Annotated in this window: 57 protein-coding genes, 1 tRNA gene, 3 pseudogenes, 2 CRISPR repeat arrays and 1 other annotated feature (1 of these 64 cut by a window edge); of the genes and pseudogenes, 20 read left to right on the forward strand and 41 right to left on the reverse strand. The window is 54.3% G+C overall.

All coding sequences use genetic code 11. The annotated features are described in order from the left end of the window. Positions 1-144 carry the 3' portion of a (Na+)-NQR maturation NqrM gene (nqrM, locus tag ACTG20_RS17825; RefSeq protein ID WP_005338668.1) on the forward strand. The gene continues 81 nt to the left of window position 1, outside the view, so 144 of the gene's 225 nt are visible here — the last part of the coding sequence; its start codon lies beyond the left edge, outside the window; its stop codon occupies positions 142-144. Positions 145-217: 73 nt separating this feature from the next. Here the strand turns inward: nqrM and ACTG20_RS17830 are convergent, their stop codons facing one another. The 17 genes and pseudogenes from ACTG20_RS17830 to ACTG20_RS17910 form a co-directional block, all read right to left on the reverse strand. After that, entirely contained in the window at positions 218-757 is a 540-nt protein-coding gene (locus tag ACTG20_RS17830; RefSeq protein WP_194496559.1) for a DUF3833 domain-containing protein, read from the reverse strand. A gap of 14 nt (positions 758-771) precedes the next feature. Beyond that, positions 772-1,314 carry a chalcone isomerase family protein gene (locus ACTG20_RS17835; RefSeq protein ID WP_194496560.1) on the reverse strand — a complete coding sequence of 181 codons (543 nt, stop codon included), beginning with the start codon at positions 1,312-1,314 and terminating at the stop codon, positions 772-774. Beyond that, on the reverse strand, positions 1,271-1,492 hold the full coding sequence (locus ACTG20_RS17840) for a TIGR02450 family Trp-rich protein (protein WP_005338671.1): 222 nt from the start codon (positions 1,490-1,492) through the stop codon (positions 1,271-1,273). The genes ACTG20_RS17835 and ACTG20_RS17840 overlap by 44 nt, the downstream gene beginning before the upstream one ends. Then, positions 1,489-1,965: a DUF2878 domain-containing protein gene (locus tag ACTG20_RS17845; RefSeq protein ID WP_021230328.1), complete on the reverse strand. Its 477-nt coding sequence runs from the start codon at positions 1,963-1,965 to the stop codon at positions 1,489-1,491. Before ACTG20_RS17845 ends, ACTG20_RS17840 begins: the two co-directional genes overlap by 4 nt. Before the next feature lie 2 nt (positions 1,966-1,967). Continuing rightward, complete coding sequence (locus tag ACTG20_RS17850) at positions 1,968-3,224, reverse strand: SAM-dependent methyltransferase (protein WP_005343660.1); 1,257 nt, start codon at positions 3,222-3,224, stop codon at positions 1,968-1,970. Beyond that, entirely contained in the window at positions 3,224-4,006 is a 783-nt protein-coding gene (locus ACTG20_RS17855; protein ID WP_194496561.1) for a DUF1365 domain-containing protein, read from the reverse strand. The genes ACTG20_RS17850 and ACTG20_RS17855 overlap by 1 nt, the downstream gene beginning before the upstream one ends. Continuing rightward, positions 4,003-5,262, reverse strand: a complete 1,260-nt coding sequence (locus ACTG20_RS17860) for an NAD(P)/FAD-dependent oxidoreductase (RefSeq protein WP_194496562.1) — start codon at positions 5,260-5,262, stop codon at positions 4,003-4,005. Before ACTG20_RS17860 ends, ACTG20_RS17855 begins: the two co-directional genes overlap by 4 nt. Continuing rightward, positions 5,259-5,993, reverse strand: coding sequence for an SDR family NAD(P)-dependent oxidoreductase (locus ACTG20_RS17865; protein ID WP_194496563.1), 735 nt, complete (start codon positions 5,991-5,993; stop codon positions 5,259-5,261). The genes ACTG20_RS17860 and ACTG20_RS17865 overlap by 4 nt, the downstream gene beginning before the upstream one ends. Beyond that, entirely contained in the window at positions 5,990-6,418 is a 429-nt protein-coding gene (locus ACTG20_RS17870; protein ID WP_043819061.1) for a nuclear transport factor 2 family protein, read from the reverse strand. Before ACTG20_RS17870 ends, ACTG20_RS17865 begins: the two co-directional genes overlap by 4 nt. Position 6,419: 1 nt before the next feature. After that, entirely contained in the window at positions 6,420-7,841 is a 1,422-nt protein-coding gene (gene phrB / locus ACTG20_RS17875; RefSeq protein WP_439987855.1) for a deoxyribodipyrimidine photo-lyase, read from the reverse strand. Further along, a complete protein-coding gene (locus ACTG20_RS17880) occupies positions 7,838-8,725 on the reverse strand; it encodes a MerR family transcriptional regulator (RefSeq protein ID WP_252656044.1) in 888 nt (295 codons plus the stop codon). The genes phrB and ACTG20_RS17880 overlap by 4 nt, the downstream gene beginning before the upstream one ends. Positions 8,726-8,794: 69 nt before the next feature. Further along, positions 8,795-9,742 (reverse strand): YbgA family protein, encoded by a 948-nt coding sequence (locus ACTG20_RS17885; RefSeq protein ID WP_005343644.1) that lies wholly within the window; start codon positions 9,740-9,742, stop codon positions 8,795-8,797. A 180-nt stretch (positions 9,743-9,922) separates the two neighbouring features. Continuing rightward, the gene (locus ACTG20_RS17890) at positions 9,923-10,564 is read right to left on the reverse strand and encodes an outer membrane beta-barrel protein (protein WP_439987856.1); all 642 of its coding nucleotides are present in this window, start codon (positions 10,562-10,564) and stop codon (positions 9,923-9,925) included. Between the two features lie 173 nt (positions 10,565-10,737). After that, a pseudogene (locus ACTG20_RS17895) lies at positions 10,738-11,309 on the reverse strand (DUF3157 family protein). A 107-nt stretch (positions 11,310-11,416) separates the two neighbouring features. Then, complete coding sequence (locus ACTG20_RS17900; RefSeq protein ID WP_042080710.1) at positions 11,417-12,253, reverse strand: hypothetical protein; 837 nt, start codon at positions 12,251-12,253, stop codon at positions 11,417-11,419. A 79-nt stretch (positions 12,254-12,332) separates the two neighbouring features. Further along, positions 12,333-12,611, reverse strand: a complete 279-nt coding sequence (locus tag ACTG20_RS17905) for a DUF6482 family protein (protein WP_005338699.1) — start codon at positions 12,609-12,611, stop codon at positions 12,333-12,335. Between the two features lie 18 nt (positions 12,612-12,629). Next, entirely contained in the window at positions 12,630-13,241 is a 612-nt protein-coding gene (locus ACTG20_RS17910; RefSeq protein WP_100646629.1) for an HAD family hydrolase, read from the reverse strand. A gap of 170 nt (positions 13,242-13,411) precedes the next feature. Then, positions 13,412-13,533 (forward strand) — a sequence feature (Phe leader region). Between the two features lie 38 nt (positions 13,534-13,571). Between ACTG20_RS17910 and pheA the strand changes: the two genes are divergently transcribed. Further along, positions 13,572-14,744 carry a prephenate dehydratase gene (pheA, locus tag ACTG20_RS17915; protein ID WP_005343631.1) on the forward strand — a complete coding sequence of 391 codons (1,173 nt, stop codon included), beginning with the start codon at positions 13,572-13,574 and terminating at the stop codon, positions 14,742-14,744. Between the two features lie 77 nt (positions 14,745-14,821). Here pheA and ACTG20_RS17920 read toward each other — a convergent pair whose 3' ends face one another. Continuing rightward, positions 14,822-15,247, reverse strand: coding sequence for an LPP20 family lipoprotein (locus ACTG20_RS17920; RefSeq protein ID WP_005338717.1), 426 nt, complete (start codon positions 15,245-15,247; stop codon positions 14,822-14,824). A 10-nt stretch (positions 15,248-15,257) separates the two neighbouring features. Continuing rightward, on the reverse strand, positions 15,258-15,878 hold the full coding sequence (locus tag ACTG20_RS17925; RefSeq protein ID WP_005338718.1) for a FlgO family outer membrane protein: 621 nt from the start codon (positions 15,876-15,878) through the stop codon (positions 15,258-15,260). A gap of 206 nt (positions 15,879-16,084) precedes the next feature. Here ACTG20_RS17925 and ACTG20_RS17930 point away from each other — a divergent pair, with 206 nt between their 5' ends. The 3 genes and pseudogenes from ACTG20_RS17930 to ACTG20_RS17940 form a co-directional block, all read left to right on the forward strand. Continuing rightward, on the forward strand, positions 16,085-17,239 hold the full coding sequence (locus ACTG20_RS17930; protein WP_194496568.1) for a flagella assembly protein FlgT: 1,155 nt from the start codon (positions 16,085-16,087) through the stop codon (positions 17,237-17,239). Positions 17,240-17,289: 50 nt separating this feature from the next. Further along, positions 17,290-17,366 (forward strand) — tRNA-Arg (locus ACTG20_RS17935). A gap of 235 nt (positions 17,367-17,601) precedes the next feature. Next, a pseudogene (locus ACTG20_RS17940) lies at positions 17,602-17,937 on the forward strand (DUF932 domain-containing protein); the annotation flags it as partial. A gap of 172 nt (positions 17,938-18,109) precedes the next feature. Here the strand turns inward: ACTG20_RS17940 and ACTG20_RS17945 are convergent. From ACTG20_RS17945 to ACTG20_RS17980, 8 genes are all read right to left on the reverse strand, one after another. Further along, on the reverse strand, positions 18,110-18,982 hold the full coding sequence (locus tag ACTG20_RS17945; RefSeq protein WP_224968533.1) for an ROK family protein: 873 nt from the start codon (positions 18,980-18,982) through the stop codon (positions 18,110-18,112). A gap of 75 nt (positions 18,983-19,057) precedes the next feature. Continuing rightward, positions 19,058-20,404 carry a 6-phospho-beta-glucosidase gene (locus ACTG20_RS17950; protein WP_224968535.1) on the reverse strand — a complete coding sequence of 449 codons (1,347 nt, stop codon included), beginning with the start codon at positions 20,402-20,404 and terminating at the stop codon, positions 19,058-19,060. A 279-nt stretch (positions 20,405-20,683) separates the two neighbouring features. Then, positions 20,684-21,994 (reverse strand): carbohydrate porin, encoded by a 1,311-nt coding sequence (locus ACTG20_RS17955; RefSeq protein ID WP_224968537.1) that lies wholly within the window; start codon positions 21,992-21,994, stop codon positions 20,684-20,686. A 201-nt stretch (positions 21,995-22,195) separates the two neighbouring features. Beyond that, the gene (locus ACTG20_RS17960; RefSeq protein ID WP_069529428.1) at positions 22,196-23,539 is read right to left on the reverse strand and encodes a PTS sugar transporter subunit IIC; all 1,344 of its coding nucleotides are present in this window, start codon (positions 23,537-23,539) and stop codon (positions 22,196-22,198) included. Then, on the reverse strand, positions 23,539-24,948 hold the full coding sequence (locus tag ACTG20_RS17965) for a glycoside hydrolase family 1 protein (RefSeq protein WP_224968539.1): 1,410 nt from the start codon (positions 24,946-24,948) through the stop codon (positions 23,539-23,541). The genes ACTG20_RS17960 and ACTG20_RS17965 overlap by 1 nt, the downstream gene beginning before the upstream one ends. A gap of 14 nt (positions 24,949-24,962) precedes the next feature. Then, complete coding sequence (chbA, locus tag ACTG20_RS17970) at positions 24,963-25,331, reverse strand: PTS N,N'-diacetylchitobiose transporter subunit IIA (protein WP_224968541.1); 369 nt, start codon at positions 25,329-25,331, stop codon at positions 24,963-24,965. Between the two features lie 186 nt (positions 25,332-25,517). Further along, positions 25,518-25,838 carry a PTS sugar transporter subunit IIB gene (locus ACTG20_RS17975; protein ID WP_069529424.1) on the reverse strand — a complete coding sequence of 107 codons (321 nt, stop codon included), beginning with the start codon at positions 25,836-25,838 and terminating at the stop codon, positions 25,518-25,520. A gap of 329 nt (positions 25,839-26,167) precedes the next feature. Further along, positions 26,168-27,181 carry a LacI family DNA-binding transcriptional regulator gene (locus ACTG20_RS17980; protein WP_224968543.1) on the reverse strand — a complete coding sequence of 338 codons (1,014 nt, stop codon included), beginning with the start codon at positions 27,179-27,181 and terminating at the stop codon, positions 26,168-26,170. 359 nt (positions 27,182-27,540) lie between these two features. On the opposite strand from ACTG20_RS17980, the pseudogene ACTG20_RS17985 reads away from it, so the two are divergent. The 12 genes and pseudogenes from ACTG20_RS17985 to radC all read left to right on the forward strand — a co-directional run. Continuing rightward, positions 27,541-27,600 (forward strand): annotated as a pseudogene (locus ACTG20_RS17985) (SEC-C metal-binding domain-containing protein); the annotation flags it as partial. 648 nt (positions 27,601-28,248) lie between these two features. Beyond that, on the forward strand, positions 28,249-29,199 hold the full coding sequence (locus ACTG20_RS17990) for a DUF932 domain-containing protein (RefSeq protein WP_224968545.1): 951 nt from the start codon (positions 28,249-28,251) through the stop codon (positions 29,197-29,199). A gap of 94 nt (positions 29,200-29,293) precedes the next feature. Beyond that, positions 29,294-30,283 (forward strand): YqaJ viral recombinase family nuclease, encoded by a 990-nt coding sequence (locus ACTG20_RS17995; protein ID WP_224968547.1) that lies wholly within the window; start codon positions 29,294-29,296, stop codon positions 30,281-30,283. After that, positions 30,280-31,263, forward strand: coding sequence for a recombination directionality factor (locus tag ACTG20_RS18000; protein ID WP_224968549.1), 984 nt, complete (start codon positions 30,280-30,282; stop codon positions 31,261-31,263). Before ACTG20_RS17995 ends, ACTG20_RS18000 begins: the two co-directional genes overlap by 4 nt. Before the next feature lie 289 nt (positions 31,264-31,552). Continuing rightward, complete coding sequence (locus ACTG20_RS18005; RefSeq protein ID WP_047435435.1) at positions 31,553-32,104, forward strand: recombinase family protein; 552 nt, start codon at positions 31,553-31,555, stop codon at positions 32,102-32,104. A gap of 68 nt (positions 32,105-32,172) precedes the next feature. After that, positions 32,173-32,508 (forward strand): hypothetical protein, encoded by a 336-nt coding sequence (locus ACTG20_RS18010; RefSeq protein WP_101531667.1) that lies wholly within the window; start codon positions 32,173-32,175, stop codon positions 32,506-32,508. 52 nt (positions 32,509-32,560) lie between these two features. Further along, the gene (locus ACTG20_RS18015) at positions 32,561-33,724 is read left to right on the forward strand and encodes a hypothetical protein (RefSeq protein WP_224968551.1); all 1,164 of its coding nucleotides are present in this window, start codon (positions 32,561-32,563) and stop codon (positions 33,722-33,724) included. A gap of 41 nt (positions 33,725-33,765) precedes the next feature. Continuing rightward, the gene (locus ACTG20_RS18020) at positions 33,766-34,215 is read left to right on the forward strand and encodes a hypothetical protein (RefSeq protein ID WP_224968553.1); all 450 of its coding nucleotides are present in this window, start codon (positions 33,766-33,768) and stop codon (positions 34,213-34,215) included. Between the two features lie 83 nt (positions 34,216-34,298). After that, on the forward strand, positions 34,299-34,646 hold the full coding sequence (locus ACTG20_RS18025) for a YkvA family protein (RefSeq protein WP_224968555.1): 348 nt from the start codon (positions 34,299-34,301) through the stop codon (positions 34,644-34,646). Positions 34,647-34,665: 19 nt separating this feature from the next. After that, positions 34,666-35,091 (forward strand): DUF2787 domain-containing protein, encoded by a 426-nt coding sequence (locus tag ACTG20_RS18030; RefSeq protein ID WP_224968557.1) that lies wholly within the window; start codon positions 34,666-34,668, stop codon positions 35,089-35,091. Positions 35,092-35,100: 9 nt separating this feature from the next. Next, positions 35,101-35,511 carry a hypothetical protein gene (locus ACTG20_RS18035; RefSeq protein WP_111896871.1) on the forward strand — a complete coding sequence of 137 codons (411 nt, stop codon included), beginning with the start codon at positions 35,101-35,103 and terminating at the stop codon, positions 35,509-35,511. A gap of 287 nt (positions 35,512-35,798) precedes the next feature. Beyond that, positions 35,799-36,299, forward strand: coding sequence for a RadC family protein (gene radC, locus ACTG20_RS18040; protein WP_224968559.1), 501 nt, complete (start codon positions 35,799-35,801; stop codon positions 36,297-36,299). A 273-nt stretch (positions 36,300-36,572) separates the two neighbouring features. Further along, positions 36,573-36,871: direct repeats of the CRISPR family, unit length 32 nt; unit sequence GTTTCAATCCACGCGCCCGCAGGGGGCGCGAC. Between the two features lie 360 nt (positions 36,872-37,231). After that, positions 37,232-40,823: direct repeats of the CRISPR family, unit length 32 nt; unit sequence GTTTCAATCCACGCGCCCGCAGGGGGCGCGAC. Between the two features lie 176 nt (positions 40,824-40,999). Here radC and cas2 read toward each other — a convergent pair. The 10 genes from cas2 to ACTG20_RS18090 all read right to left on the reverse strand — a co-directional run bounded on the left by cas2 (position 41,000) and on the right by ACTG20_RS18090 (position 49,855). Next, positions 41,000-41,293 (reverse strand): CRISPR-associated endonuclease Cas2, encoded by a 294-nt coding sequence (gene cas2, locus ACTG20_RS18045; protein WP_439987320.1) that lies wholly within the window; start codon positions 41,291-41,293, stop codon positions 41,000-41,002. A gap of 12 nt (positions 41,294-41,305) precedes the next feature. Beyond that, entirely contained in the window at positions 41,306-42,340 is a 1,035-nt protein-coding gene (gene cas1c / locus ACTG20_RS18050; RefSeq protein WP_047435405.1) for a type I-C CRISPR-associated endonuclease Cas1c, read from the reverse strand. Beyond that, positions 42,337-42,966 carry a CRISPR-associated protein Cas4 gene (gene cas4 / locus ACTG20_RS18055; protein ID WP_047435403.1) on the reverse strand — a complete coding sequence of 210 codons (630 nt, stop codon included), beginning with the start codon at positions 42,964-42,966 and terminating at the stop codon, positions 42,337-42,339. The genes cas1c and cas4 overlap by 4 nt, the downstream gene beginning before the upstream one ends. Before the next feature lie 3 nt (positions 42,967-42,969). Beyond that, complete coding sequence (gene cas7c, locus ACTG20_RS18060) at positions 42,970-43,851, reverse strand: type I-C CRISPR-associated protein Cas7/Csd2 (protein ID WP_047435401.1); 882 nt, start codon at positions 43,849-43,851, stop codon at positions 42,970-42,972. Then, positions 43,848-45,578: a type I-C CRISPR-associated protein Cas8c/Csd1 gene (gene cas8c, locus ACTG20_RS18065; RefSeq protein WP_047435397.1), complete on the reverse strand. Its 1,731-nt coding sequence runs from the start codon at positions 45,576-45,578 to the stop codon at positions 43,848-43,850. The genes cas7c and cas8c overlap by 4 nt, the downstream gene beginning before the upstream one ends. Further along, positions 45,575-46,240: a type I-C CRISPR-associated protein Cas5c gene (gene cas5c / locus ACTG20_RS18070; protein ID WP_047435395.1), complete on the reverse strand. Its 666-nt coding sequence runs from the start codon at positions 46,238-46,240 to the stop codon at positions 45,575-45,577. The genes cas8c and cas5c overlap by 4 nt, the downstream gene beginning before the upstream one ends. Positions 46,241-46,254: 14 nt before the next feature. Then, the gene (locus ACTG20_RS18075) at positions 46,255-47,700 is read right to left on the reverse strand and encodes a CRISPR-associated helicase/endonuclease Cas3 (protein WP_440008057.1); all 1,446 of its coding nucleotides are present in this window, start codon (positions 47,698-47,700) and stop codon (positions 46,255-46,257) included. Continuing rightward, complete coding sequence (locus ACTG20_RS18080; RefSeq protein WP_440008059.1) at positions 47,634-48,515, reverse strand: CRISPR-associated endonuclease Cas3''; 882 nt, start codon at positions 48,513-48,515, stop codon at positions 47,634-47,636. Before ACTG20_RS18080 ends, ACTG20_RS18075 begins: the two co-directional genes overlap by 67 nt. Positions 48,516-48,576: 61 nt before the next feature. Continuing rightward, on the reverse strand, positions 48,577-49,437 hold the full coding sequence (locus ACTG20_RS18085) for a helix-turn-helix transcriptional regulator (protein WP_240037926.1): 861 nt from the start codon (positions 49,435-49,437) through the stop codon (positions 48,577-48,579). 226 nt (positions 49,438-49,663) lie between these two features. Then, positions 49,664-49,855: a DUF3283 family protein gene (locus tag ACTG20_RS18090; protein WP_224968563.1), complete on the reverse strand. Its 192-nt coding sequence runs from the start codon at positions 49,853-49,855 to the stop codon at positions 49,664-49,666. 116 nt (positions 49,856-49,971) lie between these two features. Here ACTG20_RS18090 and umuD point away from each other — a divergent pair, with 116 nt between their 5' ends. Beyond that, the gene (gene umuD / locus ACTG20_RS18095) at positions 49,972-50,415 is read left to right on the forward strand and encodes a translesion error-prone DNA polymerase V autoproteolytic subunit (protein WP_224968565.1); all 444 of its coding nucleotides are present in this window, start codon (positions 49,972-49,974) and stop codon (positions 50,413-50,415) included. Next, positions 50,396-51,655 carry a translesion error-prone DNA polymerase V subunit UmuC gene (umuC, locus tag ACTG20_RS18100; RefSeq protein WP_224968567.1) on the forward strand — a complete coding sequence of 420 codons (1,260 nt, stop codon included), beginning with the start codon at positions 50,396-50,398 and terminating at the stop codon, positions 51,653-51,655. The genes umuD and umuC overlap by 20 nt, the downstream gene beginning before the upstream one ends. A gap of 31 nt (positions 51,656-51,686) precedes the next feature. Here the strand turns inward: umuC and ACTG20_RS18105 are convergent, their stop codons facing one another. The 3 genes from ACTG20_RS18105 to ACTG20_RS18115 form a co-directional block, all read right to left on the reverse strand. Continuing rightward, entirely contained in the window at positions 51,687-51,911 is a 225-nt protein-coding gene (locus tag ACTG20_RS18105; protein ID WP_224968569.1) for a winged helix-turn-helix domain-containing protein, read from the reverse strand. A gap of 84 nt (positions 51,912-51,995) precedes the next feature. After that, the gene (locus ACTG20_RS18110; RefSeq protein WP_224968571.1) at positions 51,996-52,679 is read right to left on the reverse strand and encodes an inovirus Gp2 family protein; all 684 of its coding nucleotides are present in this window, start codon (positions 52,677-52,679) and stop codon (positions 51,996-51,998) included. Between the two features lie 504 nt (positions 52,680-53,183). Next, positions 53,184-53,360 (reverse strand): helix-turn-helix transcriptional regulator, encoded by a 177-nt coding sequence (locus ACTG20_RS18115; protein WP_081990762.1) that lies wholly within the window; start codon positions 53,358-53,360, stop codon positions 53,184-53,186. A gap of 403 nt (positions 53,361-53,763) precedes the next feature. Between ACTG20_RS18115 and ACTG20_RS18120 the strand changes: the two genes are divergently transcribed. Beyond that, on the forward strand, positions 53,764-54,723 hold the full coding sequence (locus ACTG20_RS18120) for a hypothetical protein (RefSeq protein ID WP_139714666.1): 960 nt from the start codon (positions 53,764-53,766) through the stop codon (positions 54,721-54,723). A 58-nt stretch (positions 54,724-54,781) separates the two neighbouring features. Here the strand turns inward: ACTG20_RS18120 and ACTG20_RS18125 are convergent, their stop codons facing one another. Beyond that, positions 54,782-56,107 carry a tyrosine-type recombinase/integrase gene (locus ACTG20_RS18125; RefSeq protein WP_047439350.1) on the reverse strand — a complete coding sequence of 442 codons (1,326 nt, stop codon included), beginning with the start codon at positions 56,105-56,107 and terminating at the stop codon, positions 54,782-54,784. Positions 56,108-56,152: the final 45 nt, after the last annotated feature.

The following is a 56,152-nucleotide window of genomic DNA, read 5'->3' on the forward strand; positions in this document are numbered from 1 at the left end:
ACCATCTCCGGCTCCTGTGGCGGTCTGGGTAGCGTCGGCATCGAGAAAGAGTGCGATTGCCCGGAACCCTGCGACAACCGCAAGAAGAAGATGGCCAAGGAAGAGGCCCGTCGCAAGATGCTGGAAGAGAACCGCATCATCTGATGACTCTGATTTTTCGGTAAACAAAAGCGCGCCATCGGCGCGCTTTTTACTGGCCGTTATCTTGCGTTAACGGTCAGGGCTGACGTTCGATATAGAGGATCACCTCGCCAAGATGGATACCGAACTTGCTGATCTCGGCACGATTGATCAGACGATCTTCGTCCAGCAGGTACATCCAGTCATCGAAGCTCACCCGCACCAGCTCGCCATCCGGCAGCGCCAGATCGAGCTGATAACGCCAGTTGAGGGCAAACCCTTGGCTTTTACCCACCGCCTCCCCCACCACATCGGAAGCAGTACCGCGCCAATGACCATCATCGCCCTTGCTCAGATACCAGGTACGGGTCTGCTGGCGGCCATCGTCAAAGTAGAACTGCTCGAACAGCTCTCCCTTGCCATCCTTCCTACGACCCACCATCTCGACCCGAAAGCGACTGGTCACTTCGCCGCTGCGGTCGGTCACCAGGCCGTGAGCCACCAATTTACCGTTGAAGAAACGGGCGAGATCCCAGTTTGGCCCCTGCCCCCGATAGTCATCGAGACTGGCACCACAGCCGCTCAGCAGCAAAAAAGGGAGCAACAGCAACCAGCGGTATGCACGATAGAAAAACATTGGAAACTCCATGTTCAGGGTTGGCCACGCAGGCGGCGGGTCAGGGCGGGATCGCGGCTGTTGTCAGCCAGCCAGATGGCGAGAAAAGCGGCCGAGAATTGCGGATCGGCCAGGGTGCCGAGGGATTTTTCCTGCCACCAGAAGTGGCCTGCCCCGCCCTTGTCGACATAGAAGGTGAGCTTGTCGCCTGCCTGCACATCGGGCCAGAGTGCAGCGAGCTGGCCGAGCCAGCGCTGACGTTCGGCGTCGGAGCCAAGACCGAGCCGCTGCCACTCGGCGGCGGTGGCGCTCAGCAGATCTTGCCGCTCGATGGATCTTGCATAGGTGAGGGTCAGGGCCTGCGGATAGTGACCGGGCTGATAGCGCCCGCTCGCACTGTAGAGGGTGGCATCGTAGAGCTTGAACCAGAGCCAGTTCATCTCCCCCTGCCCGACCGGGCGCAGCTGCTGCCAGGGGGCGGCAGAAGCCTGCACTGTGGTTGCAGCCAAGAGCGTAAACGCCAGCAGTAGCGGGTTAATTCCACCCCATATGCCAGTGGTTGGGGTCTTCCAGTTCATGCCAGTCCATCTCCTGTTCCTGCAGGGTGTTGATATCCTGCATCACCACCTGCACCAGCTGCCCCTGCGCATCCCGCTGGCAGGCAACCACCAGATAGAAGCGATCAGTCAGCTCATGCTGGCTCTCTTTGGTCCATTTGGAAAAAAGCAACGAGTCGGTCGAAAAGGTGTTTGTCATGACTCACCCTCCAGCTTGACCATTACCCACAGGAGTACGGGTAACCACCACATCCAGATCACTGCCAGCAACGCCGTGCTGATCCAGATGCCCCAGGGTAAGTTTACTGCCCCCATGGCGGCCCCCGCCACATAGGAGGAAGCACCGCCAAATACGCCAAACAGCGCCTGCTGCCAGCGAGGCAAGCGCAGCAGCCAGCGCATACCATGGGCCAGCGTCAGGGCAAAACCAAGCCAGAGCAGCACCAGCCAGAGGGGAAAACCGGACGGGAACCGGAACAGGCCGAGCTGCCAGAGCAGCACATCCAGCAGACAGCCGGCAACCGCAATGGGGAGCAGCCGCCAGTCACGCTGGCGGCTGGGTGAGAAGAGAAAGTGCAGCAGCAACATTGCCAGCAGCGGGCCCGGCTGCTGCCACTTCACCGCCAGCAACCAGTAGAGGTTGAACCCCAGCAGGTGAGCCCACTGCCACATGGTCAGTGACCGCTTACTGGCACATCACCCGACCAGCCAGCGGGCCCCGGCTTGGCGGCCTCCAACTGCACCAGACTGATGGTGCGCTCCCAGAATCCCCCCTCGCAATAGGCAAAGTAGAAGTGCCACAACCGGATGAAATCCTGGCTGTAACCGAGCTTGGGCAGCTCGGGCGCCAACGCCAGAAAACGCTCGCACCAGTGGGCCAGGGTACGGGCATAGTGATGGCCGTGATCATGCAACCGCACCAGTTGCATGTCGGTCTCCCGCGCCAGCAACCCCGCCATCTGGGAGACGCTCGGCAGGCAACCACCGGGGAAGATGTAGCGCTGGATGAAATCGACTCCGCGCAGATACTGGGCATGGCGCTGATCGGCGATGGTGATGGCCTGAATGAGCAGGCGGCCACCGGGTTTGAGCAGCCGCGACAGCTGGCGGAAATAGTCAGGCAGGAAGGCGTGGCCCACCGCCTCTATCATCTCGATGGAGACCAGCTTGTCATAGGTGCCCTCCAGCTTGCGGTAATCCTCCAGCAGCAAGGTGATGCGATCCCCCAGCCCCTCCCGCGCAATCCACTCCTTGGCATAGTCATGTTGGGCCCGGGAGATGGTAGTGGTGGTCACCCGGCAGCCATAGTGGCGGGCGGCATAGACGGCGAGGCCACCCCAGCCGGTGCCGATCTCCAGCAGATGATCGTCAGGCCCTAACTCGAGCCGCTCGCAGATGGTGCGCAGCTTGGCCTGCTGCCCCTCTTCGAGGGTGGCCTCGGCGCTCGGATAGATGGCGCTCGAGTACTGCATATGGCTGTCGAGAAACCCCTGATAGAGGGTATTGCCGAGATCGTAGTGGGCGGCGATGTTGGAGCGCGAACCGGTTAGAGTATTGCGGTTGAGCCAGTGGCGCACCTTGTTGAAGGGGAAACTGAGCCAGCCAAGGCGCCGCTCGAGGGAGTCGAGCAGGGTCAGGTTGCGGGCCAGCAGCCGCACCAGCGCCACCGGGTCCGGGCTGGTCCAGAGCCCCTCCACCCAGGTTTCCCCAGCGGCAATGCTGCCCCCCAACAACAGGCGACGATAGAAGGCCGGATCCTGCACCACCAGTTCGGCATGCAGATCGGTACCCGCGACGCCAAAGCTGTGGCGCTCACCGCCATCCCGCAGCAGCAGCTGGCCATGTTCGAGGCGACCCAGCAGATTGAGCAGCAGTTGTCTTGCCCCCTTGTCGATGAAAGAGGCAGAGAGGGTTGATTGAGCAAGTTCCATTAGCGGCTCTCCGGATGGGTAAAAATCGGGGTTCGTTTGATAAATAGACGCAGGGCCTGCCAGTAGATCCCGAGCAGCACCTTCATGGTCATCCATGGCCAGCGGGCCAGCAGGGCCACCAGCCCCTTGCGCGACAGCGGCTGGCGCGTGAGCGCCAGGGTGGCGTCAAACAGCTTGGCTTCACCGGATACGGGATGACTCTCGATATGGATCAGTGTCTCCTGTGCGGGCGGCCTGATCCGCCAGTGATAACGCATCGCCAGCCCCATAAAGGGGGAGACGTGAAAATCCTTGTCATGGGGTGCCAGCGCCGCCAAATCCAGCAGGTAGTAGTGACGCTCGTTCCAGGGGGTGTTCGACACCTCTGCCAGCAGATAGCGCGCCTCGCCCTGCCGGTAGCAGAAGTAGAAGTTGACCGGGCTGAAGTAGAACCCCAGACAGCGCACATTGCCGAGCAGCAGTACCCGCCCCTCGGGCTCGGCATCGCCACCCAGTTCGCCCACCTTCTGCCACACCGCCTGCTTGAGGCTCCCCTCACTCCCCTTGAGATAGTCATGGCGGTGAAACGAAAGCAGCCCCGAACGCTCAACTCCGAACCAGCGCCCCTGATCGAGCTGCGGCAGCTCGTCGAGATCCAGTCCCAGCATAAAAAGGCTGTAGGAGAAGGCGTGAGCCCGCGGTGCGAAACGGCGGTGGCGTATCGAGCCCTGCCAGATGGCGCTGGTGACGCCAGCCAGTTCGTCGGCACCCTCATGTTCCGTGGCCACGGTGGCGCCGTTCATAGCTCGGCTCCGAAGCGCCTGGCGACATCCAGCGCGCTGCGCACCCCATCCTCATGGAAGCCGTTGTACCAGTAGGCGCCGCAGAAGTGGGTGTGCTGTTGGCCGCAGATCTCCGCACGCCGCTGCTGGGCGGCGATGGAGGCCTGATTGAACACTGGATGGTGGTAGACGAAGCGGCGCAGTACCTTGCTCTCATCCACCTTGCCCTTGGGGTTGAGACTGACGCAGAAGGGCTCCGGCGAGTTCACTCCCTGCAGGATGTTCATGTTGTAGCTCACCAGCGGCCGCGCCTCATCGTTGCCATCGAGCTGATAGTTCCAGCTGGCCCATGCCTTGCGGCGGTTGGGCAGGCAGCGAGCATCGGTATGGAGCCAGACATCGTTGGCCTGATAGGGCATGTCGCCGAGGATGGCCTGCTCCCGCTCGCCGGGATCCGCCAGCAGCGCCAGCGCCTGATCGCTGTGGCAGGCGAAGATCACCTCGTCAAACCGCTCCTCACCGTAACTGCTCTGGATCACCACACCGTCCGCGTCCCGCCGTACGCTCTGCACCGGACAGGCGAGGCGGATCTGCGACTGCCAACCCGCGGTGAGTGGGCCGATATATTCCCGCGAGCCACCCGGGATCACGTACCACTGGGGGCGATTGGCCACATCCAGCAGGCCGTGGTTGGCAAAAAAACGCAGGAAGAAGCCAAGGGGGAAGGCGCGCATATCGGCCAGGGTCGATGACCAGATCGCAGCTCCCATCGGCAAGATGTAGTGGCGGGCGAAGTAGTCGCTAAACTCCCCCGCCAGCAGAAAGTCTCCCAGGGTCAGCTCGGGGCCCGCCCCCTGATGTTGACCATCCGCCAGCCAGGCCCGCGCCTCCCGGTTGAATCGCAAAATCTCGGCGACAAAACCGTAGAAACGGGGACTCAGCAGATTGCTGCGCTGGGCAAACAGGGTGTCGAGGTTGTGGCCGTTATACTCCAACCCCTCCGGGCTCTTCACCGAGAAGCTCATCTCGGCCGGTTGGCGCGCCATGCCGATCCGTGCCAGCAACTTCAAGAAGTTGGGGTAGGTGCGATCGTTGAAGACGATAAAGCCGGTGTCGATGGCATAGCTGCGGCCAGCCTGATTCACATCGACGGTCGCAGTATGGCCGCCCAGAGTCGGCGCCGCCTCGAACAGGGTGATGTCATGGAGTTTGTGGAGCAGAAAACCGGCGGTGAGCCCCGAGATCCCTGAACCGACGATGGCGATCTTTTTCTTCATGAATGGCTTCCTTTCGATACGAATGCGCGGCCAAGGCGCAGCCAGAGCCCCACCGGCAGCGCACCAAGCAGGCGCAGCAACCAGATGAAACGGCGTGGAAAGTGGATCTGGTGACGACCAGCGGTCAGCCCGTTCATGATGGCGCGGGAGGCCTGCTCCACCGTCACCAGACAGGGCATGGGAAAATCATTTTTGGCGGTGAGCGGCGTCTGGACAAAGCCGGGGCGGATCAGGGTCACCCCGATCCCTTTGCTGGCCAAATCGAGGCGCAAGGTATCCGCCAGATAGTCAAGGGCCGCCTTGGAGGCGCCATAGGCCTCGGCTCGCGGCAGCGGCAGCCAGCTCACCGACGAGCTGACGATGGCCAGCCGAGATCCCGCACCGAGCAACGGCAAGAAGGCGGCCAAAGCATGGCCAGTGGCGGTCAGATTGGTCTCAATCACCCGGGCAAACAGCTCGCTGTCAAACCCCTCCGCCACATCCATGTACTCGCAGTTGCCTGCGTTGAGGATCAGTAGATCGAGGGATGGCAGCGTGGCGGCCACCCCGCTCATTGCGGCAAGATCACGGGCATCGAACTGCAGCGGCGTGACGCCATCCAGCCCCAGCGCCTGCAGCCGTTCGCCATCGCGGCCACAACCCCACACCTGCCAGCCTGCCCGCCGGTAATCCAGCGCCAACTGGCGACCGATGCCGGAGGTCGCCCCGGTGATGAGCACCCGGCCGCTCATGCGCCAAGCCTCATCTTGATGGTGCGCACCACGGGCCCGAGCAGCGGCAACTGCTCGTAGAGCATGGCGCCCAGGTCAAAATAGTCCCTGTGCTGGCACACCTTGCCCGCCTCGTCGAATTCGAGGCGGGTGGCCCCCTCCACCGTCACCGGCTCACCACCACGCAATCTGGGGTGAGAGAAGGTCATGGTCCAGCCGAGCCAGGCCTGCGGCCCTTGCTGCTGCTGACTGGTGATGACGAAGCGACAGTAAGCGAGGCGCTGATAGAGGGCGGCAAAATAGTCGCCAAGGGCCGCCAACCCCTCGATACGGTGAGCCGGATCGGTAAAGACCACCTGTTCGGCATAGACCTCGGGCAAGCGGTGCAACTGCTGTTTGTCCAGTTGCTGATAGAGGCCAATAAAGCGGGCCAGCGGCTCGTTCATCCTATTTCTCCAGAGAGCGAAACATCTCGATGGCTCTCACCCGGGCAACGGCGTGATCCACCATGGGTGCCGGATAATCCTGTCGCCCCTTGAGTCGCAGCCAATCGTGGGGCTGATGCACATAAGCGGCGGGAATATCGGCCAGTTCAGTTACCCAGGTACGGATAAACTCCCCTTGTGGATCAAATCGTTGTCCCTGAGTGGTGGGGTTGAAGACCCGAAAGTAGGGGGCCGCATCGGCGCCGGTCCCCGCTGCCCACTGCCAGCCGCCGTTGTTGGCCGCCAGATCTCCATCGATGAGCCGACTCATGAAGTAATCCTCCCCGAGCCGCCAGTGGATATGGAGATCCTTGGTGAGAAAGCTCGCCACTATCATTCGCAGCCGGTTGTGCATCCAGCCGGTGGTGTTGAGACAGCGCATCGCCGCATCGACGATGGGGTAGCCGGTCCGCCCCTCGCTCCAGGCGGCGAAGGCATCCGGATCCCAGCTCCACGGCAAGGCCGCCGTCTCGGGTTTGAAGGGGCGATTCATCGAAAGAGTCGGGATCAGCACCAACAGGTGGCGATAGAACTCGCGCCAGACCAGCTCATTGAGCCAGACAAAGCCGGGCTGGGCCTTGGACTGGGGCCGATAGCCAAGCCGCTGCTGGATCGCCGCCACACACTGACGGGGACTGATGATGCCCGCCGCCAGATAGGGGGAGAGCACGGACGTGCCCGCGATGGCAGGAAAATCCCGGGTCTCGCCATAGTCGAGCACCGCCTGCTCCAGAAAAATGTTCAAACGACGCAGAGCTTCTGCCTCCCCCACTGGCCAACGCGGATCAACCGTCAGCTCGCCGAGCGCTTCATCAACCCACGCCCGCTCAGCCAGCGGCTGCCAAGGCAAAGGCTCGCCACGCGGTGTTGGCGCCCGATGAATGACAAACCCCTCCTCGTCGAGTGCCTTGAGCCAGGCGCGGCTGAAAGGGGTGAACACCTTGAACATCTCACCCGAGCCGGTCAGCACCCGCCCCGGCGGCAATACGCAACAGCCGTTGAGCCAGTGACAGCTCACCGCCTGCTCTGCCAGTGCGGCGCTGACGGCGTGATCGCGGCGCTGCTCATCAATCTCGATAGCCTGATTGGCATAGAGCTGGGTCACGCCCTGCTCGTGGCAGAGGTTTGCCAACGCAACGGGCACCTCGGCAAAAGTCTCCACTCGCAGCAGATGGAGCGGGATGCCGAGCGCTGCCAGCTCGCGGCCCAATTCATCTACCTGCGCCAACATAAAGCGCTGACGAATGGGGGCCATTTTGTGCTGCCGCCACTGGGTGGGGGAGATGATAAAGAGCGCGGCCACCGGTTCATCACCGGCGCAGGCATGCCGCAGTGCCGGGTTGTCGGCAAGGCGCAGATCATTGCGAAACCAGACCAGTTTCATGATTTTTTCCTCCCGCGTCCGCTGGTGCCAGCAGCATCTGGGGCATCCGCAATCAGCTCGGCAAGGCTCGCCTGCCAGCCATAGGCTTTAAGCCACTCATCGTCGTAGAGGCGCCCCAGCTCACCAAACAGGCGTGTGCCTGCGGGCCACCCGGCGGCCAGCTCCTGCTTGCCGAGCCCGGCACCCAGCAGTACCAGCCAGGGGGTAACGGCACGCCCCTCCAGCAAGCTGGCATGGCTCGTCTCGACCGCCCCCAGCAGTTGCACCTCATAGCCCTGACCGATCAACTCGTAGGCGGCCCAGACCAGATCGAGGGGGCCGACTTGTCCCCAGCTCGCCAAGGTGATCGGCACGCCTTTCTCCTGCTCGATCAGGTGACGGGCGAAGCGGGTATGGAGCCAGCCCAGCCACACCTGTTGCAGCAGCTCGCCATCGGGCCGCTCGCGCCACAGCCCCAGCAGCTGCTCCACCAGCGGTTGCAGTATCCGGCTGCGCACCAGCTCGAACGGGTAGCTCGCCAGCAGATCGTTGAGTTCAGCCTCCGCCTTGCGCTGGTTGAAGGCGAGCAGCGCCTGACTGAACTGCTCCAGGGTTTGCTGCCAGTGATCGCTCACCGGCGCGGAATGAGGTTCGCTCAAGAGCCCCTTCACCTGCCCGATACTCACTCCCCGCTCCAGCCAGCTCAGGATCTCGCCGATCTGGCGAATATCCTGCTCGCTGTAGAGGCGGTGGCCCTTTTCGGTGCGGGCCGGTTGCACCAGACCATAGCGGCGCTGCCAGGCGCGCAGGGTCACGGCGTTGACACCGGTGAGACGGGAGACCTCGCGAATGGGGTAGATCCCCTCATCAGCCAGAGGAGCAACTTCTTGCGATAAATCAGACATGACAACGTCCATCAAACAAAGGAGTAAGGCTACCCGGCGCAAACCATGCGCCGGGGCAACAGAACGGATTCAGAGCCCGTAACGCAATTTGAGCGTATCGGGGTGCGGATTGAGATAAACCTGCTCGGCGAGGTAGGGATTGGGGTACTCGCGCAGGTAGTGACGGATCAGGGTGAGCGGCACCAGCAAGGGGAATATGCCGGTGCGGTACTTGTCGATGGTATCGGCCAGCTCCTGCTTCTGGGCCGGGGTCAGCACCCGCTTGAAGTAGCCCTGCAGGTGCATCAGCACATTGGTGTGACTGCGGCGGTTGGCTCGCAGTGTCAGCGCCGTCATCAATCCCTTGATGTAGTTGTCGGCCACCTCCTGCAAGTTGGTGGACTTGCCCAGATTGCCGAGCAGCTTGCCAAGCGCCCGGTAGTGGGTGGTGGCGTGGGAGAGCACCAGATACTTGTAACGGGAGTGGAAGCGGATCAGCGCAGAGGCGGTAATGCCGCGGGCGCAGAGCTGCTGCCAGTCGTGGTAGGCGAAGACCCGCAGCACGAAGTTCTCCCGCAGGATGGGGTCGCACAGGCGACCATCCTCTTCCACCGGCAGCAGGGGGTTGGCCTCCATCAACGCCTTGGCAAACAAGCCAATCCCCTCCTTGGCACTCCCCTCGTTGTTGGCGCCATAGACCTTGACCCGCTCCATGCCACAGCTGGGTGATTTGGCACAGAGGATATAGCCGGAGATAAAGTCGAGCTGGCGCGCTTTCTGCTCGCTAAAGGCAATCAGCTTTTCGGTGACATCGAAGCTACCGTTGCTCGCCTCGGCGCGGATCTCGCCGTTGCGCTTGACCAGCCGGATGGCGGCGCGAGGCGCCCCTAAACCAATGGCCATCTCGGGACAGACGGGGTGGTAGTCAAAGTGAGCGCCAAGATCTCGTTCACAGAAGCTGGAGCGCTTGTGGCCCCCATCGAAACGTACCTCTTGTCCCAGCAGGCAGGCACTGATACCGACTTTAATCTTGTACATGATGACGCTCCTTGTATAAGCATTGATTCAGTTATAGCAGTTATACAAAAAAATGAAAGTTGTATAACTATTTGCGACTGATACGACACAAGGAGAAAAAAGGGATCACCGGAAAAAGAAAAAACCCATGGCAAACGCCATGGGTAAAAAACAAGACACTACGGACTACGGGAAGGGGGATTAGAAGCTGTACTTCACACCCAGGCTGGAGATGGAACCTTTTTGCAGATCCCAATTGCGATAGGTGTAATCGGCAGTCAGCGCCCAGTTCTGGTTGAGCTTGTAGGCACCGCCCACCTTGAAGTCGTGCATATCGTCGGTCATGTTGGCGTAGCGGTAGGCAGTGGAGAGCTCGACATTGCCGATGTCGTAGCGCAGACCGACTTCACCGTACATGCTGCCGCTATCTTTGCGAGCAACAGCATCCCACCCTTTGTTAGCGATATCGCTGGCAAGTTCACGCTCCAGCATGTAGCCGGTCACACCGGTTTCACCGTAGAGGTTCAGACCTGTGCTGAGCGGGGTAAAGACACCGACACCAATGCTGGAGATCGACATGCTGTCGTTGCCGTTGCTGCGAGAGGTGTATTCAGTGCTGCCGCGACCATAGAAATTGGAGCCGAAGCTCTTGGAGAGATCCAGGCTCAGACCGCCAAAATCACGGGTGCCTTTACTGTCATTGCTGAAGGTACCGTTGAGATAGTCGGACTTGGTGTGAGCCCAGGTAGCCTCGCCCTTGGCGTAGCTGAAAGCATCCTGTGCCAGTGCAGAGGTAGAAGCAAAACCGGCCAGAACCAGAAGGGAAACAGCGCTCTTTTTCATCTCATTAACTCCATTGATAAGCTCGTCGAGCTGGTATGGAGTCATTGTGCGGGGACTGCGTGGCGTTGCCGAGCGGCAAGCTGTTGCCAAATCATGTCAGATGTAAGCAGATATTGCGGATGATGACAGGAGTTACAAATGGCTGGCGTGAGCCTCACGCCAGCCGGTAAACATCAGCGGAAGACCACCTCGTCGATCTCGACTCGCACCAGCGGCTGACCGGTCAATCCGGCCGGACGGGCAACCTCGAGGGCCAGTGATGGACGCTCCTGCCCCTTGCGCAGATAGGTCTCCGGCAGACGGTTCTCTGCGACCCAGAAACGGGCCTCCTGACGGGAGAGCTGTACCCCCTCTGGACTGAAGAGCGTGACCCAGCCACGGACACCGACCACATTGCGGGTACCGGTATTGCCCACCATAAAGGTCAGCATCAGGGGATCTCTCCCTCAACCTTGTCGAGCTTGACCACGATCCCGTCACGCGCCGCCTGTGACAGCAATTCGGGGTGTGCCTTGGCCTGATCGGTCAGCACGGGTGCCGCTACCGCAACCACAGTACCCGCTTTCGCCCCTTCGGCCAGCGCCTTGACGGGCTCGGCCGGCTTGACCACCAGATATTCCCAGGTGAAGTCATCGTTCAGTTGCACCTGACGACCATCAGGCAGGGTCACCTGGGTAACAGGAGCAGCCTGCGCCAACACAGGCGAGAGACAGAGAGCAACCAGCAGACGGGAGAAAGATTTCATGGCATGAACACTCGGTAACGGGTGAAAGGGCGACAGTATAAACAGTCCCGTCGCCCCTTGCCTATGACAGCACTCACGTTCTGGCACCCGCATCGCTTGCCCGCAGGCTAGATGGCGAGATCGTGCCGCTCTTTCTGTGCCATATCCAGGGTCACCAGATCGAACTTGCTCCCCTTGAGGGCGGACAGAATATCCGATTGCATATCAAAGGCCTGCGCACGCTGATGCTCGGGCAGACGCACCCGGGCCAGGGTGGTGGAGCAGTCGCACAGGGTATGGAAAAAGACCTGTGCCTCGTCCAGTCCCATGTCGGCCAGCATCTGCTCGGCCTGATCCACCATTCGCAGATAACGCTGCTCAAGCTGCCGTGGATTGGTGAAGCGATTGCTGAGGCAACCGTTGCTCCCCTTGCCCCAACGACCGAGCTGACGCTTGTTGAAGCCGTAACGATAATCGCGGCGCATCAATCCGTTGTCGGCAAAAAACCAGATTGAGTTGGCAGGCAGAGACCCGAACTGGGCAAGATAATCATCACGCTCCTCCACCGCTGCCGGAACCAGCAACGGCAGATGAGTCCACTCAGGACGAGTCTGCACATACTCACCAATGCGGCGAACCGGGTCGATCAGCCCTTCAATATTTGGCAGTCGATCGCAAAAGACGATCTCGTCACTCTTGATGACCCAGTGATCGATGCCATAACGCTGGCAATAACGACGGGCTCGGGCCACTTCGCTGCGACTGCGGGTCGGATTATCGAGGGTAATTGCATGGATTTTCACACCGGCAGCGCGGCACAGCTCGATGCTGTAGCAGGATTCCAACCGTCCCGAAAAAGAGACAACCAGCTCGTCAAAACTTGCCAGTCGCTCAATCAGCAGCTGTTCCCTGGCTTGAAAAGAGTGATCATATCCCTGATTCAGTACAACTACATTGGCACCCATTAAACAGCTCCGGATGATGAACAGGTGCAGTATTGTGCGGCAAACAAACTGAATAGACCCTTAAAGAGTCTGGTTAAAATTAAAACTTGATGATTATTTCCTGTGATTCTGCTGCTAAATCTTCATTTTGGGCGTCATAAATTCGTAATCTTGCTTGGTGAACCCGATGGGCTCGCAAGAAACCCTGCGCCTGATCCAGCGAGGTGAAAGTCAGACGCCCTCCCTCGCTGTCGGTCAGGCAGAGGCACTCCCCTTCCGCCTCAACACAGAGCTGATAACCGCTGCCATCCTTGCAGGCGATGATCAGGGTCGCCTCGGGATAGTGACTGAGCCAATTGCGAAACCGGCCATGCTCCATAGTGCTCCTACAGGGGCATCACCCCTTGCCGGTGGCGGGCAAACAGCCCAGCTCACCCAGTTGCTGACGACAACTCGCCGCGTCGGTAAAGACGATCCCCCTGATACCGAGGGCCTCGGCGGCCGCGATGTTGGCGGGACTGTCATCGATGAAGAGACACTCTGCCGGTTTCAGATCGAACGACACCAGCAGATAGCGGTAGATATCCGGCTCCGGCTTCATCATCCGTACCCGCGCCGACACCACCTTACCGCTGAAGAAGCGCCAGAAATCCTGATGCTGCTCCAGCCAGTCGATGCTGGCATGACCCATGTTGGAGAGGGCATAAAGAGTGTGCCCCGCCCCGTGCAGCTCGGCTATCAGGGTTAGCATAGCGGGATCTGGCTGCAGGGAGGCGGGAACTGCCTGTAAAATGGCCAGATTCTGTGCCGCCGAAAGGCCGGTGCGCGCTTGCGCTTCCCGGGCCATGGTGTGGAGCGACATGGTGCCTCTGTCTACCTCCAGCCAATCCGGGTGGTTAAAGAGCTGCTCGGCCAACTGTTCGGCCCCTTGCGGACCACGCACGGAACGCACTATGCCTACCGGATCCCAGCTCACCACCACCCGTCCCAGATCGAAAATAATCGCCATCGTCTTTACCTCCCCCACTGGGTTTCAGTCATAAAAACAGAGTCAATAGAACATCATTCATACGCCATTTTCTTAACCGGATACCCTGCCCCCATCCCCGCCCGCGGGCAAGTTTTACTTGCATCAAACCGGCAAATCCCTTAATGGTTATGACGTTACTTCAAGGACACACCTATGCACGCACCATTCTTCTTTGCTTTCTCGTTTATCCGGCCCGCTTGAGGGAAGGCCTGTCGTCGTGTGAACAGAAAGCAAAGACGAATCGAGCCTCCCCTAGCGGAGGCTTTTTTTTGCATTAATATCAATCGATTACTTGGATAGGGAACAATCATGGCAACGCTCGACGAGATCAGACAAGACATCACCCGGTTGGATCAGGAGCTGCTTGCCCTGCTGGCGAAACGCAAGACCCTCAGCATCGAGGTCGCCCGTGCCAAGCAAGCCAACCCGCGCCCCATTCGTGACCACCAGCGGGAGCAGGAGCTGCTGGTCGCCCTGATCCAGAAAGGGCGCGTGCTTGGGTTGGATGCCCAGTACATCACTCGCATCTATCACACCATCATCGAAGACTCTGTGCTCTCCCAGCAGGCCTATCTGCAGAGCCTGCTCAACCCGGAGCAGCAGGAGCCGATGACCAGCGTCGCCTATCTGGGACCGCGCGGTTCCTACTCCAGCCTGGCCGCCCGCAAATATCTGGCGCGCTACAAGGATCAGGTGATCGAGGTGAACTGCCAGAACTTCCGCGAAGTGCTGGATGCGGTGGAGTCAGGCCGCGCCGCCTTCGGCGTGCTGCCCATCGAGAACACCAGCTCGGGCTCCATCAACGAAGTCTATGACGTGATGCAGCATACCAGCCTCTCCATCGTCGGCGAGCTCACCTACCCCATTGAGCACTGCATCCTCACCGCCGTGCCGACCGAGCTGAGTCGCATCAAAACCTTCTATGCCCACCCGCAGGTGTTCCAGCAGTGCTCCCACTATCTGAGCAAGCTGGAAGGTGCCCGTCACGAGATCTGCGACTCCTCCTCCAGTGCCATGATGAAGGTGAAAGAACTGGCCAGCCCGGAGGCCGCCGCCATCGGCAGCGCCGCCGGTGGTGAACTGTATGGTCTGGACGTGCTGGCCGAGCAGCTCGCCAACCAGAAAGAGAACTACAGCCGCTTTATCGTGGTGGCGCGCAAGCCCATCGACGTGGCGCCGCAGATCCCGGCCAAGACCACCCTCATCATGTCCACCTCCCAGAAGCCGGGTTCGCTGGTCGAGGCGCTGCTGGTACTGCGCAGCCACGAGATCAACATGACCAAGCTCGAATCCCGTCCGGTGCAGGGCAACCCGTGGGAAGAGATGTTCTATCTGGATGTCTCCGCCAACCTGCAGACCCCGGCGATGCAGGCCGCACTGGTGGAACTGACCAAGATCACCCGCTATATCAAGGTGCTGGGCTGCTACCCGAGCGAGGATGTGAAACCTACCGCAGTGCCGCCGGTGCTGATGGGGAGCTAACCAGCCCACAACGACAAAAGGCGAGCACCCTGCTCGCCTTTTGTTTTGATGCCGGTTTTCACGGCAAGCCCATCAACTCAGAACTGACCGGCCATCAACTGATTGATGTTGTAGAGGGCACGGGTATCGAGCTCCATCTCGGTGGCATAGGTATTGCCGCGCGGATAAGAGGCAACCACCCGGGCACCACGCACCACACCGGCGACCGACACATCCAGCGAGTTGGAGGTCTGGGTCAGGTCACGATAGCTGCTCTGGCCGCGCACCTGCTGACCATTGAGCTGCTCGGCCAGCTCGCGATATGCATCCATCTTGGAAGCGCGAATGGCTTGCAGCATCTTCTCCGACTGGGAGGGACCGGGCTGGATGTCGATCACCGCATAGCCCACCGCCTTGAGCACCGGAAAATCATCGGGTTTGCCACCCTGGGTGTAATCCACCACCCGGTTGCCGCTGCAACCGGTGAGCAAGAGTGCCAACAGGCAACCAAACAGGATCTTCATGACTCGCTCCTCACGGGGTCAGGTTGACCAGATGACCGCCCGGCCGGGCCTGACTGTCACGCATCAGATAACCGCGATTGATCGATGCCCGACCAAACGAGTTGTTAGCACCGAACAGATATTTTTGCGGGATCAGGCTCTGGGCCGTGGTCTCAACCATCTTGGTGCGCATGTCGATAACGCGGGCATTGACCAGGATCCCCTTGCTGTTGCGGCTGAAGGTGCCGACCAGAATGCGGGAGATCGGCAAACGGGAAGAGAGCTCCTTATAGTTGCGGCTCAGCACGAAGTCCCCCTGCGGCGTCACCTTGATGCTACCGGTCAGCTTGAAGTCCACCACCACCTCGCCGCGACGATTGAGCTCGTAGATAAAGCTCTCCTCAATCTGCTGCCCCATCCAGTTGGTATCCTGCAGGGTATCGAGATCGACGAAAGAGGCCACTGCGATGGGTTCGGTCAGGGTGGTCAGCGATTTGCGCTCCATCAGCTGATCGGTCATACGCGCCACCAGCCAGTTGAGCTCCATCCCCTGCGCCGCCTGGCGAGGGTCACCCTGATCCCGATTGATAGGGTCGGAGCCGCACCCGGTCAATGCCAGGGCGAGCGCCAACGCCGTGATGAGTTTGTTCATGGATACCTTTCCTGTATCTGCACCTGACTTATTATCGGACGCGCCGGACAAAGCTTGAGCCGGTAATGAGGCATGATTCTTGCTTTTTAATGGACATCGTCAGCGCCAACGTGCGCTGCCACTTGGAACGTGTTGTGATCCATGTCGGCCAGCAGGCGCCATTTCCTCAAAATGGCTCGGCTGCCCGCCAACTCAAGGTATCTGCTATGAAATTACCGCTGCTGTTGACCCTGCTGCTGGCCAGCCTGAGCGCCCGCGCCGAGCTTATCGAAGCACAGGGCAGCGCCGCCATTCTGGGGGGCGATGAAGTCTATGCCCGCGAGCAGGCAACCCGCGACGCCCTGCGTCAGGCCCTGCTGGCCAGCGGTGCGGCTGTCTCCAGCGTCCAGCGTCTGGAAAATGGCAGCCTGCGCTCCGAGCAGATCCAGATCCGCTCCGGCGGCGATATTCGCCAGTACCGGCTCAAGCGGGAAGAGGTGCGCAACGGCCGCATGTACATCACCCTGGTGGCCGACATTCAGGCCGAGCGCCAGATCTGCCAGACCCAGCACTTCGCCAAGGATTTGACACTGGTGAGGCTGCGGATGCGCTATCCGGATCAGGCCAGCTACGGCGCCATGGACGACATGCCGGAAAACCTCTCGCGCCGACTGTTCGAAATCCTCGCCAATGCGCCGCAAGGGGTCGCGGTGCGCCAGTGGCTGGATGAAAACCTGCGCATCGACCCGCTCCATCTGCAACAGGGGGATCGCAGCGCCCTCGAAGAGATAAAGGCACTCAGCCTGCGCACCGACAGCCAGTATCTGGTGCTCGGCAGCATCGACGATCTCTCCATTGAGTCCCAGGGCAACCAGCTGACCAGCTGGTATGAGGATCCTGTGCGCAACTTTCGCATGCAGCTCTACCTGTTCGACGGCATCAACGGCAGTCTGATCAACCGCAAAGTTTACGAAGGGCGTGCCACCTGGACCTTTGGCAAGCGGGAACAGGTGGGCAGCAGCAGCGGCCAGTTCTGGCAGTCAAGTTATGGCCAGGAGGTCAACTACCAATTGCAACAAGCCGCTCAGGATCTGGTGGCCCAGCTCACCTGCGCCCCGGTCACAGCAAGAGTGGTCGGCCAGAACGAGCGAGGACCCTACATCAATCTGGGGCGGCGCAACGGCGTCAAGCTTGGCGATCAGTTCCGCATCCAGCACAACGCCGACTTCATCGACCCCTACGGCAAGTCGCGCATGATGCGCAACCCGGCCGACGGCCTGTTCGAGGTAGTGCAGGTATTCGACGATGGCGCCATCATTAGCAGCCAGAACAAATATTCGCCGTTTAACATCCAGAATGGGGATTTGGCAGTATTGGAATAAGAATCAAGGGTTTAAAAGGGAGTTGCTTCTTGTATAATGCCCGCCACACAGCTCCCGTAGCTCAGCAGGATAGAGCGGTCCCCTCCTAAGGGACAGGCCACTGGTTCGACTCCAGTCGGGAGCGCCATATAAAACAAGGGGTTGGCATCATCACGATGCCAACCCCTTGGTCGTTTTTGGCCCCGTACCCCTCTCCGTACCCCTCCAATGCAGTTCATTGCACAACACCATCATGCTGTAACGCCCCTTGAAATAATGAGAGTAAGGTGGCAAATGAACTCCATTCAATAATCTCTCAAACCTACATCACCTCCATGAGTTAGCAGGCTGAATGCCTGCATTTCACTATTCCTGGAGGAGATATGGCTCACCTGATCGATACGATGGCCTACACCGGCCAAACCCCTTGGCATGGCCTTGGCAATGTTTTGCCCCCACAACAATCCCTCGATATCTGGCTACAGGCAGCCGGGATGGATTGGACCATCGAGCAGAGCAACGTGATGTTTAACGTCGCCTCCGATGCACTGCATATCCGTCCCTACAGCGATAGCAAGGTGCTGTATCGCTCCGATACCCTCACCCCTCTGTCGGTGGTCTCAAGCCGCTACAACGTGGTACAGCCTCACGAGGTGCTGCACTTCTATCAAGACCTAGTGGAAGCCGGTGGCTTTGAGCTGGAGAAAGCAGGTGAACTGAACTGCATAGCAGCTTGAGGAAAGGCTTCTCCTTTTCATATTTATTCAACAACGCCTATCTTATCGTGAACATTTACCTTTGCATATGCCAAGCAACCTCAATCTAATTGAATTTTCAGCTACTAAACCATAGTGAATAAAAATATACCCTACAAATTTCGGTTATAAAAAACTAATCTTTAAGTAGCATGTTATATACTGCGCCAATTAGATTAGCATCATTTCGATGATGGCATGCAACAACCTCAAACTCCATGTTCCCACCACGACTCAATAATATTTTCAATTGATTATTAATGCCCTCAATAACTTTAGGTTGGCAGCTAATTCCACCACCGACCAAGATGAGATCCGGATCTATTGCGTGCTTGATGTTATAAATGCCCAATGCATTGATAAAGCAAAATTCATCAAGTAAAGAAATCATCAATGGATTCCCATTTGCTACCAAGGCAAAAAAAGCCTCGCCATCAATAGTATCAACTCCCAGCGCCCATGCCGCTTTGCGCAATAAGATTCGTGTTGAGCCAAGATCACTCCAGTTGGTCCGACTAAATGGATCCATAATCCAGTAGCCAAACTCACCACCATGCTGAGTCGCGCCACTCACTAAATGATCATTGACCACCACGCCACCACCCACGCCGGTGCCAATCACAACACAGGCATATGATTTAACGTCCTTCGCTGCACCAATCCAACCTTCCGATAGCACGGCACAGTTAGCATCATTGGCCATTCCAACGGGCAAACCAAAGACCTCTGAGAACTTAGCCTTAATATTAAATCCATGGATATATCTCAGTGCTGTAATACCGCCAATAAAACCAGAAACTTCATTAACTGCTCCAGGAATACTTAGCGCGATAGCAACCGGTGAATATTTGTGTTGATAGGTCGACAAGACCATCTTCATTGCATCTAGTAACCCATGGAAATTATCAGGGGTCGGGAATGAACTCTTTTCATAAATAACTCCAACATCATCTATTACACCATATTTAACGGCGGTGCCGCCGATATCAAAAGAGATATAATTAGACATGATCGTCCCCTATAAAAATAACAACTGGTTGCCGTTCTCGCAGCAACCAGCTAATGCTAAGTGAGATTGGCAGTCTTATTCCAGTTCAGAAATAGTCTCTGCAAATTGTGGCAAATGTTTTTTGTGTGCCAATAGCAACTCGGTTGCCACCTTTCTTGCATCATCATCAGAATGTACCAGCGGATTGATATTCATGGCAACCAGCAAATCATTGAGGCTACCACTCACTGCTGCATTGGCTGCAGCAATTTCAAATGCTTTGATGCCATGGATTAAACCTAGTACTTTTTCGTCAAACTGACTAAAACGTGGATCAGGTTTAGCACCATCACGACCGACCCGGCAGGTCATCTCGACTGTCCAGTCAGCTGGGATGTTTTTGATCTGACCATGATGGGGGACAATCACATAGTGTTCGCTGTGACTGTCATTATAAATGGCGCTGATCACTTCACAGGCTGCATCTGAATAATATGCGCCACCACGCATTTCAAGTTCTTTTGGCTTATAATTTAGATTAGGGTCTTGATACAGCTTGAACAAGTCTTTTTCTACCCGTTGCACTACCTGTGCCCTGGTTTCACCTTTGTAATACTCGCCCATCTCAATACTTAGCATTTCTTTTTCTTTAAAGTAATAACGATGATAGGGACAAGGTAATAACCGTAATCCGCGCAAAAAATCAGCCTCAAAGGGAATGCTAAATATGTTTTTTACTGAAGCGGATTCCTTTTGTGCGCCATCGATTACATATTCAAATAGCTCATTAAAACGGGATTCACCATTAACAAAAGCATCTTTTATAAAAACGAAGTGATTCAACCCGAACAGCTCAAGAGATAATTCATCAGCATCTGTTAACTGTAGCGATTTTTGCACAAACATTTTCATGCCAATGGGGACATTGCATACCCCAATGAATTTTTGGAAATTGGTATGACGGGCGACAGCTTCAGTGACCATCCCAGCCGGATTAGTGAAGTTAATAATCCATGCGTCTGGGCAAATTTCTTCAACATCCTTGATTATATCAAAAATGATCGGAATGGTTCGTAGCCCCTTAAATAAACCACCCGCGCCGTTTGTTTCCTGACCAAGCAAACCATGGCTTAATGGAATGCGCTCATCTTTTTCTCGAGCTTTGAGCAGACCGACTCGTAACTGAGTGGTGACAAAATCTGCACCAGTCAAGGCCTCACGGCGATTGAGAGTCTTATGAAGGGTAATCGGCAAGCCTGACTTGGCAATCATTCGTTGGCACAGATCAAATATTATATTCTGTTTTTTTTCACCGTCAGGAATATCGACCAACCAGAGCTCACCAATAGGGAGTTCTGCATACCTTTTAATGAATCCCTCAACCAGCTCAGGAGTATAGCTACTGCCACCACCAATGGTGACTACTTTGAGTTTTTTATTCATAAAAATACCGTTAATCCTTCACGCTGCTCTTGCAGCATATTTTAAATAAAGATGCCGCTTACATTTTTCCATCTAATTGAGAACAAATATGCTTTTGATAAGTTCATCATGAAGTTTTTGATGGAACCTAAACATTATTTATTGTAACGGCAGTATGGCATCAAAGGTATGTCACTATTTACGCCACCTCGACTACTATATGTGGGTACAAAGGGTAAGCACACCTGTAATGCGAAAAGCATGACGGCCTTATGGCCGTCATGAAACACGAGCATCACTTTACCACCATGCTTCAAACATGGCGCCAAAGGTCATTGTGTCATCATCAGATGTTGTCAATACACCTTTGTCATCACGACCGGTATATTCATTATCTGCATTCCCGACGGTGGCGTAGAAGCGTAACATCGGGCGAGACCAGGTTTCCCCACCGATAGCGATATTTTGTGATAGAGTAGTTTTCCAAGAGGTGTTAGTCGCATTGATATCATCATAATCAACGATGCTATAACCACCCTCTAACCAGGTAGAATGTACATCGTTCCATTGGTAAGTCGGGCGCAGGATAAAGCTGTAGTTTTTGCGGCTCTCGTCACTCTTGTCTAAATCAAGTTTTTGATAAGAGGTCAAATATTGAATTTTTGCCCGCTCAGTCAAGGGGATGGCACCATCTAGGCTGAACAGCAAGGCATCTTGATTGTCAGCCAAATCGAACACACTGTTTAGCGCATTGTGTGAATAACGAATAACAAACTTTTGGCCCGCCCATACCGCTTCACTTGCTAACTGATAAGCAGAGTTTGCTAGATCTTTTTTGTCATCTTCAGTCAATTTTTCGGATGTAGTGCCGTAGTTTGCATAAAGGCTAAGATCCACGTCACCCAGCTTGATACCATGTAGTTTACTGGTCAGCGCGTAACGACCGTTGTCTTCTACCATGTCATCATTAACTTGTCCGACACCGGCAAAATCAAATTTGATCCCACCTAAGGTCAAATTTTTGAAACCGGCACCTTGGCTATCATGAGTCATCCAGAAATAGTCATTCAGATCGGTCTGAGGTCTCTGATGAAAATCTCGGCCAGCCCACAGATACAGGTCTGGTTGCGACTCAAAAACATTAGCCACACCGGCGTACATTTTCTTGACGTTGACACCACCGTCGTCGGCCCAGGAACCTTCAGACCAATGATCCAGCATCAAGACTAAATCCCAGATGGCACCACTGTCGTTTTTAAAGGCTTTGGCAAGCTGAAACTCACCACCATTACCTTCATTGCCCAAGCGACCCGTAGCATTACCACTCAAGCTACCAAAGCTGCTCACCCGCTCTTTATCAGAGTTTTGATAATGTGCGCCATAACGGGCATAACCAGAAAATACAAGTCCATCCGGCACTTTTGTCTCACTGGTCAATGTTGCTGGCTGCTGGTCATCTTTATATTTAGTTTCTGTGTTGACCTTGGTTTCCAACTCCTGAAGGCGAAGTTTCAGCGCTTCAATATCATCGTTGCTATTCGCAAAAACAGACGCGGAGCTCATTACCGCAGCCACAGCTGCGGCGGTATATAGTAAGCTAAATTTTTTCATTATAACTCCATGTTAATTTACTTAGTATTTCTGTGAATGAAAAAACAACAGGTATAGTATTGCCATTCAATCCATGAAATGAGCTGAATAGAACTGTATGAAAATATCAATATCTGTACTGGTTGGGATGTTTTTTAATTCAATATTTGTTTCTGCTTATAGCAGGGTGTTTTTCAACATCAACACCCTGCCATCATATCGTCACAGTTGCAGTGACAAAGCATCATCTTCTTCAAACGTCTCTTTTGACACATCTTCATTTTTGCAGGCGATATTGTCCTGCGCTTTCATAAATGGGTAGTACACAAAGATAGTCATCAAGAATACTGATACTTGCAACAACGCGGCCTTCCAACCACCCACAATGAAGCCACTGATGATCATCGGAGTGGTCCAAGGAACGGTAATCGCAGTGAACGGCTCGACCAGGCCTGCAGAGATGGAAAAATAAACCATCAGTACAGAAATAATCGGTGCGCACAAGAACGGGATCAACATCAGTGGGTTAAATACGATGGGGAAAGCAAAGATCACCGGCTCGTTAATATTGAACAACCCTGGCATGATCGCTATTTTACCCAAATCTTTATATTGCGTGGACTTTGCAAACATCAACATACATACAACCAAACCAAGGGTCAGGCCTGCACCACCAAACGTTACATATTGATCGATGAACTGGTTAGTAACAATCTTGGCGTTTTCCCCGGCAATCAACTGCTCTCCTTTGATGAGCAATTCTTGGTTTTGCAGCGCGTTCGCCGTCACGATCGGCCCCATGATCCCCATTACAATGGCGGAGCCATGCACACCACACCACCACAATAAAGAAATCAGCAGGGCAACAACGATGACCCCCCCCAGAGAGTCAGACAAACCTTGCAATGGTATCTGCAGCAGATCGTACAACACCACGACCACTGTCTTGTCGAACGCGAACTTAAAGAAAATCCAGGTGAAGCAGGCTGTCAGGATGATCAAGGCCCCCGGGATCAGGGCGGTAAACGCATTAGCAACCCCCTGCGGCACGCCATCCGGCATCTTGATGGTCAGGTTCTTCTTCATGCACCAGCTATAAATCCAACCTACAGTGATGCCGACAAAGATGGCCACGATCATTCCCTTACCGCCCATATAGGCTTTAGGAATCACCCCACCCAAGGTGGCACCATCCGCAGCCAGAATGAAGTTATCGTTGAGGATCAGCATGGTTACGATTGCAAAAATGCCTGCACTAACCCCCTGATAGCCTTCATTTTGAACCCAGCTATAAGCGATACCGAACACACCGATGAGTGCCAGAATATCAAAGGTGGCACCTACTACTTGCCACAATGGCCCCTGCCAATTGTCACCAAAGATACTGGCCATCAATTCGCCATACCCAGGGACAGGAATAAATGCCAGCAGCAGGAAGACCGAACCAATAATGGTCAACGGCATGGTGTAAAGAAAGCCATCCTTGATTGCCTTGACCGGCTTGGAGTTAACAAACCCCATGACATAGGGCATCACGGCTTGTATTTTTTGGTTAAAATTACTCATTAGAGATCTTCCCCACGATTTTTAATCACCGAACTAAACCAGTGGAAAGACATTTTTTTCTTTCGCTGATAGTTATTTTTGTGATCGACATAAATAAAGCCATACTGTTTTTTATATCCATTGAGCCAGCTCAACAGGTCAATAACAGACCAAGCAAAGTATCCTTTGACGTTCACACCATCACTGATTGCTTGTTTCAGCGCAGTTAAATGCTCGCTGATATATTTGATGCGTGGGACATCACAAATTTCATCTTCCACAATCGGATCTTCATCACCAAGACCATTCTCAGTAATGTAAATCTTGACTTGACCATAACGATCTTTGAGCATGTTCAAACCAGCTACAAAGCCCTCTGGCGAAATCTCCCAATTCCATTTGGTATAACGTTTATCATCCATCTTCACGGTGCGGAAGAAACCATCGAAACTTGGATTTCCCGGTGCACCAGTTGAGTTTTCACGGGTAGCTTCACGCTGCTCTAGAGAACCTTTGATCAATTCAACCCGACTCGGCTGATAATAATTGAGCCCCATAAAGTCATTCAAACTAGCAGCCAACTTGATAGTTTCTAACTCTTCTGCTGTCTGCTCTGGATGGAAGCCGCTGACTTTCAGTGCGTCCATGACATAAGCTGGATACTCACCCTTCAAAATCGGGTCGAAGTAGAGATGGGTCGCATACGCATTAGCATGATATGCCGCTTTTTGGCTATCTTCACTATCATCAACGCCAAAAGCTGGACTAAATACGTTACTGATACCAATTTCACCATATAGATTCATGGATTTATATAGCAGTACCACCTTGGCATGAGCATAAAAAACATTGTGAACAGCCTGGAAGTACTTCTTCGGATCATTCTTAATTCCTGGTGGGTGAGCGCCAGCCATATAACCTAGAGAACAAAATACAATCGTCTCATTGATGGTGATGAAATGTTTTACACGATCACCAAAGGCTTCGAAGCACACTCTTGCATAGTTAACAAATGCATCGACGGTACGCTGGCTCAACCATCCCCCCTCTTTTTCTAGGGGCAGTGGCAGATCCCAGTGATAAAGTGTGATAAATGGCACAATGCCATATTTCAGACACTCGTCGATTAAGTTGTTGTAAAATTCAATCCCTTTTGGATTAATCTCGCCATCACCATTTGGGAAAATACGAGCCCATGAAATGGAGAAGCGATAGGACTCCAGACCCATCTCAGCCATCAAGGCAACATCTTCTTTATAGCGATGATAGTGGTCAACCGCGATATCACCATTGGTGCCTTCGAAGGTTTTCCCCGGGATCTTGGTAAATTCATCCCAGTTAGTCATGCCTTTGCCATCTTCATTCCAGGCACCTTCTACTTGGTAAGATGCGCTGGCTGCGCCCATAAGAAAGTCATGTGCAAACTTCATTGATAATGCTCCGCTTAATTGGAAGTTTTCTTGTGAAGATCGATCAACTCTTTGATCAACTCACGGGCCAACATCGATGTCATCAGGTGATCTTGGGCATGGACCATGATGAGTGTCATTGGGGTCTTACCCTCTCCCATATCAGCTTCAATCAACTGTGTCTGCACCAAATGGGCGGCATTCGCTGCGTGACGAGCCTCTTCCATTTTCGCATCGGCCTGAGCAAAATCCCCTTGCTTTGCAAATGCCAAGGCTTTGTAAGAACAGCTACGAGCTTCACCAGAATTGATAATGATGCCCATTACCTGCTCTTCAAGATCCATTTGCTGAACCTCTGAACCGTCTTCTTTTATATTGTCTAGGTTTAGATCGTCGAAATTCATAGGTGCCTCTGATTATTTAAATATAAATAAAATTTGTTAAATAATTGCCAGGTTAGTTTATAGAAATTATCCTTGTCACCTTAATAAAAACGGTGGCGCGCACCAATGAACGCCACCTAATTATATTTGGCAGGTTCATTGATAAAATAATTTGGTATGGCTTTGTTGAAGCCTAAGTACTATAGGTTAGGCTGGCTTGGCTGCTTTTTTAATTTCAGCTATAGCAACTTTCAATACGCTTAGACCATCTACACGGCCATACATACCAGTGTCAATCACCGCTACTGGCTTATGAGGGAAACGCGCTGAGATATCTTGACACATATAACCGACCTGAGGGCCCAGTAGAATAACGTCAGCTTCGATACCTTTTTCATTGGATTGAGATTCAGGAAAAGCTTCAATATCAACCGGCACAGAATGTTTGGCGGCTTGCTCACGCATTTTATTGACTAGTAAAGATGTAGACATGCCTGCGGCACAAAACAGATAGATTTTTTTATTCATTACATAGTCCTCAACATACTTAAGTTAGAATGTGGTGTTTAATCACCTTGATGATGACTATAAAGAAAAATGGAACCGGTTACAGAAACCGGTTCCATTTTTGTGCTGCAACTCACAAGAAATAACAGTTCACTGCATTCGTAGAGCGTCTCAGAAGCTAGGCAAAAGTTCGCCTGAGGGCCTAGTATTATTGGCTTTAGCGCCGAAAGACTCCGGTCTACTGCGGCCATAGATAAGCGAGGGATCGAGCGGACTCTTGTGAGGCCTTTTTTTAGACATTGGAGGCACACGCAAGGACCCAATAGGGTCTTTGTGTGGTATAATTCGAATCACGATGAAGTGATGCAAGTCATCCCGGATGACCTGATCTTTAATTCCCCCCGAAACACTTTAGACTCGAAAGGTACTTCTTGCCCATCCATCAACTTGAGTGCTATCGCCATGGCATGATGAACCATCTCAGTGAGCGGGAACCGATAAGTGGTCAACGGTGGCGATAGATAGGCCGAGATCTCTTCATCGTCGATACTGGCGATGGACATGTCGTTAGGTAGCAATAGCCCTGCCTCGCGAAATGCCTGCATCGCCCCGAATGCAATCGAGTCACTCGCGGCAAAGAGGGCACTACATCCACCCCCTTTTGTGAGATATTGCTTTGCCGCACGATAACCCTCCGCGATGTTAAAGCTGCTGCATTGGTACCAGTGTTCTTGATACTCAATACCCCATTCCAATAACATCTTCCGATATGTGTCCATACGAGCAATGCCTGTTGGCGTGATCGCTGGTGGACCAAAATAGGCAATCCTAGTGTGGCCTAGGGAGAGCAGGTGACTCACTGCTTGTTTGGTGGCGTGTTCATTATCAAAGTAAATCGAATAACCACAATGGGCAGGTAGTGAGCGTCCGATAAAGATGATTGGCAGCCCAATTTCTTGCTGAATGGACAACATATCAATTTCAGTCATATGCCGGGTATACACAATCAACACGCTGCAGCGACGATCTACCAGTGAATAAATAGCCTGCTTTTCTCGTTCTGGTTCATTATGGCCATCGGTCACAATCAACTGCTTATTGGTTTGGTCTGCAACCAAGGCTGCATTCTTTAATAAATGCCCAAAGTGAGCACCGTCAAAATCCGATACAACCAAACCAATACTATTGCCACTCTTATTTGCTAACGCCTGTGCTACCAAATTAGGACGAAAGTTGAGTTGTTGCATGGCAGCATGAATCACTTTTCGGGTTGACTCTTTAACCGGACCTGTTTCATTAATGGCGCGTGATACGGTTGCCTTGGAAAATCCAGTAATTCTGCAGATGTCATTAATAGTTGCCATCAGAGTGTACGTTCCTGTCAATTCGATTAGTATGAATTATCAATGGAGTCAGCATATCAATTTTTTGGCATATATAATATTTTGTTTAGCGTCCAGCCCAACACTGGATGATTTTTGAACGGAAACGCACTATGACCCGCAGCTCAACATGCCGAGCAGCTAGTGCCTTGCGATTTGGTGTGGGGGGCATGATTAACCAGAATAGCACAATACGAGTCCCGCCTTACTGTCATTGGCATTGCTCTGCCATGCTTATAATAGCAAGAGGCCCAAGCCCACTTTGAAGCCAGTATCCTATATGCTTATTTTATGGCGTAACTTTGTGAACCCATGTAGAGCCAACAACCTGAGATTAGCTCCGTCAAAATCCGTGCCCCTGTGGTAGCGGCAAGCAGTACAAACAGTGTTGTTTACACTGACCAACAAAATAGATAGCAAGAGACAATGGAGCTACCGTTTATCAGCAATACCTCCCACCGCCCACTTTTACGTAGTCCGACAGCGCGAAGTCGTCCCGCGTTGCTTAACCTAGCAACAGCACGTTCCACCGTGTTGTGTATTTCCCAACTTGCTCCGCGACTTGTTTATAAGCATCAGAGTTGGGTCTTCTGCCAACACAACCAACAAGATCTGCTCTGGCGTTTTCACCCGCATTTCTACCGGATTTTTAACCCGCGTTTTTCCTGCGATGCGGGTTGAGTGATGATCGCCTGGGTTAAGGCAACAGCAGATGGTGTTTGAGGTGTAACTCAAAGCGGCCTGATTTCTGAGCGGGTGTTGCACTTCAGAGTTGAATTCGTCGTAGAGTTCCTGTCGCAATTTGATCTCCGCCTATAGTACATAATGGTTCAACTCCAGCCTGTATCACCATATAAAACAATGTGTTGGCATCTTCACTGAGCCAACACATTGGTCGTTTTTGGCCTGGGGTACCACAGCACACATCCAATAGCTAGAAACCAGGGATACAAATAAGTCTTATTCGAATTGATTTCAGATATATATTATCTCCATGAACCTACCTAAGGGACTGCTCTGTGCAGTCCCTTTTTCATTGGAGATTTCTCATGGCTCACCTGATCGATACGATGGCCTACACCGGCCAAACCCCTTGGCATGGCCTTGGCAATGTCTTGCCCCCGCAACAATCTCTCGATATCTGGCTGCAGGCAGCCGGGATGGATTGGACCATCGAGCAGAGCGACGTGATGTTTAACGTCGCCTCCGATGCACTGCATATCCGTCCCTACAGCGATAGCAAGGTGCTGTATCGCTCCGATACCCTCACCCCTCTGTCGGTGGTCTCAAGCCGCTACAACGTGGTACAGCCTCACGAGGTGCTGCACTTCTATCAAGACCTAGTGGAAGCCGGTGGCTTTGAGCTAGAAACCGCAGGCTCGCTCAAAGGTGGCCGCAAACTGTGGGCACTGGCTAAGACCGGCCAGGATCTAAAACTCAAAGGTAATGACTTGGTAAAATCCTATCTGCTGCTGGCAACCAGCTGCGACGGCACGCTCTGCACCACGGCGCAGTTCACCTCGCTGCGGGTGGTCTGCAATAACACCCTGCAGATGGCACTGCGTGGCGCTACCGGCGCCATCAAGGTACCCCACTCCACTCAGTTCGATGCGGCGACCGTCAAAGAGTCGCTCGGACTGGGGCTCTCCCATTGGGATGAGTTCAAAGTCCAGACTAAGGAATTGGCACAACGGCCCGTCGCCCCCGAAGAGGCGCTGCGCTTTTTCAGCGACTTGCTGGCGCAACCGCTCGATGAGGAGAACATCATCCTCACCAAGCCGGTACAACGGCTGCATGAGCTGTATATGGGCGCAGGCATGGGCTCAGAGCTTGCCAGTTCCCGCAATACCGCCTGGGGGCTGGTCAATGCGGTAACGGAATACGTGGATCACCACCGCCGTGCCCGCAGCCAAGATCACCGGCTTGATTCCGCTTGGTTCGGTCAGGGTGCCCAACTCAAATCCCAAGCCTTGAATCAGGCACTCACTCTACTGCAGTAATTCCGCTTCTCCATTCAAACCGCATAACGACCTCACCCGGACTGGCACAAGCCAATCCGGGCGTCGCCATTTATGCCGTCAACAAGGACTCGTCATGAAAGCAAAAGCCAAATATGGCCAAGCCCTGCGGCTGGCCTCTACTACCCAGTTAACCCGCGAGCAATGGCTCGCTATCCGCAAGCTTGGCATTGGCTCCTCCGATGCCGCCGTGGCAGTGGGGCTATCCCCCTACAAATGCCCGCTCAGCCTGTGGTTGGAGAAGACTGGCCGCAAGGAACCGGAGGATATCTCCCATAAGGAAGCGGTGCTGTGGGGCATTGAGCTAGAGCCGGTCTTGGCGCAGGTCTACGCCAAACGCACCGGCTACAAGGTGCGCCGGGTTAATGCGGTACTGCAACACCCCGAGCACCCCTTCATGCTCGCCAACCTCGATCGGGAGGTAGTCGGCCATCCCGATGGGCCGGGCATTCTGGAGATCAAGACCGCCAGCTATCACAGCGCCCCCCAGTGGGAGGAAGGGGTGCCGGTGGCTTACCAGTGTCAGGTACTGCATCAACTGGCCGTCACCGGCCATGCCTGGGCCGAAGTGGCAGTGCTGATCGGCGGCCAGGATTTTCGGATTTATCGCATCGAGCGCGATGAGGAGAAGATCCAGGATCTCACCGAGCGGGAAGCGCAGTTCTGGCAGATGGTGCAACAAGAGCAGCAACCTGAACCTGACGGCTCCAGCGATGCCGCCAATGCCCTGAGTTGGCTCTTTCCCCGCGATGATGGTCAGACGCTGGATCTCTCGGATTCTCCCGAGTTCAACCAGCTGTTTGGGGAGCTACTGCGCTTACGTCAGCAAAAGGAAGCCGTCGAGCAACAAGAGTCACAACTCAAACAGCGGCTGCAAGCCACCTTGGGTGAAGCGACAGCCGGGTTGTTTGCCGATGGCAAGATCACCTGGAAGCGCAGTAAAGACCGGCTAGCACCGGATCTGGATAAGCTCGGTCAGGATCATCCCGACCTGCTCACCCGTTACGTCAAACCGGTACCCGGCGTGCGCCGTTTCACCATTCAACCCTTGAGGCAAACACCATGATCAAAGGACTGGCGATAACCCCGCCCGTGATCGGGCGGATCTGCATCGGCAAGCTGGTGCAAAAACAGGATAAGTGGGTACCGGAGAAGGACGACAGTTTCACCCTCACCACCCAGATACAACAAAAAGGGGGATGGTTGCTCCATCCCCTGCACCAACACTACTCATCGCAAAAGAGTGGCCAAGGACAGGAGCAGACCAAGATCCGCGCCATTCCGGTGCGAGTGCTGTTCAACGACAGCGACCTGAACCTACGGGCGGAATACAGCGCCTTTGACCGGCAAACCGGCAGGCCGCTGTGTGTTGGGAATGGGGAGGTAGCAAGACGTGTGGGGGCACAAGGCATGGAGGAGGTCAGCTGCTCTGGACCAGAGCGCTGCGCCTTTGCCGGGCAACAAGGCTGCAAGCTGTACGGGCGACTGAACCTGTTTGTGGAGGGGCAAGGGGATGAGCTGGGCAGTTTTATCTTCCGTACCACCGGCTACAACTCGGTACGCACCCTGGCGGCGCGACTGAAGTACCTGGAGGCAGTGAGCGGGGGCCATACCCGCTATCTGCCGCTCACCCTGCGGTTGCGAGCCAAGAGCACCACCCAGTCGTACCGCACACCGGTCTACTACGTGGATTTAACCTTGCGGGAAGAAACCAACCTGACTGAGGCGGTCAGGCAAGCACTGGAGGCCGCCCGGCGTGATCAAGAGGCGGGGCTCGCCATCGACCAGATGGAGCAGGCCGCTCGCGACCTGCTGCGCAATGGCCAATTTGAGGATATCGATGAAGAGGTGCCGATGCTGCTGGAGGAGTTCTATCCCGAAGCCAAGAGCGACGAGACGGAAAATGGTCTCAATGGCGCTGTGGCGACAACAGCACTTAACGCCCCGCTAGGCCAAGCGACCAGAGCACCGCAGAAACCGCAACCACGAAGGAGCCCACTCACCAACAAATTGGGGAAAAGGACCCCATCCCCTTCCCCCGGTTAACTGCTGATGTCCCTCTGGAATGGGCAAGCGGTTCTACTGAATCATGAGGCCCTCCCTATAGGGCCCAGTTCACGACTTCCAGTCCGATTGCATTAGCAAATCGATATCCACGGCAATCACAGAACGGCTCATTACTGGATCCAACTGCTGGCGCTGGGTCAATAGCTCAGGCCCTAGTGACATGCACGAATACGCACTAAAAAGGCACTGTTTTCAAGTCAATAGGGTTGGTTTCAGGCTTTTGACTTGTGCCGTCATTGTACCCTGCCCTATTGACCAGGAGGAGACCATGGCACTGGTGGGTTATGCACGCGTGAGTACCGTCGGGCAGAGCCTGGACACCCAGCTTCAGGCACTGGCTGAGTGCAGCACGATTTTTCAGGAGAAAGTCAGTGGGGCAAGGGACGACCGCCCCCAATTGGCTCAGTTACTCAACTTTGTGCGTGAGGGGGATGTGGTGTTGGTCACCAAGCTGGATCGCTTGGCCCGCAACACCCGTCACCTGTTGGAGATCTCGGAATACCTGCAAAGCAAGCAGGTAGCACTGAGAATTTTGAATCTGGGGATCAATACCTCGACCCCTACCGGCAAGCTGATGCTCACCATGATTGGTGCTATAGCCACCTTCGAGCGGGAGCTGATGCTGGAGCGGCAGGCGGAGGGCATTGAGTTGGCCAAACAACGTGGCGTGTACAAAGGCCGCAAACCTACCGCGATGGCAAGAGGAGAAGAAGTGCTGGCTCTTGCCGACCGGGGACTTGCCAAAACAGAGATAGCAAGACAAACGGGGATCAGCCTCTCCAGTGTGCAACGCATTCTCAAAACCGCCGCGACGAGTTAAAGCACAAGCCCCCAGCCGCAGTATTTGAGCTGGGGGCTCTATCACTCACCAAGGAGCAATGACCTTCGATGGAAATACTGCAATATGATGATTTTCGTACCGAAAAAATAGCAGCCCTTATTAATACCCGAAGCACCTTTGAGATTGTGGGTGTCTCCGGAAACATGGGCAGTACCGTTCGAATTCTTGAGACAACGATAGAATCAGCCGGATTGAAATGCAGGGTATACACCCAAGGGCGTATTGCCGCAGCAGGAGCAACATTTTTAGGTGGCGCAACCGGGGTTGCAGGTATGTTCGCAACCCTTGGTATCGCAGCGCATAACCTGGCTACGTATAACCCTGACTATGAAATAGTGAAACATGTCGTGGATGGTTCCATCAGCGTGCGTTACAAAAAATAACCATCATTCAGACCGTTCTTTTTAAGATGAAGAACGTTGGGGAGTAATAAAAATGAATAAACTTTTAATTTCGTCAGTCACCGCATTGCTGTGTAGCAACGCGTTGGCCTATGGTGAGGCAGGCCAATGGTCGAGTAGAAAAACATTGGATGGCATGGAGTATGCTGCTGTGATTGATGACCAGAATAAGCTCATCATCTCTTGCGATAAAAATGGTAAAGATATCGCTATGTATGCCACGATTGAAGGTGTCCAAGTTGGCACTGATGTATACGATAGAACCTTTGATATAAAAACCAGCGAATCGTATTACTTCACACCTTACGTGATAAATGGAGATAGCAGCATATCGAATTTCTTTAAGTTATGGGATGAAATAAGATCCGGGCATTCTATTATGTTGGACCAACGTGGCCCCGAATTGCCAACAGCAAATGCCAGTCAAGTTTTGCCAGCACGTGACAGCAGTGAATTCATCTGCTTGACGAAAGGGATAAAAAAGAAAAATTATCAGGCGCCCGCCCAAGTTACACATACCAAAGTGGGTAATGAACATCGCTACTCGGTTGTCGCTGACGATAAGCATGCGTTGTACTTCTCTTGTGACAACACCAATAAAATGACCATGCGAGCAATCCTGGATGGTGACAAGTATGACGTTGAAAAGGATTCGTTTTACGTCAGTTTCGGAGACAAGGCTGAACCTGCAAGCGTAATAACCAACAACAAGACGTACCTTGATAAATTTTGGGATGACTTGCGTGAAAATAAAACCCTTTATCTCATCTCTCAACCAGACAATATTACCTACGTGCTGACCCCACAGGGGGGAGCCTCTGCGCTACCTGACAGAACATCTTCAGATTTTACCTGCCTCACGGCTGATACCATCTCACATAAAAAGAATGATGCACTGTTAGCCCAGCAGGGGCCGACAACAGCCTCCACATTTTCGGTCAATGTGCGGCCAATTATCCCCAACAAGGGGTTGCCATCAAAAGTAATAACTGTTTTTTCTCACAGCGACCGGGTGAAGATAACGAAAGCTGTCGTTAACAGAGGCCAGTGTCAAGTAAAGTCAATTTCCCCATTACCTCTAACGTTAGCTTTTGGTAAGGAACTCATGCTTTACACGGGCTATGACTGCAACGTGTTAGAATTGAATTTATCAACTACCAATGGTGATGTGGAATACCAGTTCCAACCACAAAATTAATCTGTACGTTGTGTTTAACAAAAATGAGTGAGGCTTGGAATATGAAATGGTTAATTGTATTGCCTGGTTTGCTTATTTCATCCAGCGTAGCCTTTGCCTATGGCGAGGCCGGACGCTGGAGCAGTGGCTGGGGTCAGGGCACCAACGAATACACGGCGGTGGTCAACGAGCAAAACAACCTCTATATCGCCTGTAATGACACCCGCAAGGTCAGCATGACGGCCACCGTACAGGGCAAGGAGTACGGCTCTTATGCTGGGCAGGCTTTCGCTATCATCGTCGATGGCAGCAAATACGATGCGCCCTATGAGACTGAGTCCCGTGTCGGTGAGAACAATTTCTTCGACATGTGGGGCAAGCTACGCAAGGCCAAGTCGATCCGCATTTTGACGGCTGATGGCAAGCAGCTCGCGCTGCCGACCCAAGAAGTGGCCTCAGTTCTGCCCGCCACTAATACCCCTGAGTTTGACTGCTTGATGTGGGACCAATAGCTCATACCCATTCCCATCCAAGAGGAGGCATTTGCCTCCTCTTTTTATTTCTGCCATTCACTCACCCGTGAAGGAGACGCACTATGCCACCCTACATTCCCCCCGAATGCGAGCCGTTCGATCACCCAGGCTTTTGGCACAAACTCTGGGCCTTCGCCAAACGTGCCGGTCGGCCCTTTATCGAGACCTGCTTGCTGCTCTACTACACCAGCCAGAAGGATGATCTGCCGCTTTGGGCCAAGCTGCTGATCTACAGTGCGCTGGCCTACTTTATCTCGCCCATCGATGCCATCCCGGATGTGTTGCCGATGGGGCTCACCGATGACATCGCGGTACTCAGTGCGGCGCTCGCCAGCATTGCCGCCTTTATTGATGAACAGATCCGTGCCCGTGTGGCCAGAAAAATACGCGAGCTGTTCGGACAAGATTAACCCCCACAAGGAGTACATCATGACTATTCCCTTTTTCCGGGACGGCTTTGCCCTGCCCGTTGACCAAGCATTGCTGGTTCTGCTCGACCAGGAAGTCGCTAAAACCGAGCTCAATCTTGAGTGCTTGACCCAACTGACCTTCAACTTTCGTAACCCCGGCTACAGCGCCGAGCAAGGCGGCGTGCACCCAGTAGAGATCCGCCTGATCCGTGGGCTCGATGGCTGGCTATTCGATTACGTCACCGACTTCAGCTACCAGGGGCTGGGCCAAGATGCTGAGCTCTGCAAGGAGCTCGATTTCAACTTCCTCGATGGGGAACACACCATGTTGGGCTGGGGACAGTTGCGGCTGGCCGAAGCGCAGGAATTATTCGACATCTGGCAGAGCAACTTTATTGCCTACTGCCGGTTGGAATGCTTCAGCGTCACGGTCGCAGCAGATTAGGAGGTCACGATGAGTCAAGAATTAGCGCTCTCTCACTACTCCCGTCAGTGGCTGGGGCGAGTCGCCACCAACGCCAAGCTAACCCCCACCCGCAGTGGTCAGCGCTGGTTGCTGCACCTGACTCCGGATAGCCCACATGCCAGCACAGTCACCCTACAAGTGCGTTGGTCCGGTGTGCAGTGGCAACTGCTCGCCCTCAGCAATGCCGAGGACTGGCACACCATGAGCCAGCCGAGAGATGAAATCTGTATCGACCCCAAGCGTCGCTGTTTCTGGCGTTGCCAAGCTGGGCCCGTGCCGCTCACCGAGCTGCCTCGCGTACTGGCAAGCTTCTTGGCTGACCTGCAGCGTACCTGCATCAATCGTGGCTATCGCGTGGAGAGTGACCCCATCCCCGACATGGAGAGCGAAGATGATTAACGCCGTGATCGCCATCGCGCTGGAGGCTTACCTTGAGCACAATAGTCAGATTGAAGCAGTGCATGACCGAGGCCAGCTGTTGGACGGTTGTGCCCTCTACCTGCGCTATGAAAACGAAAGGGGCCATGCTCTGGCTCAATGGCTGTGCGCGCCCCCCGAGACCTCTGGCGGCCTGAGCACTGCCAGTCAATTCAGCAGTCACACCCCATTTAGTAACCTATTAACCAAACACCTCGCCTACCCTGCTGCGTCCAACTTGGCGGGGCGATGGCGTATGGAGCACCATCATGTTGCACCACAAACTGATCGCCGGGGAGATCTCCGGCATTTATCTCGTCACTGAGTTGATTAACGAAGAGGAGCTGTTGACTATCGCCAACCAGATCGCCCGTCAGAAACTGGCCAAGGGAGAAGCTATTACCGACAAACACTTGGCACAGCATGCACTACAAACCCTGTTGCAGAGCAGAGAGCATGAAGTATTTGCCATGCTGTTCTTGGACAACCAGCATCGGATCTTGGCATATGAGGAGCTGTTTCGCGGTACGCTAAGCAGTGCCTCCGTCTACCCACGGGAAGTAGTTAAACGTGCGTTGGCGCTCAATGCTGCAGCTCTGATGCTGGTGCATAACCACCCCTCCGGCCCCCCGGAACCCAGTAGAGCGGATATCGAGATCACCCAAAGATTGCAAAGCGCCTTGGCACTGGTGGATATCCGCACCCTGGATCATCTAGTTGTGGGCGGCGAAGGCATCGTGTCGCTGGCAGAGAGAGGGGTACTTGCCTAACGAATAAGGGCTCAGCCAAGCTATCCTTCGGCCTTGCTGAACCCTTTTCTTTTTATTTTTTCAGGTGAGGCGCACCAATGATCCTAGATTGGCCCTTTGAATATCCAGATCCTATCTAACCACATCACCGCCTCACATCCATTATTAATCCACGCGCCCGCGGAGGGGCGCGACACTTAACCCCAGTGAGGCGACAAGCCTTGCCCTGTTTCAATCCACGCGCCCGTGGGGGGCGCGACATCACCCCCTTAGCTATGTCCCTATCGTCCCGGTGTTTCAATCCACGCGCCCGCAGGGGGCGCGACCACGCATCGTCGCCACACCAGGCCTGGATCTGGGTGTTTCAATCCACGCGCCCGTGGGGGGCGCGACTAGCGTACCCTTCCAGAATGCCGCACTTGTAGTCGTTTCAATCCACGCGCCAGTGGGGGGCGCGACCGGAACTGGCCCGGCGTTCTGCACTACCAGGTATGTTTCAATCCACGCGCCCGTGGGGGGCACGACATGCGCGAGGAGGTCTATCTGCGGGCCGCTATCACGTTTCAATCCACGCGCCCGCGAGGGGCGCGACAAGGCCGTGAGGCCGCTGCCAAAGAGCTGGCAAAGTTTCAATCCACGCGCCCGTGGGGGCGCGACTCACCACTGCGAGGAGTGCGGCGATCCGATCCCGGTTTCAATCCACGCGCCCGCGGGGGGCGCGACTCACCACTGCGAGGAGTGCGGCGATCCGATCCCGGTTTCAATCCACGCGCCCGCGGGGGGCGCGACAGGCCAAGGGGCCTCGATGTGCTCGCCTCTCGGTGTTTCAATCCACGCGCCCGCGGGGGGCGCGACCCGGTGGGATGCTCGAAACCACGCATTGGGTTATGTTTCAATCCACGCGCTCGCGGGGGTGCGACCTGAATGAGCCTCGCCGAGTCCTGCATCACCTGGTTTCAATCCACGCGCCCGCAGGGGGCGCGACCCGAGTTGGCAACCTTGCCGCCACTTTTTTAGGCGGTTTCAATCCACGCGCCCGCAGGGGGCGCGACTATTGCCGAGCGATACGGTCACCCAATTTATTCAGTTTCAATCGACGCGCCCGTGGGGGGCGCGACGCGTCCCGGTCATGTTGATGGGCGCCCTTTCTGAGTTTCAATCCACGCGCCCGCGGGGGGCGCGACGCCATGCGGTGACAGAGGGGCCGCCGATTTGCTGGTTTCAATCCACGCGCCCGCGGAGGGCGCGACAACGAGGACCGTGACCGATTTCAGGCTCTTGTTGTTTCAATCCACGCGCCCGCGGAGGGCGCGACTCATCCCTTCAATAACCTTTCCCACTTGGGCTGGTTTCAATCCACGCGCCCGCGGGGGGCACGACGTCAAGCCGTCCATCACCATCACCTACAACTGGTTTCAATCCACGCGCCCGTGGGGGGCGCGACGTGCCGTCGAGGCTGCGCTGGGCGTCGTATGAGGTGTTTCAATCCACACACCCGCGGAGGGTGCGACCACCTCGGCAGAGCCCTGTTTCATCTTGGCGTTGTTTCAATCCACGCGCCCGCAGGGGGCGCGACGGCCAAGCAGCGGGCCGTGCTGCTCACCACCAACGAGTTTCAATCCACGCGCCCGCAGGGGGCGCGACAGGGGCGAAAGCCTGCTGCGCGTCGTCGGAATGGTTTCAATCCACGCGCCCGCAGGGGGCGCGACTCCAGCACCTACCTGATCCCGAACAGCTACACCGTTTCAATCCACGCGCCCGCAGGGGGCGCGACCCGCGCCGAGTGGGCGCAGACAGTCCACATCAGTGGTTTCAATCCACGCGCCCGCAGGGGGCGCGACCTGACCCCGGCACAAGTAAAGAACTGGCTGGTAAGTTTCAATCCACGCGCCCGCAGGGGGCGCGACGGCTTCTCTCTGAGGCCGGGTTCGAGGTCAGAGAGTTTCAATCCACGCGCCCGCAGGGGGCGCGACACCACCCCTCACGGTTGGGTGTGGTGGTTCCCCTGGTTTCAATCCACGCGCCCGCAGGGGGCGCGACACAGGCTGCCCCCGGGGTATCCACGGTGCGGCAGTTTCAATCCACGCGCCCGCAGGGGGCGCGACGGGATGGCAACACCTCACCGGTCACCCAGCGCTTGTTTCAATCCACGCGCCCGCAGGGGGCGCGACTAGCGGGGTGCAGCAGGGCGCTGGCCAGCTCCGGGTTTCAATCCACGCGCCCGCAGGGGGCGCGACACCATCCGCATGGTGACCCGACAGTGGGCAAGGTGTTTCAATCCACGCGCCCGCAGGGGGCGCGACCTCAGGGTTAAGGCGGCTGGCAAGATCAGGGATGTTTCAATCCACGCGCCCGCAGGGGGCGCGACCCTTCTGTGACTGCGCATAATTCATGATTACGTTGTTTCAATCCACGCGCCCGCAGGGGGCGCGACATTAGTCTTAACGTGAGACATAAAAGAAGCTTTAGGTTTCAATCCACGCGCCCGCAGGGGGCGCGACGGGAGATCAGCCACTGGCTGTCGATGTCTGGCCGGTTTCAATCCACGCGCCCGCAGGGGGCGCGACTTCGGGTTGCTGACACTGCGCGGCGAGACCATGGCGTTTCAATCCACGCGCCCGCAGGGGGCGCGACTCCTCGACCTGCAGGCCCGCATCGCCGACCTTGAGTTTCAATCCACGCGCCCGCAGGGGGCGCGACCACACCCAACCACCAACAGATGGATCAATGATGGTTTCAATCCACGCGCCCGCAGGGGGCGCGACTGGCGCAATCGCCGCCGCGCCGTTGAGCTAATCGTGTTTCAATCCACGCGCCCGCAGGGGGCGCGACGCGATTGCCGCTGAGCTGGTTGCGCAAGCGAAAGTTTCAATCCACGCGCCCGCAGGGGGCGCGACCCAAGTGCCACAAGCATCTGGATAGCTGGATGGAGTTTCAATCCACGCGCCCGCAGGGGGCGCGACCACTTTGAGACGCAAAAGCGCCAATTCGGCCTTGTTTCAATCCACGCGCCCGCAGGGGGCGCGACATTCCCGATCGTACTCGGCGGCGCTCATATCTGCGTTTCAATCCACGCGCCCGCAGGGGGCGCGACCTGGAGGTCGGCTCATGCAGCGCCCCCTTTGGCGAGTTTCAATCCACGCGCCCGCAGGGGGCGCGACCCCTGACCGATGGTGAGCGACGCCGCGACAAGCTGTTTCAATCCACGCGCCCGCAGGGGGCGCGACGCGCCACACACCCGCAGACGGTGGCGAGCATAAAGTTTCAATCCACGCGCCCGCAGGGGGCGCGACCAGGCGCTAGGCCCAATGCGCTTGCCAGCTTAAGGGTTTCAATCCACGCGCCCGCAGGGGGCGCGACCGCCGAGTGGGCCCGCCGCTGCCAAACACTGTTGTTTCAATCCACGCGCCCGCAGGGGGCGCGACGCCGTCTTGGGGGTCACCATCATCAAACTATGGGTTTCAATCCACGCGCCCGCAGGGGGCGCGACGACGCGCACGCTTGACGGCTGCAAGGCTGGCGAGTTTCAATCCACGCGCCCGCAGGGGGCGCGACCGGGGATTAAGGGGATCATGCTGATTCCTTATTGTTTCAATCCACGCGCCCGCAGGGGGCGCGACTCGCCGATCCGACCGTGGCAATGGCCCCATCTGCGTTTCAATCCACGCGCCCGCAGGGGGCGCGACGTGCTGAGTGTCAGGGTGGTTCTCACTGTGCCAGTGTTTCAATCCACGCGCCCGCAGGGGGCGCGACCGCCTCTTCCATGGCGCCGAGCTGGCGCATGCGGTTTCAATCCACGCGCCCGCAGGGGGCGCGACGCCCGCCATCTGCACCAAACACCAGCCGCACCATGTTTCAATCCACGCGCCCGCAGGGGGCGCGACGGCGGAGCCAACCTCGGCGACTCCGCCCTTTACCGTTTCAATCCACGCGCCCGCAGGGGGCGCGACCACATATCCAGCCCTCCCTCGCAGTAATCGCGCTGTTTCAATCCACGCGCCCGCAGGGGGCGCGACGCAAGATCCTGATGAGTTGCCGCGGTGAGCGCTGGTTTCAATCCACGCGCCCGCAGGGGGCGCGACCGGGAGATGATCTCCCGCTGCCTGCGCGGCGAGCAGTTTCAATCCACGCGCCCGCAGGGGGCGCGACGAAGCCAGGTCAGCACATTTGCGATTATTGCGATGTTTCAATCCACGCGCCCGCAGGGGGCGCGACCGATGCCGCCCGTAAGCGCCGCCAACGTGACCGAGTTTCAATCCACGCGCCCGCAGGGGGCGCGACATAAACACCGTCTGGCTGCCAGTACCGCTGACAGTGTTTCAATCCACGCGCCCGCAGGGGGCGCGACATTTGTCAGCGTCTGGAAGCTGGCGTTTGCAGTGTTTCAATCCACGCGCCCGCAGGGGGCGCGACCACACACAAAGCCTCGAATGATTCCTTTTGTTGGTTTCAATCCACGCGCCCGCAGGGGGCGCGACCTTGAGCGCCTAGGCGATGAGAGTCTTGATTCGGAGTTTCAATCCACGCGCCCGCAGGGGGCGCGACCGTCTTCTTGCAAAGACAGAAACCGCCTATCGGAAAACGGTATTCTGCGCCAACCCATGTCAGTTGGATCACAGATAGACGATCCCGAAAGGCGGCCTTTCAATATATCGCGATTTATCAATTAGTTAAAAAATTGCCAATCTTCCGGATTTTTAATGAGCACTAGCGGTTGGCGTTCAGATAATCAGGTCACTCTTGAAGATATCGAGGGCGGGTTTGGCGCCATGATGCTCCACCTTGCTGCGCCACTCCTTTCCGAGACGATAAAAACGCAGGCTATCGACATCCGGATCATAGGTCTTTAACAGTTGATCCCGAAACCGCACCCACTGATCTGGTTCCACTTCGCATTCAAACACCGAGCACTGTACGCGCACACCATAGTCCAGACAGATTTTTGCCAGACGGCGCAGACGCCGAGGCCCGTCAGGATCTTCCAGAGAAACATCGTAGGTCACCAATATCATCATGGCTGTACTACCTCACCGATGAATATAGGGCGGATATTCCACCAAATCACCGCGCAGATGTTGCGCAAGCAACATTGCCTGCACATGCGGCAGCAGGCCGACGGCTACTTTTTCACCCAAGAACGGATGGGTAACTTCTTCCTGCTTTCTGGCTTGCCAGCTCTGTAACAACAACCGTCGGGTATCCTCTTTCATAGCAACGCCACCCAGCATATCGGTTGTAAAATCACCCACCTTGACCTGCTGACGATTGATCAGGGTCAACACCAATCGATCCACTATCGGCGCCCGAAACTCCTCCAGCAAGTCCAACGCCAAGCTATCCCTTCCCGGCCGTTCTTCGTGCAAGAACCCCACTTGTGGATCCAGACCCACCCCCTGCAGCGCGCCACTGATCTCTTTCGAAAGCACGGAATACATAAATGACAACATGGCATTGACGGGATCCTTGGGGGGACGCCGAGTCCGGCCATCAAAAACGAACCCCGTTTGCGAGTTGATTAGCCGACTGAATACCCCGAAATAATGACGGGCCGCCTCCCCTTCAAAACCCAGGATCCGCTCCGGATCGCTCTGGCTTTTCAACTCGGCCACGATCTGCCGTAACCGATGCGCCGCTGCAGAGACATCCGGATTTGAACCATACGTTCGAAGATGCCGTTGCAGCACTACCCGCGAGGAGTGCACCTTTGCCACGACAATGTTGCGGGCAATATGGTTTTCACGACTATCCACGCAATCCGCGCGGCGAAACTGGGCCCGCCGCAGCAAGACATTCCCGGTTTGTTTGCCCACCACCCGGGCCTGAAAACGGCCGAAGGCATCGTAAAACGCCAGCTGTGTGCCGTTTTCACCACAAAAGCCCATCAACTGCGGCGACACCAGCACATTGCCAAAGCAAAAGATGTTACCCACCGAATGAATGGGTATCTGCAACAATTTTTTGCGTTGCCCCTCGACCGTCTGCTCCACCAGCAGCGTTTCCCGCTCCTTGTGCAGATAGGCGCCATCGCGAGTGATATAGAGGCTGTTTTGCAATTTTTTCACTCGTCGCCCTCCTGCATTGAGAATAGATCCGCTACGTAAGCCACTGAGCGATCCCTTGCCTGATATTCCGGCTGACACCACTCCCACAATGAACAGGCCTGGCAATGCTTGCCCGGCTTCACATGTGGGACCTCACCCGATTTCAGCAATAAGGCGACCTGCGCGATAACTTGATGCGTCCGCTCCCGCAGTACCGCATCCAGCACCACTTCTGTCCGACGCCGTATCTGCCAGTACCAGAGCGCCCCCCGCGGTATGGACTGGCCGGTCATCTCCTCCAGACACAGAGCCTGGGCACACAACTGGATAGCATCGGCATCATGGCTCTTGGGTTTGCCACGCTTGTATTCCACAGGCAGCAGCTCCCCGCTGACCAGATCCTTTTCCAGCAGATCAAGCTTGCCGGTCAGACCAAGACGGAGGGCACTGACCAGTACCCCACGCTCATAACGCACGCCCTTGCGCGTCTCCGGCTCACCCTGATCCACACGCTGATGCAGCAATAGCCCCTGCGCTGTCAGCCAGTTTTCAGCCCAGACTTGACCGTTATGAATCAGGGCACATTGCCTTGGGCAAAACGCATAGTGCTGCAAAGCAGAAAGTGGGATCAGGCGGGGATCGTCCATGCGTTACTCAACAATCCGCAACAACGAAACACCTTGCGGTAAAGCCTCATCGACTACTGTGACCTGGTAATCGGCATAGTTGCGCGCAGGACCTTCACTGACCCGCTCAATATGGATGGTCTCGAACAGCTTGCGTGCCGGGGCATTGCCTAGTTCACAGTCATGTCGGAAGACATAAAGCGCGCAACAACTCATTTCACCGCGAGCGGCCGAATGGTCATGATCAAACATGTTGGCAAGAGACTGCCACAGCAACTCCAGATCCTGCTCGTCAAAACCGGTCTGTTTGGCAAGATGCGCAGAAATATAACCATGACAACGGTACAGGCCATACGGCACGGTATTCTTGCGGCCCATGGTCCGGTTATCTCCTTCCTGCTTGAGCGCCTCGGCTTCTGTTGCCACTGCACAGCGTGTAATGGAGTGCTCCTGAGCGACAATCGGATCGATCGACCGCGCAAAGGTCAGTTGCACCGGTCCACGCACCTGGCCACAGTTGACCCCGGTAGACATCACTGCCCCAAAGGTACGAATGTCATAGAAGTTTTTGCACATCCACTGCCGGGCTTCATCCACCGCATCGCCACCCTTGCGTTTCTTGTCGTTCCCCTTGAGCAGTTCACTCTTGCTAATACCCTCGTAGGCGCGTTCGTGAGTCTTGTTCAGTACTGCCTTTTCCTTGACGTAAATTTCAAACGGCGGCTGTTCTTCTTTTACCAGTCCTACAAAATTACGAACCTTGCGCTTGAGACAAACATCAGTCACTAAGCCCTGTCCGGTTTCCGCATCGACACGTGGCAGGTTACCTGCATCAGGATCACCATTCGGGTTGCCATCCTTAACATCGAACAACAGTACAAATTCATAGCGGTTGGACAGGCTCATGCTTTTTCTCCCTGATTGGTCTCTTTTTTGGCGAATAAATCTTGACGTTGATGGTAATAGCCGATAGCAAATAGCCCCTGTTCTTCCAGACTGAGGTGCGCTGGGAAGTCCGCAATATCAGTCATGATGCTCTGAATGCGCTTTTCGACAACGGTTCGGAAAGCCGGGTTATCTAGTTTTTTCAGATGATGGGTATGCAGGCGCAGCAGGGTGCCAAATACGGCCTTGGGTGTACAACTGGCGCTACTGTAGTAACGATCACGGATGGTGGCATTCAGCCCAGGATTGGCATCGGCTTGCAACTTTTCCAGAACGGCAAACAGCCGTCCCAACAGATAACCGATACGTGACTCTTGCAGATTGAGAGACACAGTCACCTCCTTGCGATGATTGACTCGGAATTGACGATTCAGCCAGGCCTTGATCAGCGCAGCCCGATGATCATTAACCTGACCTTTTTCAGCCTTGAGGCGCACTAGTAGCGCGGTAAAGAGTGCATTGGGTAACGGCCGCCCGGAGAGAATGGCGCGAACCACTTCGCCAGCCAGTTGCGGAGAGAGATTTTCATCCTTACCCAGTGCGGCGACCGAACGCAGCAAGGGCTTAAGTGGCATAACCCCACCATGCCGAGCACCGACAACGGCCAGATCTGTAAACCATTGTCCCAGACATTCGGAAAAACTGGCGACCGTCCCTGCTTGCCAAAAACGGACAGATATTCGCGCAGCATTCGGTGCCAATCCCAGCAGATAGAAGCGCTCATCTCCATCCGGAGCCTGATAGGTTCCGTTATACAGAGAGGCAAAGAGCACCTGCACCGCTCGGATATTTTCATCAGGGTTGTCTTTGGAAACATCACCAAAAATCAATGGCAACAGTGTCTCCAGTTCAGCGCACTTGGCCGCCCAACAGATCACAGAGGTCTCGCCCATCTGCAGGCGATTGGGGCTATTAGTACGCAGCAGATGATTCAGCGCCGTAGTGTATTCAAAGGCGGCCTGCTCCCCGATCGGTGAGTTGGCGCCCTGCTGCTTCCATTTACCCCAGGAGCAGAATGATTCCTGGTTAAAGGAGACAATATTAGCCCCGGAGCTCTGAGCTCCCCATACCCCTTTGATGGCCGGATGCGTTACCGCCAACGCGGTTTTTTTTCCGGATACAAGGCAACGGATCTGCTCGCCATCTCGCTGCCCCAGACACTGTTGATAGGCCGCTACTACTTCAGGACGATTAAAGACAATGCAGGCACCATCCTCAGCCAGCCGAAATGTCAGCAGCGGATTGGTATCCTCAATCACCGGCCACAAGGGATCAACACTCAGCGGTTGCTCCGGCAACTCGTAAAATTTCAGTACCGCTGCAATAGCGGGGTTGTCCGGAATAGTGGAAAAGGTTTCACGGATGGTACGAATAAAGCAGCTCTTTTGCTCCTGTGTTCGCTCCGGTTTACCCTTCTTGTCTACTCCCAGCACATAATCAGCTGGATCCCACAGCACATTGGCCAACACTCCAGATGTCTTTTTGACTCCCTTTGCCAACATAAACTGGCGGGGCAGCGGCTTTTTCCCTCCCAGAGTTCGTGTGTCTTCAAACTGGATGAAGTGGCCATCCTGATTGATGACAATCACAAACGGGATCCCCTTCTCCTCAAAACCGAAGGGCGCAAGGGCGTCATCGGGATCCTGCTGTTTGCGTTGATAGTATTCACATAATGCCTGCAGGATCATCCACACACCTCCTGGCTATCACGGTGCGGTACCGCGATCACGCCCTGCTGCATGGATGCCCGATAGAACAGCGGTGTCGGTGCATCCGACGATGAGTAATCCAGGTCATACAGCATCCAGCCCAGATCCCGATCCTCAACGAGGGCAGGCTTATTCTCTGTGCCCCTCGCATCCACCAGAGAAAAATCACAGACAAACTCGCGGCAACCCAAATAGGGCTGATTGATACACTGCCCACGTTCGGCCCGACGGCGAAACATCTCGGCAAACTTGTTAGGGTTATCGGTCGCACCAGCCTGCGGTGTCATTTCAAAATTCGCATGCAGACGATAATGCACATCCCGCAGCAGCAGCCCAGCCCTCTGCTTCCGATCTTCCTCGACATATAGACCCAGCGCACCCCGGCCTGCTTTCATAACCGAGGTGACATTGCGGGAGGAAATCACACTCCCTACCTCATTGCGACGCAGATTAATCCATCGAATTGGATTAAGGACTTCAATCTTGGTCACCTGCCAACGAATTGCAGGCTTCCACATGATCGACTCGAACACGCTGCGCGCCGCTGACGGGGTAATCACGTCATAACTGACGCGCTCGACTTTCATTTCCGGCCTAGTAAAACAGGCAAAATCGCCACTGACCTCCAGACAAAATCCCATCCGGGTTTCCTCCATTAAATAACTGATGCCTCAGCGGATAACAGCACATCCGGCATTTCAACACCCCATACCGAGTTGTAATGACTTTCCAGCAGCACCATCATGCCGGATTCAAGTTCAATAGCGCCCAGTTGCTGTAGCTTAATAGCCAACGACTCCGGCACCGTAACGGTGTACCGTTGCAGTCTTCGGTAAATCCAGGTCGCCCCCGGCTCTAGCGCCAGCTTCGACAACCACATGAAAGTTGGGCTTTCTTCGGCCCCCGGGCTGCGATAGGGCACAATTAGCGGCACGCCCCGGTTATCGATCAGACGGAATTTCTCGGCAGCCGTTCTAAATTGAATTGCCACCGGTGCGCTTGAGGAGCGTTCCGCCTTTAGCAAACGGCAGATACCATATTTGTCGCGCTCACCCTTTGCATTGAGCAATTCAAAAAAACGGACAAATGATTCCGGCGCCAGCGGGTCCGACAATAGCTCAGCCTTTACCAATTCCAGGGTGCATTGCTCGGCTTGGCGCAGCAGACCAACTGGCGCCGACTGTTGCGGCATAAAGACCCATACCTTGCCAGGCTCTGACAACCTGCCTTCCCGGTTACAACGCCCAGCCGCCTGCGCTATCGCATCCAGCCCGGCCATGGCCCGGAACACAACAGGAAAGTCCAGATCAACACCGGCCTCAATCAACTGGGTACTAACAACGCGCAGTGGTCGTCGCCCCCCCGCCTGCCGGGCAGCGAGCCGGTTGCGGATTTCACCAATTACTGCTGAGCGATGCTCAGCACACATATGCGCAGAAAGATGTAGATTGTTGCCATCATCAGGTAGGCAGGTATACAACTCACGGGCATGGCGACGGGTATTGACGATGCAAAGGACGACCTCTTCAGCAATAACCTTATTGGCAATTTGTTCCCAACTGGTCGGCTCGGTCGCGATCTGGATATCGACACGCTTCAGTTGTCGGGCCAGATGTTCGGGCTCAGACATCATTTCGCGTACATCACGCAATCCCCCCAATAACAGCCGACCAAACAGATCCCGACTTTCTGCCAATACCGGTTGAGTCGCCGTACACAGCACCCAGCTCACACCAAAAAAATCTGTCAGTTGCTGCATGGAACGGGTGATCGGTTCGTGGAAATCCCGGGGCAACTGCTGTGCTTCATCCAAAATAATGATGCTGTCGGCCAGATTATGCAGTTTGCGGCAGCGACTGGGGCGTGATGCATGCAATGATTCAAACAGCTGCACATTGGTGGTTACAATAATTGGCGCATCCCAGTTTTCGGTAGCCAGACGGGCATGAGCCTCCTCTTGTCCATCCAGATTGCTGTGATGCTCCAGAACCGCATCATCACCCAGTACGCGCCGAAATACAGCCGCGTTCTGCTCTATGATGCTGGTAAAGGGAATGGCATAAATAATTCGCTTTTTGCCATGACGGAGCGCATGTTCCAAGGCAAACCCCAGGCTAGCCAGCGTCTTGCCCCCCCCGTTGGCACCGTCAGACTGAACATACCCGGTGCCAACTCAGCCGCAGCCAAAGCCTGTTGCAGAATGACATTACGCAATGATTGCAGGGGCGAGGCCGAGGCGTTCATTTGCAGCGTGGCCATAAAATCTTGATAACGCTGTTGTAGTTCTGTAACTGCGGGATAGTGACCACGCTGCGCATATTGCGCTGGCGACATATAGCGTTCGGTATCCAGAAAATCTGCATCGACGAGACATGAAAACAGCATGCGCAGCCATATGGAAACCGAACCCGGATTGAGTCTGGGCATATTCAGTACTGCATCATGACTACCCAGAATTTCATCTGGGATGCTGGCTGCTAATGCCTCGGCATATTCTGTCCTGCCTGAAACCAGACGCGCGGACAAAGCACTCGCTCCTTCATACCAATCCGGCAAGCCGGCATGGTGCCCAGCGATGAGATAAGCCAACAGGTGGCCCACTCCCGGCCCCAGCTTTTCAATCGCATGAATAGCGCCTCCCATAGAATGCGGCACCCGCCCGAACTGTTGCTCCATGTGGGCATTTTCGGCCTCATAACCAGACTTTGACCGCAGATAACTTTGCCAATTTTCACTGTATTTGCCGAGATCATGCCAGCGACCAGCTAATTCAGCCCAGCCAGCCCCAAAGGAGTGGGCAAACGACGCGGCCATTTTTGCGACATGTATTAAATGCTCATCAAGCAGATGAGGTTCAGCCCATGTTCCATCATCATTAATCCTGACGTGGGCAATATCGGTGCTTTTTGTTGGCACTTTTCCTCCGCATCCCGAATTTCCGTTCACATATCAGCTGAGCACTTCCATTATTCTCCCCTCACTGGCTCACCGGCTGGGCTACCTCTTCTCCTGCTCCATGTTTTTCCAGTCCTGCTCTCATGGCGTGGATGACGGCGCTGCGCAGTGATGGTGGAGCCAGTACCTCGACCTCTCCGGCGAAGCGCATCAGGTCGCGTACCAGTTCGCGTTGATCGGCATAGGGGAAAGTGAGACGAATATGACCGCTTGGCTCTATGGTCTGGAGCTGCTCCCGGTGCCACTGCACATCTCTGACCCAAGGGGTAGCAGATGGGTCAAAGCGCAGCTCGGCCTGTTTCAAATCAGCCCCGGCGAAGATGCCATAGCCATTTGCAAAGAGTGCATCCAGCTCTGGCGTCCCACATTCGCAGGCGGCTTCATCCAGCGATTTGGGTTCGACTATTCGACTCAAGGCAAAGAGGCGCAGGGCCTCTCGTCCATGACACCAGGCAAGCAGATACCAGTTGTCCCGATACCAGCAGAGACGCTGCGGTGATACTTGACGCTCTTCGGACTGATGTTGTGTGGGGTGATAGAGAAAGTGGAGCTGACGCCTGGAAAACAGCGTTTGTACCAGAGGTAGGAATAGCTCTGGGGACACGTATTGGCGCCCGATGCTTTCCACACGCAGGCGGTCAGCTTCATTCTGCCACTGGGGACCCAGCAAATCTCCGATACGTGCCTGCAACTGAGCCAACCCCTGCTGCTGCAGACCCGGTTGCACATCCTGCAGCAGGCGATTGGCCATCAAGAGAGCAAAGGCTTCCGATTCGGTAAGCCAGACGCCCGGCAAGGTAAACCGACCATCATCGGTATCGTAACGATAACCACGAGCGGTCGGGTCCCAGATTATTGGCGCCTGATAACGGTCTCGCAGCAATTCCAGCAGCCGTTTGAAAGTGCTGGCTGAGCACTCAAGTCGTTCGAGTATGACGGAGCGTGGAACAGGGTAACGAAAGTCCAATAGTAACTGGTGTAAGGCAAGGGCTCGGTTAAGTTGTTCCATTCTTCTGTTAAGTTATTGGTTAATAACAACTAGGCTACCACTTAAGGAATGGAAAAACCCTATCGAGTCTCACATATACGCGACCTTTAGAGACCGTGCGTTATCTTAGTTTCTTGTATTTCGCCACTTGTTCGAGGAAGTAGCGGCCCAGTTCACCTTGATGTTGGTTCGCTTCGCTTTCTGCGCTGGCCAAGTGACCGTTGCGCTCTTTCCATACCGCATATGCGGCGGCCTTCTCGACCTCGACCCGTTCTTGCAGCTCTTTCGGTAGGGCACAAAGATTGTGACTCATACTGACCTCTTTGTTATTTGTTGGCGCCATGGTACGCCATCACTGGCATGCGGGACTTGCGCTGGTTCAAAGGTGGTGCGCTATAATGCCTGTATATAAACACAGGTATTGTTGCCATGAAGCTGTTAACCCCAGACCCATCACCCGCCGAGGTGACCATCCCGCTGTTCTTGCACCGCGCCTCTTGCGGTTTTCCCAGCCCAGCCAGCGACTATCTGGAAGGGAAGTTGGACCTCAACACCCACTGCGTGGCGCACCCTGCCGCAACCTTCTATCTGCGTGCCGAGGGGGAGAGCATGACCGAGGTTGGCATCTTTCCCGGTGACTTGCTGGTGGTCGATAAGAGCCTGACCCCGCGCCATGGTGATGTGGTGATTGCACTACTCGATGGCGGCTTCACGGTCAAGACCTTGCAGCTCAAGCCGAGGCTACGGCTGTTGCCAGCCAATCCGGCGTTCGCGCCTATCGACCCTTGTATGAGCCTCTCCCTGGAGCTGTTCGGAGTGGTCACCCATGTGATCGGCAATCTGAGGCAGCGTGATGGCCATAGCGCTCGTTGATGTAAACAACTTCTACGCCAGCTGTGAGCGGCTGTTTCGCCCTGAGCTGCGTGGCCGCCCAATCGTGGTGCTCTCCAACAACGATGGATGCGTGGTGTCGCGCAGCCCCGAAGCCAAGGCGCTGGGTATCAAGATGGCCGGGCCCTACTTCAAGATCCGCGAGCAGTTCGAGGCGCATGGCGGTGTGGCATTCAGCTCCAACTACGCACTTTATGGAGACATGTCTGGCAGGGTGATGAGCACGTTGGAGACCATGGCCCCCGAGCTGGAGGTCTACTCCATCGATGAAGCATTCCTGTCACTGTCGGAGTCGTTTGCCGGGGACCTGACCGCCTATGGACAACAGATCCGGCAGCGAGTGTGGCAGTGGACCGGCCTCACGGTAGGGGTCGGGATTGGCCCCACCAAGACCCTCGCCAAGCTGGCCAACTATGCAGCCAAGAAGTGGCCTGCCACTGGCGGCGTCGTGGACTTGCGTGACGAGCTGCGCCGTGCCCGGCTGATGGCTATCACCCCGGTGGACGAGGTGTGGGGCATAGGACGGCGCTTGGGAGCCAAGTTGGTGGCACAAGGCATCAACACCGTTGCTGACCTGGTAGCTAGCGACGCCAAAGGGTTACGCGCCCAATACGGCGTGGTGGTCGAGCGGATCGTACAGGAGCTGCGTGGCCTGCCTTGCGCAGAGCTGACCGTTGAACCGGCGGCGAAGCAGCAGATCCTCTCGAGCCGTTCCTTTGGTGAGCGCGTGACTGACCGTGGAGAAATGGCTCAAGCGTTGTCAGGCTTTATGGCTCGCGCAGCCGAGAAGCTGCGGGCCGAGGGGATGTGTTGCCAGCGGGTGCACCTGTTCGTGCGAACCAGCCCCTTTGATGAACGAGCCCCTTACTACAGTGAGCAGGCTGGCGTCCGGCTGGTCTGCCCTAGCGATGATACCCGGTTGCTGCTGCAGCAAGTGAACGTGCTGCTACCGCAGATTTGGCGCGACGGTTACCGTTATCAGAAGGGGGGCGTCATGCTGAGTGAGTTCACCCCCAAGGGGCAACAACAGGCAGATCTGTTTGCCCCGCCGTCCGCTCAATCAGATGCGCTGATGGCAGTGATGGACCAGATCAAAGCCAAGGGATTGGGGCGCGTAGGCTTTGCCAGCCAAGGTACGGGGTCGCCTGAGTGGATGATGCGACAAGAGCACCTGAGCCCCTGCTACACCACCCGCTGGGAGGACCTGCCGGTGGCGAGGTAGTCCTGAGTCGGTTAGTTGCGGGGCTAGGTGGTTACACATCAGGATCCAATACCTCCCAACGTCCGTTCTTACGCGGCCCAACAAAACGTAATCGCCCGTCTTTGACCAGCATGGCAACAGCTCTCTCCACTGTACTGGTCGATTTGCCAATCCGCTCTGCGACTTGCTTGAGAGTTATGGTCGGTTCAGCCGTCAGTTCCGCCAAGATGGCATGGGGTGTTTTGACCCGCTTTTCTACCTGCGTTTCAACCTTCATTTCTACCCGCGTTTTCTCCTGATGAGGTGATACTGCTGCAGGTTGAATCGCAATCGCTTGGGCCAGTGAATTAAGTGGTGAACATTACCTTATCAATTGACTACGCCCAAAATTACGGCTGTTTCGTACTTTCGTGCGTAATTTAAATAAATATGCAGTCCTCTCCAAGAATTTATAGAATCTCTCATTATGCAGGTCAGCATCTCGGCGATCAAATCGATACTCTGCATCATCAGGGAAATGCACCAAAGACGCATAATCAGGGTATGCGAGCCTCAATGCACTACACCAAGCTTTACGGATACGCGTAGCCATGTTATCTCCATCGAGATTAGAGTAGTCCCCAAGATGACCGTAATCATCTCGGTTAAATAGTAGCACCACGTGATAATGAGGATACTGGCTTGTTACTTGCTCCTTCACCCAGATAAATCCCAAGAAGAATGGTTTACCAGCCTTACCCTTACGGTGACGTGCCGCCTGTATTTGGCTTTTTAGTGAAGCTATAAAGCGCTTAATAACCTTTTCCTCCTCTACCTCCGGTGGGAAGCTTGTCGGCATATCCGGATCATCCATGATGGATATCAGGGGGAAGCGTAGGTCAACGCGCACTGCAAACACTCGTGGGTGTTTATTCAAGAAGTTAGCGATTACCTCCACGGATGTTTTCAACTGCTCAAAGGATATTGAACCATACTTGGCCTCAGCCACACCTCGTAAGTTTTCTAGCTCGTCGGCTATTAAATGATACCCGACTTTTGATTTCATATAAGTTCCTATAGCTCGCATGGAATACCTATACCCGTTGGTTAGATACTCAGATGACTTCACTTATCGTAATTAATGAGGGTTGCTACGTAAAACTTTACTGACAACTGATACCGTTCTCTCTTATCAAACCACTAGGTTGATATACCAACCTGCATTTAGCACTCTGTGCATTACATATACTTTGCTATGCAGATCTATACAGCTAATGGCTTATATCTGATGTACAAGCCTGATGTGCATCTGATTGGTATACACGAAGTGTATATATCACATATTCTCGTTCACATACTCTGCGATACACTCTTGATGGTGTATCACTCTCACCCTCGATATATCTCCTACCCCCTCTACCGTGTTATACACTTCGCGTGTATATGTAATACTATTACCGAACTGAGCAACATTCTAAATCGCCGAGAAAAGCTTGGTTATTTTCGATAAGCGCTCGATAATTCCGAACATTAAGACAAATAAGTTCCTCTGAACTTAGCTCGATACCTCCTATCTAGCGGATACCTTCGAATCAATCCATTCTATTACTTCACTCAGCTTCCAAGCGACCGCACGAGGCCCTAAAGGAACGGCACCAGGAAATGCCCTCTTGCTCATCAAGCGATAAATTGTCGCTTTGGATAAGGTAGTCATTTCGATGACTTCTTTCAGCTTAATCAACTTCATGTTATCTCTCCGCTATTTCTTCATAACGAAGGACCACATGTTAAAAATTACTATCCGAAATAAACCACAATCTAATCTCAATCTCATTAATCCGCACAATTAATTGATAGCCACCCACAACCGAATAAATAAATCTCAGTCTCCACTGAACTTTGCGATAAACCCATGAAGAAAGAACTTTACTGACACACACAGTAATTCATAGCACACTAAACAAGCTCAGGATCTAAACCACCAGATGCATAGTGCACTCTAAGCCAGACACCCCAAACATTGGTTGGCCATTCCTGCACCAGGCCAAACATAAAAAACACGTGAAATACATCACAAAACCCCACAAAACACACTCACGAAAAACACAATAAAAACTACAATGTAGTTTTAAGTTATTAGGGTGAAAAATATGGCGCTCTGGACGGATGGAAAAGTTGTCAGAACACTGTTACTCGACAAATACTTTGTTGATTATCTTTGGTATAGAACATGTGAAATAAATTCGTATTCAGTGTGTGTAATTCCTGCAGCTGAAAATATTGAAAACGAACTATCAAGAGCCAGCTTAGATCCTAACGCTCAAAGATTCATGTCTGATAATGATGTTAGAGACAATTCAACACTTAACCTCGACCGATTTATCAAAGTACTTCATAACGAATATACCCAAGCATGTATTTCCAAGGATGACCTACATTGGATAGATGAAAAAAATACCAGATTGATTTTTTATATATGGCGAACATTGAGTCACTTAACATTAGATCACATCTCTAATAAAATGTTCGATTTCGACCTTAAATGTGAATTTTTACAAACAATGCAGCCAAACAACAGCAAGAAAATTGTGAGAATGAATGATATTACCAATGTAAAAATAAGCACATTTTTAATCGTTTGCTGTATAAATAGATTGAGAGTTAGTAAGGCCATTAAATTACAAATACTAGATAATATAAAAGAGACAGCTTCATACTCCCTAAAAAACCAAGAAATAACTCGCTGGCTAAACAAGGATGAAAATCAAAAAATATCTTGGACATTTGACTACTTGCTTAATAACAAACTAAGATATATCCCACTAGTACTTCCTGGCTCAATGGGAGTTAGAGATGATATCATTTCTTTTTTTGATGTGACGCGCACATTCAATGAGGACAGTTCAAAACTTATTACACTCACAATGAAGAAATCATGGAGCCAGAGAAAATACCGAGATAAAAACAAAGATAAGAAACAATACAGTATAAACATGAGCCAAGATATAGGCGATATTCTTGACGAACTAAGCCAAGTAGAAAACAAAAATAAAAATGCTATCATAGAAGAATTGATTAGAGAAGCATACGCAAAACGGTGTTCAATATAAATAAAATGGACTAAATGATTTAATCATTTAGTCCGTCATTCAGCATTATCATAGCCACTTACTTTCTATTAAAACTCAATTTCACAACGTTATTGAATACTGTTTCAGCAACAGGCTCTTGCATCACCTCATCAGCTACCAGTCTCCCCCAATTAATCCAGACAAGTCGGGTTTTCTCGGCATGACGTGAGCGGTGATAAGTTCTAATAAGTTTGTTAATGGGTGTGTGATTCAAGCAAAGCTCAATTACCCTTTCCTCAGTATCCAGTCTTTCCGCCCAGTTAGTTGCAGCACTTCGACGTAAATCATGAATAGTAAATGGCTCCATATCAGATAGAGAGCGAGCAATGAATCGTCTTAGTGCTCGTGTAATTGAATCGACTAATATTGGCTCTATTTCATCTGTTTTTGGCCGATCTGATTCAAATACAAAATCACCATTGGAATACTGTCCCTGAACTTCAATTACTGATCTTGCTTGAGGAGAAATAAAGACTGTATGAGCTCTACCATTTTTCGTTTCTGGAATGGTCCATATATCATCCTTGATCTGTGAAAAACGCATATTGGCGACTTCACTACGCCGACATCCGGTCAGTATCAATAGCTTGATCGCATTCGCTGCAGGCAGAGAAATAGTGGCATGGCGAGAAACGCCCCGTCCCCCAGCTGCCAGGCTGCCACCGCTCCCCAAGTCCTCATCAATGGCCTTCCATAACCTGCGCAATTCGGGGACAGTCAGCCAACGCTCTCTTGGGGCGCCAGCACTGGCGCCAAAATCTTTTGGCCGTAATAGCCTTGCTGGGTTAGCTTCAATCAGGCAGTGAACCACCGCATAATCCAACATCTGATTCAGCGTTCCCAGCCCCTTACGGGTTTCGTCTTTTGTTGCGCGCCTGGTTATCTCTAACGCTTGTGCCAAGTGGGCACGAGTCAGATCGATTAAGCGAATATTGCCCAGGGTCTTCTTGAGATGACGATTCCAACGATCTTGATGACATTGGAGGGTTTTGGGTTTGACGACCTGAGCAACACGTTGCGCATCGAGCCATCGTCCAAGCAACTCATCCATCGTCAGGGCCGTTTCATTTTTAGCCTTTTCTTGCGCTGCAAACTTAGTGGGATCAATGCCCCGCTTCACAAGCTGCACGGCTTTGCCATGCTCCTCTCTAGCTTTAGCCAAAGTTAGAGCTGGATAACTCCCCAACAACAATTCACCTTCACTACCACCAATCTTGAAGCGATACACAAAACGCTTGAGGCCACTTGCGCGAATTTCTATCTTGAGCCCGCCACCATGCTTCGATTGAATCGCATATCGCTTCACCTTAACCCCTTCAACAGGCTTGAGTGACGAGATCTCCAAGTCTTTACTTATCGCCATCCGTACCCCTCCCCGTACCCCTCCAATGCAGTGCGTTGGAGTGAG

Source organism: Aeromonas sp. 84A (assembly GCF_051919345.1).
GTDB classification, from domain to species: Bacteria; Pseudomonadota; Gammaproteobacteria; order Enterobacterales; family Aeromonadaceae; genus Aeromonas; species Aeromonas veronii.

Excerpts from the sequence above, each read along its gene's own strand:
- ACTG20_RS17920 (WP_005338717.1), bottom strand. The coding sequence starts at position 15,247 with ATGAAGATCCTGTTTGGTTGCCTGTTGGCACTCTTGCTCACCGGTTGC.
- ACTG20_RS18000 (WP_224968549.1), top strand. The coding sequence starts at position 30,280 with ATGATCAAAGGACTGGCGATAACCCCGCCCGTGATCGGGCGGATCTGC.
- ACTG20_RS18035 (WP_111896871.1), top strand. The coding sequence starts at position 35,101 with ATGAGTCAAGAATTAGCGCTCTCTCACTACTCCCGTCAGTGGCTGGGG.
- ACTG20_RS17980 (WP_224968543.1), bottom strand. The coding sequence starts at position 27,181 with ATGGCAACTATTAATGACATCTGCAGAATTACTGGATTTTCCAAGGCA.
- ACTG20_RS17830 (WP_194496559.1), bottom strand. The coding sequence starts at position 757 with ATGTTTTTCTATCGTGCATACCGCTGGTTGCTGTTGCTCCCTTTTTTG.
- ACTG20_RS17840 (WP_005338671.1), bottom strand. The coding sequence starts at position 1,492 with ATGACAAACACCTTTTCGACCGACTCGTTGCTTTTTTCCAAATGGACC.
- ACTG20_RS17870 (WP_043819061.1), bottom strand. The coding sequence starts at position 6,418 with ATGAACGAGCCGCTGGCCCGCTTTATTGGCCTCTATCAGCAACTGGAC.
- chbA (WP_224968541.1), bottom strand. The coding sequence starts at position 25,331 with ATGAATTTCGACGATCTAAACCTAGACAATATAAAAGAAGACGGTTCA.
- ACTG20_RS17975 (WP_069529424.1), bottom strand. The coding sequence starts at position 25,838 with ATGAATAAAAAAATCTATCTGTTTTGTGCCGCAGGCATGTCTACATCT.
- ACTG20_RS17950 (WP_224968535.1), bottom strand. The coding sequence starts at position 20,404 with ATGAATAAAAAACTCAAAGTAGTCACCATTGGTGGTGGCAGTAGCTAT.
- ACTG20_RS18020 (WP_224968553.1), top strand. The coding sequence starts at position 33,766 with ATGAAATGGTTAATTGTATTGCCTGGTTTGCTTATTTCATCCAGCGTA.
- ACTG20_RS17955 (WP_224968537.1), bottom strand. The coding sequence starts at position 21,994 with ATGAAAAAATTTAGCTTACTATATACCGCCGCAGCTGTGGCTGCGGTA.
- ACTG20_RS17925 (WP_005338718.1), bottom strand. The coding sequence starts at position 15,878 with ATGAACAAACTCATCACGGCGTTGGCGCTCGCCCTGGCATTGACCGGG.
- ACTG20_RS17860 (WP_194496562.1), bottom strand. The coding sequence starts at position 5,262 with ATGAAGAAAAAGATCGCCATCGTCGGTTCAGGGATCTCGGGGCTCACC.
- ACTG20_RS17995 (WP_224968547.1), top strand. The coding sequence starts at position 29,294 with ATGAAAGCAAAAGCCAAATATGGCCAAGCCCTGCGGCTGGCCTCTACT.
- ACTG20_RS18110 (WP_224968571.1), bottom strand. The coding sequence starts at position 52,679 with ATGAAATCAAAAGTCGGGTATCATTTAATAGCCGACGAGCTAGAAAAC.
- ACTG20_RS18090 (WP_224968563.1), bottom strand. The coding sequence starts at position 49,855 with ATGAGTCACAATCTTTGTGCCCTACCGAAAGAGCTGCAAGAACGGGTC.
- umuD (WP_224968565.1), top strand. The coding sequence starts at position 49,972 with ATGAAGCTGTTAACCCCAGACCCATCACCCGCCGAGGTGACCATCCCG.
- ACTG20_RS18120 (WP_139714666.1), top strand. The coding sequence starts at position 53,764 with ATGGCGCTCTGGACGGATGGAAAAGTTGTCAGAACACTGTTACTCGAC.
- cas7c (WP_047435401.1), bottom strand. The coding sequence starts at position 43,851 with ATGAGCCTGTCCAACCGCTATGAATTTGTACTGTTGTTCGATGTTAAG.
- ACTG20_RS17900 (WP_042080710.1), bottom strand. The coding sequence starts at position 12,253 with ATGGGTGCCAATGTAGTTGTACTGAATCAGGGATATGATCACTCTTTT.
- ACTG20_RS17865 (WP_194496563.1), bottom strand. The coding sequence starts at position 5,993 with ATGAGCGGCCGGGTGCTCATCACCGGGGCGACCTCCGGCATCGGTCGC.
- phrB (WP_439987855.1), bottom strand. The coding sequence starts at position 7,841 with ATGAAACTGGTCTGGTTTCGCAATGATCTGCGCCTTGCCGACAACCCG.
- ACTG20_RS18115 (WP_081990762.1), bottom strand. The coding sequence starts at position 53,360 with ATGAAGTTGATTAAGCTGAAAGAAGTCATCGAAATGACTACCTTATCC.
- ACTG20_RS17930 (WP_194496568.1), top strand. The coding sequence starts at position 16,085 with ATGAAATTACCGCTGCTGTTGACCCTGCTGCTGGCCAGCCTGAGCGCC.
- ACTG20_RS18010 (WP_101531667.1), top strand. The coding sequence starts at position 32,173 with ATGGAAATACTGCAATATGATGATTTTCGTACCGAAAAAATAGCAGCC.
- ACTG20_RS17880 (WP_252656044.1), bottom strand. The coding sequence starts at position 8,725 with ATGTCTGATTTATCGCAAGAAGTTGCTCCTCTGGCTGATGAGGGGATC.
- ACTG20_RS17965 (WP_224968539.1), bottom strand. The coding sequence starts at position 24,948 with ATGAAGTTTGCACATGACTTTCTTATGGGCGCAGCCAGCGCATCTTAC.
- ACTG20_RS18105 (WP_224968569.1), bottom strand. The coding sequence starts at position 51,911 with ATGAAGGTTGAAACGCAGGTAGAAAAGCGGGTCAAAACACCCCATGCC.
- ACTG20_RS18015 (WP_224968551.1), top strand. The coding sequence starts at position 32,561 with ATGAATAAACTTTTAATTTCGTCAGTCACCGCATTGCTGTGTAGCAAC.
- ACTG20_RS17885 (WP_005343644.1), bottom strand. The coding sequence starts at position 9,742 with ATGTACAAGATTAAAGTCGGTATCAGTGCCTGCCTGCTGGGACAAGAG.
- ACTG20_RS17835 (WP_194496560.1), bottom strand. The coding sequence starts at position 1,314 with ATGAACTGGAAGACCCCAACCACTGGCATATGGGGTGGAATTAACCCG.
- ACTG20_RS18125 (WP_047439350.1), bottom strand. The coding sequence starts at position 56,107 with ATGGCGATAAGTAAAGACTTGGAGATCTCGTCACTCAAGCCTGTTGAA.
- ACTG20_RS17845 (WP_021230328.1), bottom strand. The coding sequence starts at position 1,965 with ATGTGGCAGTGGGCTCACCTGCTGGGGTTCAACCTCTACTGGTTGCTG.
- ACTG20_RS17905 (WP_005338699.1), bottom strand. The coding sequence starts at position 12,611 with ATGGAGCATGGCCGGTTTCGCAATTGGCTCAGTCACTATCCCGAGGCG.
- cas5c (WP_047435395.1), bottom strand. The coding sequence starts at position 46,240 with ATGGGATTTTGTCTGGAGGTCAGTGGCGATTTTGCCTGTTTTACTAGG.
- ACTG20_RS17945 (WP_224968533.1), bottom strand. The coding sequence starts at position 18,982 with ATGTCTAATTATATCTCTTTTGATATCGGCGGCACCGCCGTTAAATAT.
- ACTG20_RS18025 (WP_224968555.1), top strand. The coding sequence starts at position 34,299 with ATGCCACCCTACATTCCCCCCGAATGCGAGCCGTTCGATCACCCAGGC.
- ACTG20_RS17890 (WP_439987856.1), bottom strand. The coding sequence starts at position 10,564 with ATGAAAAAGAGCGCTGTTTCCCTTCTGGTTCTGGCCGGTTTTGCTTCT.
- cas4 (WP_047435403.1), bottom strand. The coding sequence starts at position 42,966 with ATGGACGATCCCCGCCTGATCCCACTTTCTGCTTTGCAGCACTATGCG.
- ACTG20_RS18030 (WP_224968557.1), top strand. The coding sequence starts at position 34,666 with ATGACTATTCCCTTTTTCCGGGACGGCTTTGCCCTGCCCGTTGACCAA.
- ACTG20_RS17910 (WP_100646629.1), bottom strand. The coding sequence starts at position 13,241 with ATGGCGATTATTTTCGATCTGGGACGGGTGGTGGTGAGCTGGGATCCG.
- pheA (WP_005343631.1), top strand. The coding sequence starts at position 13,572 with ATGGCAACGCTCGACGAGATCAGACAAGACATCACCCGGTTGGATCAG.
- ACTG20_RS17855 (WP_194496561.1), bottom strand. The coding sequence starts at position 4,006 with ATGAACGGCGCCACCGTGGCCACGGAACATGAGGGTGCCGACGAACTG.
- ACTG20_RS17850 (WP_005343660.1), bottom strand. The coding sequence starts at position 3,224 with ATGGAACTTGCTCAATCAACCCTCTCTGCCTCTTTCATCGACAAGGGG.
- ACTG20_RS17990 (WP_224968545.1), top strand. The coding sequence starts at position 28,249 with ATGGCTCACCTGATCGATACGATGGCCTACACCGGCCAAACCCCTTGG.
- radC (WP_224968559.1), top strand. The coding sequence starts at position 35,799 with ATGTTGCACCACAAACTGATCGCCGGGGAGATCTCCGGCATTTATCTC.
- umuC (WP_224968567.1), top strand. The coding sequence starts at position 50,396 with ATGGCCATAGCGCTCGTTGATGTAAACAACTTCTACGCCAGCTGTGAG.
- cas2 (WP_439987320.1), bottom strand. The coding sequence starts at position 41,293 with ATGATGATATTGGTGACCTACGATGTTTCTCTGGAAGATCCTGACGGG.
- ACTG20_RS18005 (WP_047435435.1), top strand. The coding sequence starts at position 31,553 with ATGGCACTGGTGGGTTATGCACGCGTGAGTACCGTCGGGCAGAGCCTG.
- cas8c (WP_047435397.1), bottom strand. The coding sequence starts at position 45,578 with ATGATCCTGCAGGCATTATGTGAATACTATCAACGCAAACAGCAGGAT.
- ACTG20_RS17960 (WP_069529428.1), bottom strand. The coding sequence starts at position 23,539 with ATGAGTAATTTTAACCAAAAAATACAAGCCGTGATGCCCTATGTCATG.